The sequence below is a fragment of the Actinomadura sp. NPDC000600 genome (assembly GCF_040492135.1).
GTDB lineage: Bacteria > Actinomycetota > Actinomycetes > Streptosporangiales > Streptosporangiaceae > Spirillospora.
The window spans coordinates 55,211-111,208 of the sequence record NZ_JBEUPD010000019.1 but is presented as its reverse complement, the minus strand read 5'-3'; the positions used below and the strand labels follow the sequence as shown (position 1 = coordinate 111,208).

The following is a 55,998-nucleotide window of genomic DNA, read 5'->3' as shown; positions in this document are numbered from 1 at the left end:
GTAGAGGGTCTCGCGGGTGGCGGGCCACAGCAGCGGCATGACCTCGTCCCAGCTCATCGTGCGTCCTCCTGTACGGGGCCGGCCTGCGCCGGGTCGTCGACCCGCCCGGGGTCTCGGACCTCCACGGCCAGGCCGGATTCGCGGAGGAACGCCAGCTGCGCGGCGTTCTGCGCCGGGTCGCCGGGCAGTTCGAGCTGGAGCCGGCCGACCCGCTCGCCGCCGACGGTCTCCACGGCGCCGCCGAGGATGTTGACGTCGAGCGCGTACTTGCGGGCCAGTGCCGAGACGAACGGCTCGTCGGTGGCGCCGCCGGTGAACGTGACCTCCACCAGCGTCGTGCCGTCGCGGGGCTCGGCGGGCGGCAGCGGGAACAGGCCGCGCGCCAGCTCCGAGCCCGGCCGGGCGAGCAGCGCGGGCACCGGCCCCGATTCGGTGAACCGGCCCTCCCGCATGACGGCGGCCGAGTCGCAGATGCGCTTGACCACCTCCATCTCGTGGGTGATCAGCAGGATCGTGAGGCCGAGCCGGCGGTTGAGGTCGCGCAGCAGCTCCAGGATGGAGGCGGTCGTCTCCGGGTCCAGCGCGGAGGTCGCCTCGTCCGACAGCAGCACCTTCGGCCGTCCCGCGAGCGCGCGGGCGATGCCGACGCGCTGCTTCTGCCCGCCGGAGATCCGCGCCGGGTACGCCTTCGCGTGCTCGGTGAGCCCGACCAGGTCGAGCAGCTCGGCGACGCGCCCGGCCCGCTCGGCGCGCGGGACGCCCATGACCTCCAGCGGGAACGCGACGTTCCCGGCGACGGTCCTGCTGCCGAGCAGGCCGAAATGCTGGTGGATCATGCCGATGCCCTGGCGCGCCCGGCGCAGCTCCCCGCCGCGCAGCGCGAGCAGGTCACGGCCGCCGACAACGACGCGGCCCTCGTCCGGGCGCTCCAGCAGGTTGACGCAGCGCAGCAGGGTGCTCTTGCCCGCGCCGCTGCGGCCGAGGACGCCGAAGACCTCGCCCTCGGCGACGGTCAGGTCGACGCCGTCGACGGCGGTCACCTCGCGGCCGCGGCCGCGGTAGACCTTGCGAAGTTTTTCGATCTGAATCACAGGAAATCATCCATGCGGACAGGGGCCGCCACACGGGCGGCGGCGTTCAGGACGGGACGGCGATCACACGGCGCGGGTCGTCAGCGCGCGGCGATCAGGGATTGCCGGGACGGCGCGGCGCGGTCAGGAGAGACCGGGCGGGTACGGCGTGTGGCCCAGCAGGTGGCGTTCGAAACACATGCGCGACTCAGGGGGTCGGAGGTCGCTCGCTTCGGGGCGCGAGACTCAGGCGGGGGCCCTCAGCGGTCACACATTCGCCGGCAACACGTACGCCCAAGGGCCCGCCGCATCGGCGGGCGGTGCTCACGGCACGGGCGTACGGAAGGCATGTCAGCAGTTAACCGGCTCCACACCGATGACGCAACTCCGCCCGGTGTGACGCCCGTCGCTTCGGGACACGGCGTTCGCCCTAGTCAGCGCCCTAGTCGTCGCGGTAGTCGAGGTAGGTGCCGCCCGAGCCGCTGCGGACGGAGATCCGGCGGGGCGAGCGGTCGTCGTAGAGGGCCGGGTTGAGGTGGGCGTCGCCGGCGCCCGTCCACCCGGCGACCCGGTAGCGCGAGCCCGCCGGGACGATGATCTTCACGGTCCCGGAGTGGGCGGAGGCGTCGACCGAGTCCGGAGGCTCGGCGTAGCGGAGGTCGAGGGTGCCGGACGACACGTCGGCCTGCGTGTTCGGCGAGGCGAGCGCGCGGCCGGTGACCGTGCCGGACCTCGCCAGCAGCTGCAGCCGCCCGCGCGCGCCGACGACGTCGATCTCCCCGGACCCGGTGCGCAGGTCGAGATCGCCGGTGATCCCGCGCACGTCGATCCGCCCGGAGCCGGAGACCGCCGACACACGCGCCCCGGCGGGGACCTGGACCTCGATGTCCGCCCCGCACCCCGGGCCCAGCCGCTCGGGCCCCGGGCAGCGGAACGTGACGAACAGCACGTCATCCACCAGTGACTCGGTGAGCTCGGGCTTGCTCCGCACCCAGTGGAGGTCCTTGTAGACGCGCGCCCCGCCGTCCGAGCCCGGCCAGACCGAGACCTCGGCGTCGTCCACGTCCAGCCGCACCTCCCGGACCGGCTGCCGGTAGGACGTCGACGTCCGCTCGACGGCCCGGAAGGACCCGGTGAGGCCGGCCGCGGCCGGCGTGACCACGACCAGCGCCGTCGCGATCGCCAGCGCGATCCAGACGCCGCGCCGCCTCGGCCGGTCCGGAGGAGCGGACGGGGCCTCGGCGCCCGGAGCCGTCACGCCTCGCCGTCCAGGAAGCGCAGCACGGCGAGGACGCGGCGATGGTCGCCCTCGGCGTGCGGGAGGTCAAGCTTGGCGAAGATGCTGTTGATGTGCTTGGCGACCGCGCTCTCGCTCACCACGAGCGCCGCGGCGATGCCCGCGTTGGAGCGGCCCTCGGCCATGACGGCGAGGACCTCCTTCTCGCGCGGGGTGAGCCGGTCCAGCGGGTCGCGGTGCCGGCGCAGCAGCAACTGGGAGACGACCTCCGGGTCCAGGGCGGTGCCGCCGGACGCGACCCGGCGCAGCGCGTCCAGGAACACCGAGACGTCCGCGACGCGGTCCTTGAGCAGGTAGCCGATCCCGCTGGTGCTGGTCGACAGCAGGTCCGCCGCGTACCGCTCCTCGACGTACTGCGACAGCAGCAGCACGGCGGTCCCGGGCGTCTCCCGCCGCATCACCAGCGCCGCGCGCACGCCCTCGTCGGTGAAGCCGGGCGGCATGCGGACGTCCACGATCGCCGCGTCCGGCCGGTGCTCGCGCACGCCGGCGAGCAGCCCCTCGGCGTCGCCGACGGCCGCCGCGACCTCGAACCCGGAGGTCTCCAGGACCTTGATCAGCCCGGCCCGGAGCAGGACCGAGTCCTCGGCGATCACAATGCGCACGGCAGCTCCACGGTGACGGTCGTCGGGCCCCCCGCGGGGCTGGTGATCCGGAAGGTACCGTCCACGGACCGGACGCGGCGGGCGAGCCCGGTCAGCCCGGTCCCGGCGGACGGGTCGGCGCCGCCCTCGCCGTCGTCGCGGACGGTCACCCGCAGCACGTCGCCGCTGCGGGCCACGCGGACGTCCACCTCGCCGGCGCGCGCGTGCTTGACCACGTTGGTGAGCGCCTCGGAGACGACGAAGTAGGCGACGGCCTCGACGGTCGAGGAGGCGCGCGGCTCGATGTCGACGCGGAGCCGGACCGGCAGCGGCACCCGCGCGGCGACGCCGGAGAGGGCGGCGTCCAGTCCGCGGTCCTCCAGCACGGCCGGATGCAGGCCGCGGATCAGGTCGCGCAGCTCGGCCAGCGCCGCCTTGGCCTCCTCGTGCGCCTCCACGATCACGCGCATGGCGTCGTCCGGGACGCCGGTGAGCGTCTCGCGCGCCAACCCGAGGTTGAGCGCGAGGGAGACGAGCCGCTGCTGGGCGCCGTCGTGCAGGTCGCGCTCGATGCGGCGGCGCTCGATGTCGGCGGCGTCCACCACGCTGGCGCGCTTTTCGGCCAGGTCCTCGACGCGCCGCTCCAGCTCCTTCGCGCGGTCGGGGCCGAGCAGCCGGGCGGCGGCGCGGGCGTCCAGGTACCGGACGCCCGCCGCCGCCCACGGCGCCGCCGCCACGAGGAGCACGCCGACCGCGGTGAGGACGGCGACGCGCTGGGGATGGCCGGCCAGCGGATCGCCGGGGTGCACCGCCCACGCGTAGGTCGCGGACGTGGTGAGGGCGAGGCCGGCCGCCCACGCCCCGATCACGACCACCCCGCCGGCGGCGAGGAACGGCCCGGCCAGCAGGTGGTACTGGAGGACCCGCCACAGCTCGGGCGAGCGGAGGTCGCGCAGCGCGTCCCAGGGGCGCCCGTCGTCGAAGTCGGGCATCCGCGGGATGTCGAGGCCGAGCATCGCCCAGCACCGCTCCCGCTGCCAGGAGGTCAGCCGGCGAAGCGCGAGCAGCAGGAGGAGGACCGACGCTCCGAGGAGCAGGAGGATCGGGGTCACGTTCACAGGCGTCCAGACCCCCCAGAGGCAGCACAGGATCAGCCAGCCGGTGAGGTGCAGCGGCACCCCGGAGGCGACGAACACCGTGTCGCGCCACGCCGCCGCCGACCACGGAGCGCGCACGCGGACGTGCCGGACCGCGGAGAGGGTTGCCATGGGGCAACCGTATTGCCCCAGTTCGGGCGCCGCCATGAACCAGGGTGCAGGGCCGGGGGTGAAGCCAGTGCCACCCCGGATCGGAAGGACGCGCTACTGATCTTGAGGCGGTTTCCGGTCAGGCTTTTGATCAGGCATCCGGGAAGCGGATGCGCACCCCTCCCCCCAGGAGTTCCCCATGGTCGCCGCCGTCCCCGGCCTCGCTCCCTCCTCGTCCCGCCTCGGGATCGCCCCCCGGCACCGTCCGCGCCGCGGACGCACTGGGCCGCCCGCCCCCGCCGCCCGGCGGACGGCGGGGAGCCGGCGGCTCGGCTGGGCGTTCGTGGGGGGCGCCGCCGCGCTGGTGCCCTGGATGTGGATGCTCGCCGCCACCATGCCGTCCACGGCCGTGGTGTCGAACTGGTCCGCGGCCTGGGTGGGGCTGGACGCGATGGAGGCCGCCGCGCTGCTCGGCACCGGTGTGCTGCTCGTCCGCCGCGATCCGCGCCACGGGCTGTGCGCCGCCGCCGCGGGGACGCTGCTGGCCGTCGACGCGTGGTTCGACGTGATGACCGCCACGCCCGGCGCGGAGCGGACGGCGGCGATCGCCTTGGCGGCGGGAGTGGAGCTGCCGCTGGCGGCCCTGTGCGCGGTCCTCGCGGCGCGGGCGTCCGCCTTCCGCGGGCCCGCGATCGACCACGAGATGAAGGACGGATGGCAAAGGGCTGTCGGGAGTACGCCAGACGGGTGAAACCAGACGAGCCGGACCTCTAGAGTGAATGCCACGTGGGGCCCTCTCGCGGGAGGGCCCTTTGCCCTGCCTGCACGATCAGAGGTCCCCCATCATGAACGACCACGAGGTGCACGAGGAGTGCCTGCGGCTCCTCCGGGACGGCCTCCCCGTCCCCGCTCCCGCCCGCTTCACCGAGGGCCAGGACTACCTTCCGCTCGGACTCGACAAGGACGGCGACATCGCCGTTGTCACGTTCCTTTACCAGTGGGCGGACCCCGCTTCCGCGTTCATCGAGGGCTGGACGTTCCATCGCCGCGACGGCGAGTGGATGGAGCTGGGCGGCGCGGGCGGCTCGGCCCCCGCCGAGCCGCTGGCCCGCCGCTCGTCCGGCGAGATGGGGCGCCACCTGCTCAAGTACGGGTCCGGCCGGACGGTGCGCAACGCCAACCGGCTGCTGCCGTGGGGCGCCAAGTGGGTCAACGAGGCGCGGCTGCGGGCCTCGGCCGAGGTCGCGCGGGTGCGGGTCGGCAAGCGGATCCTGGACGTCCCCGAGCACGGCCACGTCGTCGTGGTCTGGGGCGCCCGCCGCGGACCGGTCGTGGAGGCGCTCGCCGCCGACGACTCGGTGCTGGACGTCATGGACCTGGACCGTCCGTCCGTCCCGGCGGCTTCGCGGGCCTGATACTTGACCGTTCGTTCTTGAATCCCCTACCGTCGTCCGCATGGCACGGACGAAGGAGTTCGATCCGGACGCCGCGCTGCAGCGCGCGCTGGAACTGTTCTGGGAGCGCGGCTACGAGGCGACCTCCATGGCCGACCTCGTGGCCCATCTCGGCATCGCCCGGGCCAGCGTCTACGCGACGTTCGGCGGCAAGCGCGAGCTGTTCCTGAAGGCCCTCGAACGCTACCTCCGGGACACCGACCCGAAGATCGCCGAGGCGCTGTCGCAGCCCGGGCCGGTGCTGCCCGCGGTCCGGGAGCTGATCGAGCGCTACGCCGAGGAGTCGGCGCGCGGCCGGCCCCGGCGCGGCTGCCTCGTAGTGAACACGGCGGTCGAACTGGCCGCGCGCGACCCCGAGGCGGCGCGGCTCGTGGAGTCGAGCTGGACCTTCCTGGAGGCGTCGCTCACCACGGCGCTGACCCGCGCGCGGGCCCAGGGCGAGCTGCCCCCGGACCGGGACCCGCGCGCGCTGGCCCGGCTCCTGCTCGTCCTCTTCCAGGGCATGCGCGTCCTCGGCCGGGCCGCCCCCGACGACGACCGCCTGCGCGACGCGACCCGGCAGGCCGCGGCCCTCCTCGCCTGACCGCCCCTCGACGGCCGGCGCCGACCGGCACCGCCCCGCCTTCCGGCGGGGCTTCTTTCGGCCCTTATTCAAGACCGATCGATCCAATATTCAGGAGTGCAGACGATGCGATTCGACGGCAAGATCGTCCTCATCACCGGCGGCGCGCGCGGCATCGGCCGCGCCACCGCGCACGCCTTCGCCCGCGAGGGCGCGACCGTCGTCCTGGCCGGACGCGACGTGGCGGCGCTGGCCGAGGCCGTTAAGGAGATCGGCTCGGAGCGGGCCGACCACGTCGTCGCGGACGTGACCGACCCGGCCTCGGCCGCCGCGATGGTCGAGACGGTCGCGGGCCGCCACGGCGCCCTCCACGTCGCCGTCAACAACGCCGGGATCCTCGGCGCCGCCGGGCCCGTCGCCGACATCGACACCGCCGCCTGGGACGAGGTCCTGGCGGTGAACCTGACCGGCGTGTTCCTGTCGATGAAGCACGAGATCGCCCACATGCGCGCCCACGGCGGCGGAGCGGTCGTCAACGTCTCCTCCAACATCGGCGCGCACGGGCGCCGCCCCGGCCTCGCGGCTTACGCGGCGTCCAAGGCGGCGGTCAGCGTCCTCACCCGCACCGCGGCCCTCGACCACGTCGCCGACGGCGTCCGCGTCAACGCCGTCAGCCCGGGCGCCACGGACACCCCGATGTCGCTCCTGCCCGGCGAGACGCCCGCCGAGCGCGCGGAGCGGATGCGCGCCACGCCGTCCGGCCGCGTCGCCGACACCGCGGAGGTGGCCGAGACCATCCTGTGGCTGGCCTCGGACGCCGCGTCCCACGTGGTCGGCCACGACCTGGTCGTCGACGGAGGCGTCACCGCCTGAAGACGCTTTCCGGGCGGCTCACCGGGAATGCTCACTGCATGGCCCTCTCACCCGACCACGACTCCGGCCCTGAACGCTTCCGCCTCGCCGCCAGGGTCACCAGGAAGTACCTGATCGGGGCGCGGAGCCTGCACGACCACATCGCCTCGAAGCTGCTCGGGTCCGGCGCGTCCCGCGTCCTGGACATCGGCTGCGGGGAGGGCGCCCTCAGCGACGCCCTCCCCCACCCGCCGCCGTTCGGGCTCGTGGGGCTGGACGTGTCCGGCGAGCTCGTCTCCGCCCATCCGGCGCCGCGGGTGCGGGCCGACGCGCTGCGCCTGCCGTTCCGGGACGCGACGTTCGACGCCGCCGTCGCCGTGAACCTGCTCCCCCTGCTGGACGACCCGGAGCGGGCGCTCCGCGAGGCCCGCCGCGTCCTCGCCCCGGGCGGCCTCCTCCTGGCCACCGCGATCTGCCGGACGGACAGCCCCGAACTGGCGCCGGTGTGGCGCCCCGAGCCGACCCCGTTCGACGCCGAGGACGCCCCGACCCGCGTCGGCGAGGTCTTCGGCGAGGTCGAGGTGGAGCGCTGGGACGCCCCGCTGATCACCCTCCCCGACCAGGCCGCCGTCCGCGACTACCTGATCGCCCGCCAGGTCCCCCGCCCCCAGGCCACCGAGGCCGCCACCCACCTGAACACCCCACTCCCGGTCACGAAGCGCGGCTCCCTGGTCCTGGCCCGCCGCTGAACAGGCCTCGCAGCCCCACCGCAACCCCGCAACAACCTGAATGGCTGCGATCGCGTCCGAAGGCAGATTCGAGCGAAGCAAGAATCTGATCGCGCAGCGAGCCGCCAAGGCGAGCCGGAGCGATGCCAGCGATCGCCCGCGTTTTTCGACGATGGAGGGCCTTCAAGGCCCGAAGGAGGAGAAAAATGCAATGAACTAGAGCCAGCCCAAGTCTTTGGCGGTGCGGGCGGCGGTGTGGCGGTTGTCGGCGCCGAGTTTGGTGACGGCGGCGGACAGGTAGTTGCGGACGGTGCCCTCGGACAGGCCGAGGGTGCGGGCGATGCGGGAGACGGGGGCGCCGTCGGCGGCGGCGCGGAGGGTGTCGAGCTCGCGCGGGGTGAGGGGGCACTCCTCGGCGGCGAGGGCGTCGGCGGCGAGCTGGGGGTCGATGTAGCGGGCGCCCTCCGCGACCTGCCGGATGACCTGGGCGAGCCGGCGGCCCGGCGTGTCCTTGCCGAGGAAGCCGCGGACGCCGGCGGCCATCGCGCGGCGCAGGTTGCCGGGGCGGCCGTGCGCGGTCACGATCACCAGGCGGCAGCCGGGCAGCTCGCGGGACAGGCGCTCGGCGGCGGCGAGGCCGTCGAGGCCCGGCATGTCGATGTCGAGGACGGCGACGTCCGGTTTCAGGGCGAGCGCGCGCTCCACGGCCTCGTCGCCGCGCCCCACGTCGGCGGCGACCTCGATGCCGTCCTCGGTCTCCAGGAGCAGGACGAGCGCCTCCCTGATCAGGAGGTGGTCGTCGGCCAGCAGCACGCGGATCATGCGTCTCCCTTCGCGGGGACGGCGGCCGTCACCCGGAACGTCCCGTCGCCCGCGGGGCCCGCCCGGAAGACGCCGCCGGCGGCGGCGATCCGCTCGGCGAGCCCGGCCAGGCCGCTGCCGGCGTCCCCGGCGGCGCGGCGCGCGGCGCCGTCGTTGACGATCTCCAGCCGGACGCCGTCGCGGCCGGACCGGACGGTGATCTCGCACCAGGTGGCGCTGGAGTGCCGCAGGACGTTGGTGGCGGCCTCGCGGGCGACCCAGCCGAGCGGTTCGTGGACGTGGGCGGGCAGGTCCGGCGACACCTCGGGGCGCTCGCAGCGGATCCCGGCGGCGCGCAGCACGGCGGACATGCCGTCCAGCTCGGTGCGCAGGGACGTGGCGCGGTAGCCGCGGACGACCTCGCGCACGTCCCGCACCGCGTCCCGCGCCATCGTCTGGATCTCGGTGAGCTCCTTGCGGACGCGGCCGTCGTCGCGTTCGAGGAACCGTTCGGCGACCTCGGCGCGCAGCGCGACGGCCTGGAGGCTGTGGCCGAGGACGTCGTGCAGGTCGCGGGCGAAGCGGAGGCGCTCCTCCCCCACCGCGGACCGGGCCAGTTCCGCGCGCGCCTCCCTGAGCTCCTGCACCACGTGGAACAGCCAGACCGTGACGTACCCGGAGAAGGCACCGAGCGGCACGCCCGTCACCTCGTACAGGACGGTCAGTGCGGGGAGCCCGAGGAGGACGCCGTAGACGGGGGTCAGGACGGTCGCCGCCGCCGTCACGGCGATCGCCTCCCGCACCGGGAGGACGACGGCGATCAGCCCGGCCGGGACGAGGAGCGCGTTGCCCCAGCCCTGCCCGGTGCCGAGCAGCGGGGGCAGCGCCCAGCAGATCGCCGCGATCGCGGCGAGCCCGAGCCTGTGCGCGGGGGCGGTGCGGCGCATCAGGTTCTGCCAGAGGAGGCGGGCGTAGAGGGCGAAGGCGGCGCCGGCTCCGGCGAGGGCGAGGAGGAGGCGTCCGGCGTCCCGCCGGTCGACGGTCTCGTACCAGAGCGCCGGCAGGAGGAACCCCGCGAGCGTCAGCACCGTCATCCCCACGATGATCGCGGCGATGACGGTGGGGCGCGGGATCCTGGGCTGCACGCGCCCAGCGTATGCGGCCGTCAAGGGGTTGCGGGGGCTCAGGCCGCGCGGAGGCGGGCGGCGTCCCGCCCGGTGACCAGGCGGCCCTCGTCCAGGACGCCGACGCGGTCGGCGCGGCACGCCTCGTCCGGATCGCGGGTCGTGACCACCACCGCGACGCCGTCCGCGGCGAGCGCCCGCAGGACCGACCACACCTCGCGTGCCGCCGCGGTGTCGAGCCCGGCGGTGGGCTCGTCCAGGACGAGCACGTCCGACCGTCCGACCAGGGCCAGCGCCAGGTCGAGCAGGCGCCGCTGCCCCGCGGTCAGCCGCTCGAACGGCACGTCGGCGAGGCGGGTGAGCCGGGCCAGGCGCAGCGCCCGGTCGCGGGTGAGCGGGTCGAGGGTCCAGCGCCGCCAGGTGTCGACCACCTCGGCGACGGTCAGCCCGGGGAAGAGGCCGCCGTCGCGCCAGACGGCCCCGGCGCGGGCGGCGTCCCGGTCGGCGTAGGGGTCGGCGCCGCGGATCCGGACGGCGCCGCCGGTGGGGCGGCGCAGCCCCGCGAGGATCTCCAGAAGGGCCGTCTTGCCGGAGCCGTAGCGGCCCAGCAGCGCGTAGACCTCCCCCCGCGCCACGGTGAACGAGACGTTGCGGACGGCCTCGTTCAGGTCCAGGTCGCGTACCTCGATCACAGGTGCCTTCATGGCATCCATGCTGTCCGGCGGCCGGGCGGGCGTGCAGTCACGGACGTCAGGAAACGATCATGAAGATCGCAGGGATGACCCGTGACATATGTCAGGGGTCCACCGTGTCAGGGTTCGGCGATCGCCCACCCGGCGGGCGGGACGACGGCGCCGTCCGCGGTGAAGGCCGCGTCGCCGGCCGCGCACGTCCAGCCGGCGGCGGGCAGGCCGACCTTGGCGGGCTCTTCACCCGTGTTGAGGACGACTCCCAGCCGCTCTTGGCCGTCCCCCACGGTGTAGGAGAAAGCCGTGTTGGTCAAGGTCTCCGCCGTGGTCTGCGCCCGGACGAGCCACGGGTGGCGCCGTCTCACGCCGATCAGGTCCTGGTAGAGGCGGTGGTGGACGTCGCCGTGACCGGGAACGTCGCCGGGATGCGGAGGGAACTCCGGGCGGATGGCGTCGTCCCCGCCTTCGCGCTCCTCCTTGACGCCTTCGAAGGCGAACTCGTCCCCCGCGTAGACGGACGGGACACCGCCGACGGTCATGAGGACCACGAGCGCGTGGGCCAGGTCGCGTCGGTCGGTCAGCCGCGTGGCGATGCGGGTCACGTCGTGGTTGCCGAGGAAGGTCTGCGGGGCGAAGGTGGCCAGCATTCCGTTGTGGCGGTCGAGGGCGTGCGCCAGTTCGAAGAAGTTCCGGTCGTTCAGTGAGCTCCAGATGGCCTTCCACAGCTCGTACTGGGTGACGGAGTCGAATCCGCTCTGCCGCACGAGGCTCGCGTAGTCGCCGTGGATGACCTCGCCGACGAACCAGGCGTCGGGGAAGCGCGCGCGCACGCGGTCTGTGACCGTATGCCAGAACTCCGGCGGAACGGCGTAGGCGGCGTCGAGGCGCCATCCGTCTATGCCGCGCTCCAGCCAGTGGGTCATGACCTCGGTGACGTAATCGGCGACCTCGGGTTCGGCGTGGTTCAGGGTCACGAGGCGGTCGTGCCCCTCGAACGTGCGCAGGTCGTCGTGGAACCACTTCCTGTACGGGGAGGCGTCGCCCTTGGCGGCGACATCGGCGAACGGCCCGAACCCGCGCCCGACGTGGTTGAAGACGCCGTCGAGCAGCACGCGCACTCCCTTCCGGGACGCGTCGTCGATCAGGCGCCGCAGATCGTCCTCGCCGCCGAGCCGGGGATCGACCCGGAAGTGGTCGACGGTGTCGTAGCCGTGCGTCTCGGACGCGAACACCGGGCCGAGCGCGAGCCCGTTGCAGCCGAGCCCGACCAGATGGTCGAGCCAGTCGCCGATCCGCCCCAGCCGCGGTTCCGGGGCGGTCGCGGCCGCGCGTTCGGCACCGACGAAGCCGAGGGGGTAGGCGTGCCACCAGATGACATGATCGGGCCAGCGCATGCGCGTCTCCCTACCCGCTATCGCCTGCAAAAGTCCGGTGGGGCCTCGGCTCTGGGCGCCGGTTACGCGCGCACGAGGGTATCCGGGGTCAGCTCGTCCGGGCGCTTGATGCCGGACAGCGCCATGGTCAGTTCCAGTTCGGCCTGGAGGCAGCGCAGCACGTGCTGGACGCCGGCCTGGCCGCCCAGCGCCAGCCCGTACGCGTACGGGCGCGCCACCAGGACGGCCTTGGCGCCGAGGGCGAGCGCCTTGGCGATGTCCGCTCCGGTCCGGATCCCGCTGTCGAACAGGACCGTGGCCTGGTCGCGGACCGCGTCGACCACGCCGGGGAGCGCGTCCAGCGAGGCGACGGCGCCGTCCACCTGGCGCCCGCCGTGGTTGGAGACGATGACGGCGTCCATGCCGGCGTCCACGGCCTGGCGGGCGTCGTCGGGGTGCTGGATGCCCTTGAGCGCGATGGGACGGTCCCAGTGCTCGCGCAGGAAGACCAGGTCGTCCCAGGTCAGGGAGGGATTTCCGAAGTTGGCGACCCAGTGCAGGATCGCCATGTCGCGGTTGGCCTCCGTCACCGGCCCGCCGACGGCCTTCTGGAAGACCGGGTCGCTGAAGTAGTTCGCGACACCGATCCCGCGCAGGAACGGCAGGTACGCCTGGTCGAGGTCGCGCGGACGCCACGCCAGCGTGAAGGTGTCGAGGGTGACGACGAGGGCGGTGTAGCCGGCCGCCTTCGCCCGCTCCAGGAAGCTGACGGCGAGCTCCCGGTCCTTCGGCCAGTACAGCTGGTACCAGCGCGGCCCGTCCCCGTTCGCCTCCGCCACCTCCTCGATGCTGTAGGAGGCGGCGGTGCTCAGCACCATCGGCAGGCCCTCCGCCGCGGCCGCCCGCGCGACCGCCAGTTCGCCGTCCGGATGGAAGATCGACTGCACGCCGATGGGGCCGAGCAGGACCGGCGACGGCATCGGGGTGCCGAGCACGGTCACCGACAGGTCGCGCTCGGCGACGTCCCGCAGCATGCGCGGGACGATCCGCCACCGGTCGAACGCGGCCCGGTTCGCCCGCGCGGTCGCCTCGCTGCCCGCCGACCCGGCCACATAGCCGAACGCCCGCGCCGACAGCGACCGCTCGGCGAGGCCCTCCAGCCTCGTCAGGTCCGTGGGCAGCGCCGGCAGGACGTCCCCGAGCCCCTGCAGATAGATCGAGTTCTGGAAGTCGGCCAGCCCGCTCAACGAAACCTCCACCTGCTCGACGGACCTCCGCGCCGTGGGACTTCCGGGCGGGAGAACCGAAACGGTCCGTGCTCAATCTGCCAGGTCCGCGGAGGTGACGAAACGGGATCGATCCGCCGAGTTGCCCGGAACACCCGGTGGGGTGGGCGAAAGATGTCCCCGGGACCGGCCACAATGTGGGGCATGGCACGACGCGGATCCCAAGCCCCTCCTCCTCCGCCGGACTTCGAGGAGAACATCGTCGACGTCGACGTCTCCGACGAGATGCGCGGCAGCTTCCTCGAGTACGCCTACTCGGTGATCTACCAGCGGGCGCTTCCCGACGCGCGCGACGGGATGAAGCCCGTCCAGCGCCGGATCCTGTACTCGATGAACGAGATGGGGCTGCGCCCCGACCGCGGGCACGTCAAGTGCGCCCGCGTCGTCGGCGAGGTCATGGGCAAGCTGCACCCGCACGGCGACAGCGCCATCTACGACGCGATGGTGCGGATGGCGCAGCCCTGGGCGATGCGGATGCCGCTCGTGGACGGGCACGGCAACTTCGGCTCGCTCGGCGGCGACGACCTGCCCGCCGCCATGCGGTACACCGAGGCGCGGATGTCCCGCGAGGCGATGCTGATGGTCGCCTCGATCGACGAGGACACCGTCGACTTCCGCCCCAACTACGACGGGCAGGAGCAGGAGCCGGAGGTGCTGCCCGCCGCGTTCCCGAACCTGCTGGTCAACGGCGCGTCCGGCATCGCGGTCGGGATGGCCACGAACATGGCGCCGCACAACCTCGGCGAGGTCGTCGCCGCGGCCCGGCACCTGATCGACCACCCGGACGCCACGCTCGAGGAGCTGATGCGCTTCGTCCCCGGGCCCGACCTGCCCACCGGCGGCAAGATCGTCGGCCTGGACGGCATCCGCGACGCCTACGAGCGCGGCCGGGGGACGTTCCGCACCCGCGCCACGGTCTCCATCGAGAACGTCACGCCGCGCCGCAAGGGCATCATCGTCAGCGAGCTGCCCTACGCCGTCGGCCCCGAGCGCGTGAAGGCCAAGATCAAGGAACTGGTCAACGCCAAGAAGATCCAGGGGATCGCCGACCTGAAGGACCTCACCGACCGCACCGTCGGGCTCCGCCTGGTCATCGAGATCAAGAACGGTTTCAACCCCGAGGCCGTCCTCGCCGACCTCTACCGGCTGACGCCGATGGAGGAGACGTTCGGCATCAACAACGTCGCCCTGGTCGACGGCCAGCCCCGTACGCTCGGCCTGCGCGACCTGCTCCAGGTCTACATCGACCACCGCATCGACGTCGTCCGCAGGCGCTCGCTCTTCCGGCGCAAGAAGCGCGAGGACCGCCTCCACCTCGTGGACGGCCTGCTCGTCGCCCTGCTGAACATCGACGAGGTCATCCAGGTCATCCGGCAGAGCGACGACGCCGCCCAGGCCAAGCAGCGCCTCATGCAGATCTTCGAGCTGTCGGAGATCCAGGCGCAGTACATCCTCGACACCCCGCTGCGCCGCCTCACCCGCTTCGACCGCCTGGAGCTGGAGAAGGAGAAGGAGCAGCTCGCCAAGGAGATCGCCAAGCTGACCGCCATCCTCGAGTCGGAGCGGAAGCTGCGCGGCGTCGTCTCCAAGGAGATGGGCGAGGTCGTCAAGGAGTTCGCCACCCCGCGCCGCACCATCCTGCTGGAGTCCTCGGGCCACACCGCCGCGGAGGCCGTGCCCCTGGAGGTGGCCGACGACCCGTGCACGGTGCTGCTCTCCACCACCGGCCTCCTGGCCCGCACGCACGACGCGTCGCCCCTGCCCGACAGCGGGCCCCGCGCCGCGCACGACGTCCTGACCTCGGTCGTGCCCGCCACGGCCCGCGGCCAGATCGGCGCGGTGACGTCCCTGGGCCGGATGATCCGCATCGACGTCCTCGACCTGCCGACGCTGCCGCCGTCCGCGACGCCGCCGTCCCTGGCGGGCGGGGCGCCGATCACCGAGTACGTCGATCTGGAGCCGGACGAGACGATCGTGGGCATCGCGTCCGTCGGCGAGGAGGGCGGCGGCCTTGCGCTGGGCACCGCCCAGGGCGTGGTCAAACGGGTGGTCCCCGACTTCCCCGCCAACCGCGACGAGTTCGAGGTCATCGGCCTCAAGGACGGCGACCGGGTGATCGGCGCCGTGCAGCTGCTGAGCGAAGAGCAGCACCTCGTCTTCATCACCACCGACGCCCAGCTCCTGCACTTCCCGGCGTCCCTCGTCCGTCCGCAGGGCCGGGCCGCCGGCGGCATGGCGGGCATCAAGCTCGGCGCGGGTGCGAGCGTCCTGTGGTTCGGCGCCCTCGACCCGGCCCGCGAGGCCCGCGTCATCACGATCTCGGGTTCGTCCTCGGCGCTGCCCGGCACCCAGACCGGCGCGATCAAGCTGGCCGACTTCGCCGACTTCCCGGCCAAGGGCCGCGCGACCGGCGGCGTCCGCGCCCACCGCTTCCTCAAGGGCGAGGACGTGCTGATCCAGGCGTGGGCGGCCCCGACACCGCTCCGCGCGGCGGCCGCCAACGGGAAGCCGGCGATGCTCAACGTCGCGCTGGGCCGCCGCGACGGCTCCGGCGAGAAGCTCGACAAGCCGCTGACCGCGATCAGCGGCCCGCTGGGCCCGCCGCCTCCCGAGGAGGACACCCCCGAAGAGTGACGCGAGAGGCCCCGGGCGGTCGCCCGGGGCCTCTGCGTTCCGCCGTCCGCCGTGCTGGCGGAAGGGACCGGCGGAAGGTCGGGACGTCAGTCGGCGCAGATCGCGAAGGCGCTGATGCCGACGTCGTTGAAGCCGGTCTGGCGGCCGAGCACGATCCACCCGCGGGCGTCGTCGGTCGGGAACGAGCCGACGAGGATGGCGCCGTTGCCGCGCGCCTCCCCGCCGCCGCCGAGGACGTGCTTGCCGGGCGGGCACCAGACGACACGGCGCTGGAAGTTGGGGACGTTGGCGTTCGCCAGGGTCACGAGCTGGTAGCCCGGCGGAACGGCGGCGGCCCGGTGCGCGGCCGGCCGAGAGGAGGACTGGGCGCTCTGGGCGCTGGCCACGCCGGCCGTGGCGAGGCCGGTCGCTGCGGCGGTCGCGGCCAGGGCCAGAGCGGTGGTCTTGATCGACGGCATTGCGCTCTCCTTCGACGGTGGTTCCCGCACCGCCGGCGCCCGATCGCCCCCGGAGACGCGGGGGGTGCTCGGGACGAGAGTGGCGGGGGAAACCGGTGAGGGGTTGAACACAACGAGTGTTCAACAAGTCACGCTCGGCTTCTAGAGCCTCGTCCACCTCATGTGATTACGGAGAGTGCACAATCTGGATTGCGGAAACGCCCCACCCGCTCCACAGCGGCTCTCACCTGCAGTAGTTGGTTCATTACAGAGTGCACCTGTCCGAATGCGGCCAGTCACCCGTGCAGCCCCGCCCGGCCCGGCTTCGGACGTCAGGCCCCGAATGCGCCGGACCAGCAGCGAGACCTTGGCCCAACTCCGCCCACCCCAGAGCGAGATCAAACTCACGAAGCGGGGCACGCCCCGCGCGACTAAGCCCTCGGCGTCCCGATCTCGGTACTGGAACCCGCCTCGGGCGGCTGGGCCCTCATCGTCCTCGGCGCTCTGGCCCTGGCGGCGGCGCACCGTTCCGGCGCGGCGCACCGCGACGGCGTCCCCGCGCGTCCGCTCGCGGGTCCGAGGCCGTAGAGACCCGGTAGCGGCCGAGTCCACCGACCGCGGTGCCGGCGCCTGCGCGGACGTCCGCGGGGAAGGCCGCTCGGCGGGGCCGGTCAGGTCTCGATGTCGTCGGGGCCCCAGTGGGCCTCCATACGGATGATCTTGCCTTCGGCGTTGAAGGTCATGACGTCGATGGCGCGGATGCGCATGCCGGGGACGTCGACGGTGAAGGCCATGGCGGCGCGGTCGCCGTGGGAGCCGCGGATGGGCGCTTCGAGGGCGAGCTTGGCGCCGCTGGCGACGGCGTTGGTGTAGAACTCCTCGATGGCGGCGCGGCCGGCCATCGGGGGGTGGCCGACCGGGTCCTCGATGACGGCGTCGTCGGCGTAGAGGCCGCAAACGGTCGCGGCGTCGGCCGCGTTGAAGGCGTCGACGTAGGTCTGGAGCGCCTGCTTCATGTGGTCCTGGGAGGGCATGGGGGCAGCCTAGCAAGCGATCGCTTGGTTGTCGGTGGACCAGAATGGGGTCATGGCTATCGCATCGTTCATGGTCCCGCTCGGTTCCCCAGTACCCGCGTTCCGGCTCCCCTCCGTCGAGGGCGGGGTCGTCTCGGACGGCGACTTCCCCAATGCGGCGGCCCTCCTGGTGGTCTTCCTGTCCAACCACTGCCCCTACGTCAGGCGGATCGAGAACGGGATAGGCGCCCTCACCGCCGAGTACGCGGACAAGGGGCTGGCCACCGTCGCCGTGTGCAGCAACGACGTCTCGAACTATCCCGACGACGGCGCCGATCACCTGCGGGAGCAGGCGAAGAGGGCCGGGTTCCGGTTCCCCTACCTGATGGACGAGTCGCAGGAGACCGCCAAGTCGTTCAAGGCCGCATGCACGCCCGACTTCTTCCTCTACGACCGGGAGCGCGCGCTTGCCTACCGGGGCGAGTTCGACGGGGCGAGACCGCGCAACGACGTCGAGGCCGACGGGGCCTCGCTCAGGGCCGCACTGGACCTGGTTCTGGCCGGGAAGGACGTCCCCGAGCCGCACACGCCCAGCCTCGGCTGCGGCATCAAGTGGAAGCCCGGCAACGAACCCGTGTAATTACGCGGGGTGTAACCACACCGCCCGAATCACACCGTTTGAATCACACCGCGGGAGTTACGCCATCGTGCTCTGGCTCTCGCGGGGGCGCGGCGCAGGGGCACCCAGGCCGCGCTCGGCGCAGTCGGCCAGGGCTTCGAGGAGCTCGGCCGGGCCCTGGGAGGCGTCGTCGTAGTGCCAGAAGCGGATGATCTTCTCGCCCTCCGCGCCCGGGTTGAAGCGGCCGAGGGTGAAGCAGCCGGCGACGGCCATGCGGACGATGACGCGCTCGCTGTCGTCCAGCTGCCCCACGTAGGCGGCCGCGTCGATGAGGCCGATCGCGGCGCGGGCGTTGCGGCCGTCGTCGCAGGGATCGGGGCGGTTGATCCGCCATTGCGCGTACGGGCGCAGGTACTCCGCGATCATGCAGGTTCTGAGCACCGTCCCATGCTGGGGCCGCGCGAGCGTGCCGGAGCGGGCCTTGACCAGGCCCTTGCCGGACGCTGACCGAAGATCATCCGCTGAGGCCGTGCCGGAAGGCGTAGGTCACGGCCTGGGCCCGGTCCCGGAGGCCGGCCTTGGCGAACAGGTTGTTGATGTGCGTCTTGACGGTCGCCTCGGAGATGAACAGGTCGCCGGCGATCTCGGCGTTGGAGCGCCCCTGGGCGATGAGCGTGAGAACCTCCGCCTCGCGGCGGGTCAGGCCGTCCGGCAGCCGGCCGCCCGAGGCGCGGCGGGGGGCGTCCCCGACGGCCACGGCCTCGACCAGGCGGCGCTGGACGGCCGGGTCGAGCTGGGACCCTCCCTCGCGGACGGCTGCGACGGCGCGGGCGATCTCGTCGGCGCCGGCGTCCTTGGTGAGGTAGCCGCGGGCCCCGGCGCGCAGCGCCGCGAAGATCGACTCGTCGTCGGCGTAGGTGGTGAGGACGACGATCCCGACCTCCGGGTGCGCCTCCTTGATGCGGCGGGTCGCCTCCACGCCGTCCATCCGCGGCATGCGCAGGTCCATGAGGACGACGTCGGGGCGCAGGTCGGCGACCAGCGCCACCGCCTGCTCGCCGTCGCCGCACGCCCCCGCGACCTCGATGCCGGGCAGCAGTTCCAGCAGCAGGACCAGTCCCTCGCGCACCACGGTCTGGTCGTCGACGACCAGGATCCTCGCCGTGTCGCTCACCACTCGCACCTTCCGCTCAGGCCGGGACGCTGAGGGACACGCGGAATCCCCTGCCATCCGGTCCGGTCACCAGCGTGCCATCGATCAACTCCGCACGCTCCCGCATCCCCACGAGGCCGTATCCGCCGCCGCCCAGCTCCTCGACGGTCTCCGTGCCGCCGGTGTCGGTCACTTCGAGTTCCACCTTGCCGGTGAGGTAGCGCAGGGCGACCCGTGCGCGCGCGCCGGGAGCGTGTTTGCGGACGTTGGTGAGCGCCTCCTGCGCGGTCCGGACGACCGCGAGCCCGGCCTGCGGCGGCAGTTCGCGCGGCACGCCCGTCACGTGCACGTCGCACGGGCGTCCGGTGCTGGCGTAGAACTCCTCGGCGAGCTCCTGGAGGACCTCTTTGGGCTCCGGTATCTCGCCGCGGAGCGTGGCCAGGGCGCGCCTGGTCTCCTCCAGGCCGGATCGGGCGAGGTTCCGCGCGCGCTCCACCCGGTCCAGGGCCTGGACGCGGTCGCCGTCCCGCGCGAGCAGCAGCCGCGCCCCCTCCAGATGGACGATCTGCGCCGACAGCGAGTGGGCCAGGATGTCGTGGATCTCCCGCGCGATGCGCGACCGCTCGGCGAGGACGGCGTTGGCCGCCTCGGCGCGGCGGGTCGCCTCCTGCGCGGCCTTGCCCTGGCGGCTCGCCAGCGCGCCCAGGGTGATGCCCGCGACCGCCGCCATCAGACCGAGGTCCGCGCCGCTCGCGGCGTACGCCTGCCCCAGCCCGCCGATCGCGGCGACCGTCAGCGCGCCCACCGTGATGCCCCACGGCACCGGCAGCCACATCAGCAGCGCCCAGAGCCCGGCCATGGAGAAGAAGAACCCGTTGCCCGAGTCGGGAGCCAGCGCGTACAGCACCATCGCCGCCGCGATGGCCCCCAGCAGAAGGACGATGGCCAGGGACCGGTACCGTGCCCCGCACTCTCGTCCGAGCCAGATGCCGCTCCCCAGCAGGGCGAACATGATCACGTTGAGCACGACGAGGGCCAGGCCGACGCCGTGCAGCGCGGGGGCGGGGTCGGCTCTGAGCAGCCCCCGGACGTAGGCGGTGAGGCCCCAGCTCAGCAGGATGCCGACGATCACCACACGGGCGGTACGGCCCCCCACGGTCTTCACGGCGTTCATGCCCCCTGACGGTAGGCACCCGGGCCCCCGCGCGGATCGGCGCCCGGCTGGACTTCGCGGTCTCCACCTCAGGATGGAGACCGCTCGCTCAGGTGTCGATGCGCTCCGCGTCGAGCTCGGTGGCCCCGGCGGTGATGAACGCGCGGCGCGGGGCGACCTCGCTGCCCATCAGCAGGTCGAACACCTTGCCCGCCTCCTCGGCGTCCTCGATGCGGACGCGCCGCAGCACCCGGTGGCGGGGGTCGAGCGTCGTCTCGGCCAGCTGGTCGGCGTCCATCTCACCGAGGCCCTTGTAGCGCTGGATCGGCTCCTTCCAGCGCTGGCCCTTGCGCTCCAGCTCGACGAGCCGCTGCCGCAGCTCGGCGTCGGAGTAGGTGTAGATGTACTTGTCCTGCCCCTTTCGGGGCTTGACCAGCTCGATGCGGTGCAGCGGCGGGACGGCGGAGAAGATCCGCCCGGCCTCCAGCATCGGCCGCATGTAGCGGTAGAAGAGGGTCAGCAGCAGCGTGCGGATGTGGGCGCCGTCGACGTCGGCGTCGGCGAGGATCACCACGCGGCCGTAGCGGGCGGCGTCGACGTCGAACGTCCGCCCCGAGCCGGCGCCGAGCACCTGGATGATCGCGGCGCACTCGGCGTTCTTCAGCATGTCGGCGACGGACGCCTTCTGCACGTTCAGGATCTTGCCGCGGATCGGCAGCAGCGCCTGGAACTCGGAGTCGCGGGCCAGCTTGGCGGTGCCGAGCGCCGAGTCGCCCTCGACGATGAACAGCTCGCTGCGGTCGTCGGCGGTGCGGCAGTCGACGAGCTTGGCCGGGAGGGCGGAGTTCTCCAGGGCGTTCTTGCGGCGCTGGTTGTCGCGCTGGGTGCGGGCGGCGATGCGGGTCTTGGCCGCGCCGGCGACCTTCTCCAGCACGGCGCGCAGCGGCTGCTTCTGGCCGCGCTGCGGGTTCTCGAAGATCGCGCGCAGCTCGCGCTGGACGACCTGGGAGACGATGCGCGTCGCCGCGGACGTGCCGAGGACCTCCTTGGTCTGGCCCTCGAACTGCGGCTCGGGCAGGCGGACCGTCACCACGGCGGTGAGGCCCTCCAGGACGTCCTCCTTGATGACGTCCTCGTCGCCGTTCTTCAGCAGCTTGGTCGCGCGGAGCTGCTCGTTGACGACCTTGAGCACGGCGCGGTCGAAGCCGCGCACGTGCGTGCCGCCCTTCGGGGTGGCGATCACGTTCACGAACGACTTGGTGATCGTGTCGTAGCCGGTGCCCCAGCGCAGCGCGATGTCGACCTCGAGGTCGCGCTCGACGTCGGTGGGCGTGAGGTGGCCCTGGTCGTCGAGGACGGGGACGGTCTCGGTGAAGTGGCCGCGCCCCTGGAGCCGCAGCACGTCGACGAGCGGGGCGTCCTTGGCGAGGTAGGAGCAGTACTCGCCGATGCCGCCGTCGAACCGGAACGTCTCGTCGACGACCTCCTCGCCGCGCTCGTCGCGGACGTCGATGGTCAGGCCCGGGATGAGGAACGCGGTCTGCCGCATCCGGTCGAGGACGAGGGACTGCTCGACCGTGGCGTCCTTCAGGAAGATCTGCATGTCGGGCCAGAAGCGGACACGGGTCCCCGTGGTCTTCTTGGCGACCTTGCGGGTCTGCCGGAGGCCGGACTTCTTCTTGAACCGGGCGTTCGGGCGGCCGTCGTCGGCGAACTCGCCGGGCAGGCCGCGCCGGAAGCTGATCGCGTGGGTGTGGCCGTCGCGGTCGACCTCGACGTCGAGCCGCGCGGACAGGGCGTTGACCACGGACGCGCCGACGCCGTGCAGGCCGCCGGACGCCGTGTAGGACACGCCGCCGAACTTGCCGCCCGCGTGCAGCCGCGTCATGACCAGCTCGACGCCGGGCAGGCCCGTCTTGGGCTCCAGGTCGACCGGGATGCCGCGGCCGTTGTCGCCCACCTCGAAGGAGCCGTCGGCGTGCATCGTCACGCTGATGTGCGTGCAGTAGCCCGCGAGGGCCTCGTCGACGCAGTTGTCGACGATCTCCCACAGGCAGTGCGCGAGGCCACGGCTGTCGGTCGACCCGACGTACATGCCGGGTCGCTTGCGCACGGCCTCCAGGCCCTCCAGCACCGACAGGTGCCGGGCGGAGTAGCCGTGCGGGTCTTCGGTTGTCGCTTCGGCGGTCGCGGCGGTCAACGTGCGTGTGCTCCTCGGGGGTAGGACGGTCGGCAGAAGGGTACCCCCGGACGCCGACAATCCACCGAAAGGCTCGCCGCCGCCGACGTTCCGCACGTCGTCGCGGCGGGGCCCGGACGGTCCGCCAGGCTACCCCTACTTCGACTATCAGACCCGAACGTCCACCTATAGGTGGGTGTGCGAGGGCCGGATTCCTCCCTACTGTCCTCGCATGGTGCACACGATCGAGGTCTCGGGCCTCCGCAAGCGCTACGGAGACGTCCAGGCCGTGGACGGGGTGACGTTCGCCGTCGAGGAGGGCGAGTTCTTCGGCATCCTCGGGCCGAACGGGGCGGGCAAGACCACCACACTGGAGATCATCGAGGGGCTGCGGCGGGCGGACGAGGGCGACCTCACCGTGCTCGGCCTGCCCCCGTGGCCGCGCAACTCCAAGCTGCTCCCCAGGATCGGCGTCCAGTTGCAGGCGTCGTCGTTCTTCGAGCGGCTGACCGCGCGCGAGCAGCTGCGGACGTTCGGCTCCCTCTACGGCGTCCCGGCGAAGAAGGCCGACGCGATGCTCGAACTGGTCGGCCTGGACGACAAGGCCGACACCCGCGTCGAGAAGCTCTCGGGCGGCCAGGCGCAGCGCCTGTCCATCGCGTGCGCGCTCGTGCACGACCCGGAGCTCGTGTTCCTGGACGAGCCCACCGCCGCGCTGGACCCGCAGGCGCGCCGCAACCTGTGGGACGTGCTCCGCTCGATCAACACCGACGGCCGCACCATCGTCCTGACCACGCACTACATGGACGAGGCGGAGATCCTCTGCGACCGCGTCGCCATCATGGACTCGGGCAGGATCCTGCGGCTCGGCCCGCCGGCGGTGCTGGTGCGCGGGCTGGCGGCCCCGGCCAGGATCAGCGTGGCCAGCGGAGTCCTCGCCGTCGAGGACGCGCGGCTCCTGCCGGGGGCGGACGAGGCCGACGACGACGGCGTCTCGCTGACCATCTCCACCCGCGACCCCTCCGCGGTGGTCGCCGCCATGGCGGCCAAGGACGCGCTCACCGGCGTCCAGATCCGCGGCGCCACCCTCGAGGACGTCTTTCTGGAGCTCACCGGACGGGAGTACAGGGCGTGAGCACGTTCGAGAGTTTCAAGAGCCTGTCCAGGGCGATGTTCCTGGGCTTCCGGCGCGACCGCACCGCGCTGTTCTTCACCGTGCTGTTCCCCCTGATGTTCCTGGTGGTCTTCGGCGGGATCTTCGGCCACCAGTCGACGTCCAAGGTGAAGGTCCTGGAGGTGGGGAAGGCGCCGGTCATCGACCAGGCGGTGGCGCAGGGGGCCGGCGAGCTCGGCAAGGTCATGAAGGTCGAGAAGGCCCCCGACCGCGCCGCCGCCCTCCGCAAGGTCGAGAAGGGCGACGCCGACGCCGTCGTGGAGCAGGCCGGGGGCGAACTGGTCGTCCACTACTCGGTGGCCGACCAGGTCAAGTCCGGGACGGTGCGCGGGCTGATGAACTCGATCGTCCAGTCGGCGAACCTCGCCGCGTCCGGCAAGCCGCCCGCCTACCGGGTGACCGACCGGCAGGTGGAGGACGACTCCCTCAAGGCCATCCAGTTCTTCACGCCGAGCCTCCTCGGCTGGGCGCTGGCGTCGGCGGGCGTCTTCGGGGCGTCCCAGACGCTCGTCACGTGGCGCACCAAGGGCATCCTGCGCCGCCTCCAGCTCTCCCCCGCGCCGATCCCCACCGTGTTCGCCGCGCGGGTGGCGGTCAGCCTCGCCGTGGCGCTCGTCCAGTTCGCGCTGTTCGTGCTCGTGGCGCAGCTGCCGATGTTCGGCCTGAAGCTCAGCGGGGCCTGGTGGATGGCGATCCCGATGGTGATCGCGGGCGTGCTCGCCTTCCTGTCGATCGGCATGGTGATCGGCGCGTGGGCCAAGACGCAGGAGACCGCGCAGGCGGTGACCCAGCTGATCGTGCTGCCGATGGCGTTCCTCGGCGGCTCGTTCTTCCCCCTGGACGCCTCCCCGGCCTGGATGAGGACGCTGTCCTACATCTTCCCGCTGCGCTATCTCAACGAGGGCATGCTCAATGTGATGGGCCGGGGGCTCGGGCCGGCCTCCGCACTGCCCCAGATCGCCGTTCTGCTGGGCGTCGCGGTCGTCGGTGCCTTGGTCGCGGTGCGGCTGTTCCGCTGGGATGCCGCCTAATGTGACCTCGGTCACTAATTGGGCCATTCTGCTGTGGGCGTACGAAGAACCAGGTTGGGAACGCCAGCGTCGGGTTAGATGTTGTCCTAAGTACCGACCCCGAGCATGAGGAAGGTGCCGTGACTGGAGCCCTTGCCCCAACCAAGCCGCTGACCGTCGCCGACCGATGCGACCGCTGCGGCGCTCAGGCCTACGTCCGTGCAGTCCTTGTAGGCGGCGGCGACCTTCTGTTCTGCGCCCACCACGGGCGCAAGTACGCAGAGGCCCTCCGCTCCAACGGGGCCGACATTCAGGACGAGACCGACCGGCTGAACGAAACCCCGGCCGTCGCTTCTGACGAGGAGCGGTAGCCCTCAAAATAGAGCGACCCTAGGCGGCGGCCACCGGAGACGGTGGCCGCCGTTCGCATTCCTCCCTCCGGCACATGCGGAGGACAATTGCGTTGAGTGCACGAGTGATTGCACATCGTAGCCATATAGGGACGGCGCGGTGATGCGCTTCGCCCTTCGACTTCTCACCTTGTGGTGACATTCCTCACGCGGTAGTGATAGGCGGCCGCACGCACGAACCCCTCCGCCTCGTACAGCGCCCTGGCGGGGGCGTTCCGCTCGACGACCACCAGATACGCCCGTTCGCATCCCTGCTCGCTCCCCCAGCCGAGAAGGGCCCGCAGGACGCGCCAGCCCAGACCCCGCCTGCGCGCTTCCGGCGCGACGGCCATGGCGTAGATGCCGAGCCACTCCCCCTGAGGGACGCCGCGCCCTACGGCGAGGCCGTCCGCGCATGCGTAGCCGGCGCTCACACCGGTCAGGATCTTCTCCGCCATCGGCAGCTGGTGGTCGTAGCGGCCGTCGACCGACCACCACAGATCGAGCCACTCAATGGACGGCGCGTCCGCGATGTCCACACCGTCCCGCTCGTAGGGGCCGCTCAACTCGGTCGCCATCGCGAGCGTCGGGTCGACCAGGTCGTATCCCCGCCCTTCGAGGACCCCGTCGAGCCCTGCGGGCCGCGCCTGGGCGTCCATCGAGAACACGGTCGGGAGCCCCAGCGCGGTGTAGAAGCCCTCCGCCCGCTCAATCGCTCGGTGCACGTCCCCGGGATCGTCCAAGGGCAGGACGGAGTTGGCCCGCTTGGTCACGCCGCCGGCGTGGCGCAGCAGCCAGCCGCCAATATCCTGGGCGGACGGCGCGGGCCACGCCTCGGCGACCAGTTCGCCCAACCGACTCTCCAGGGACCGCGCCATCTGTCACCGCTTTCGGGGGGAACGTGCACATCCTGCTGCCGCCGTCGGAGAAGAAGGCCACCGAGGGGGACGGCCCGCCCCTCGATCTCGCCTCGCTGAGCTTCCCGGAGCTGAACCCGACGCGCAAACGCGTTCTCGCGGCCCTGGCGAAGGCGTGCCAGCGGGCCGACGCCGCGGAGGTGCTCGGCCTTCCGCCCGGCCAGGCCGACGAGGCCGTCGCCCGCAACAAGGCCGTGCGCAAGGCGCCGACCCTGCCGGCGGCGCGGCTCTACACCGGCGTCCTCTACGACAACCTCGACCTGCCCGATCTGGACGCCGAGGCCGCCGCCCGGCAGATCATCGTGTTCTCGGGCCTGTGGGGCGCGCTGAGGCTCACCGACCGCGTCCCGCCCTACCGGCTCGCCATGGGGGTCTCGCTACCTCCTGCGGGAGGACTGGGGGCGTCGTGGCGCCCGGCGATGCGCAAGGCCCTCCGGCTCGGCGACGACCTGGTCGTGGACATGCGGTCCGGGCCGTACGCGTCGGCGTGGAAGGCGCCCGGACCGGCGGTCTCCGTACGGGTGTTCCGGGAGCGGCTCGTGGACGGCGTCGCCAAGCGGACCGTCGTCAGCCACATGGCCAAGGCCACCCGCGGGCGGATCGCCCATGACCTGATCAAGGCGGGCGCCTCTCCGCGCACCCCGGAGGAACTCGTGAAGGCCGTCGCCGGCCTCGGCCACACCGTCGAACTGAACGGCGCCGACCTCGACGTCGTCCTGCACGACTGACGACACGTCCTCGGCACGATTCCAAGCACGCGATAGGGCCCCGGCACTGCCGGGGCCCTATCGTCGACGGGTCTGTGTCGCGGCCGGTCAGTCCAGGTAGTCGCGCAGGACCTGGGAACGGGACGGGTGGCGCAGCTTCGACATGGTCTTGGACTCGATCTGCCGGATGCGCTCCCGGGTCACCCCGTACACCTTGCCGATCTCGTCCAGGGTCTTCGGCTGGCCGTCGGTGAGGCCGAACCGCATCGACACCACGCCCGCCTCGCGCTCGCTGAGCGTGTCGAGGACCGAGTGGAGCTGCTCCTGCAGCAGCGTGAAGCTGACCGCGTCGGCCGGGACGATGGCCTCGGAGTCCTCGATGAGGTCGCCGAACTCGCTGTCGCCGTCCTCACCGAGCGGCGTGTGCAGCGAGATGGGCTCGCGGCCGTACTTCTGGACCTCGACGACCTTCTCCGGGGTCATGTCGAGCTCCTTGGCCAGCTCCTCCGGGGTGGGCTCGCGGCCCAGGTCCTGGAGCATCTGCCGCTGCACGCGCGCCAGCTTGTTGATGACCTCGACCATGTGCACCGGGATGCGGATGGTGCGGGCCTGGTCGGCCATCGCGCGGGTGATCGCCTGCCGGATCCACCAGGTGGCGTACGTGGAGAACTTGTAGCCCTTGGTGTAGTCGAACTTCTCGACCGCGCGGATCAGGCCGAGGTTGCCCTCCTGGATCAGGTCCAGGAACAGCATGCCGCGCCCGGTGTAGCGCTTGGCCAGCGAGACCACCAGGCGGAGGTTGGCCTCCAGCAGGTGGTTCTTGGCGCGGCGGCCGTCCTCGGCGATCCACTCGAAGTCCTCGAGGTCCTCCTCGGACATCGAGGGACCGGAGGCGGCGAGGCGCTCCTCGGCGAACAGGCCGGCCTCGATCCGCTTGGCGAGCTCGACCTCCTGCTCGGCGTTCAGCAGCGGGACCTTGCCGATCTGCTTGAGGTAGTCCTTGACGGGGTCGGCGGTGGCGCCGGCGGCCGCGATCTGCTGCGCGGGCGCGTCCTCGTCGTCGTCGCCGAGGGTGAACCCCTCCTCCTCGGAGGGAGTGTCGCCCTTGCCTGCGGGAGCGGCCTTCGCCGCGGGCGCGGCGGGGGCGGGCTCCTCCTCGGTCTCGGGCTCCTCGACCTCGGCCGTGTCGTCCTCGACGAGTTCGACCTCGAGGTCGGTCAGGTCGGCGTCGAGATCGACGTCCACCTCGTCGTCGACCTCGGGCTCGTCGCCCTTGTCGGCGGGGGCGGCCTTGACGGGCTGGGCGGCGGCCTTCTTCGCCGGCGCGCCCTTCTTCGCCTTGGCGCCCTTGGCCGGCGCGGCCTTCTTCGGCGGCGCGGGCTTGGGAGCCGCCGGGCGCGGCGCGGCGACGGCCTCCTCCGGCGCGTCGTCGCCGACGACGGCCGTCACCGTGTCGGGCTGCTCCTTGGCGGCGGCGGCGGTCTTGGGCCTGCGTGCCGGCGGCGTCGCGCGTTTGCGCGGACGCTTGGGCGCCGCGGAGTCGGCAGCGCTCACCATGACGGTCACACCCTCCTTGCTGAGGCTCCGCAGAATGCTGGAGGCCTTCGACACGGGGATGTCGGCCTCCTCGAACGTACGTCGTACGTCGTCGGCTTCGAGGTAACCCTGGGACCGTCCACGCTCGATCAGTTGCGCGATGACGTGATCGTGCAGATCTGACGCTTTCGAGGTCGAGCTAGCAGGCGACACAAATACCTCTCGAACGAACGTGTGGCTTGGTTGACCCAAGTGCCCTGACGGGCTCGGCCTCACACTGGGTGGGACCACACACGGAGCGGACCTCCCGGTGCGGGACCGCAGCGTACCCGCTCTCTCTGGGTCAAGCATTCTGGCACTGCTGCGCATTCCGCCTTGGAGTCCTACCCGGTAACACTCCACCTTAGAGGGCGCGGGGCGGTCCTTCGAACGTGCCGGACCGTCTCGGCGCCGCCTTCGGCGGGGTTCACTCGGACTTGGGCGGGACGTGCAGGGCAAGCACGGTCACATCGTCTACCTGCTCATACCCGGCAAGCATCCGATCGACCAGGAAGTCGACGAGTCTCTCGGGATCTCCTACCACTTCAGGTGGGGCGTCCGCGGCCACGGCGACAAGCTCCTCCAGCCCGGCGTCCACCCCACGCCTACGGTTCTCCACAAGTCCATCGGAATAGAAGACCACAGTGTTGCCGGTCTCGATGGAAAAACTTGTCTGCTGTCGCTGGCTCGGCCAGCCGAGGGGCGTTCCGGGCTCCCTCGTGCTCACGCGCGCGGGCGTGTCGGGCGAGATCAGCAGGGCCGGCGGGTGGCCCGCGTTGCTGAGCTCCCCCTGCCCCGTCTCGGGGTCGATCACCGCGTAGACGACGGTGGTGAACTGCTCCTCGTCCTCGGTGGCGCTGAACAGCCGGTCGAGGCCGGCCAGGACGGCGGCGGGGCGCGGATCGTTCAGCGCGAGGGCGCGCAGGGCGTTGCGGACGCGGCCCATTCCGGCCGCGGCGAGCACTCCCTTGCCCATGACGTCGCCGCACGCCACGGCGAGCCGGTTGTCGGCGAGGCGGAAGACGTCGTACCAGTCGCCGCCCACCTGCACGTGGCGCGTCGCGGGGTTGTAGCGCGCGGCCAGCGCCATTCCCGGCAGCTGCGGCAGGTCGCTCGGCAGGAGGCTCCGCTGGAGCTCCTCGGCGGTCCGGTGCTCGCGCTCGAACAGCAGGGCCCGCTCCACGGCCAGCGCGCACTGGCCCGCGAGCGCCTCCAGGAAGACCCGCTCCTCCTCGGTGATCTCCCGGGGCCGGGTGAAGGAGAAGCGGAGCGCGCCGATCGGGGCGCCGGCCGCGAGCAGCGGCAGGCCCACCCAGGCGCGCTCCTCCGTGTGCTGGGCGAACAGGTCGCGCTCGCCGTGGCCCAGCTGCAGGCGCAGGCTGTCGGGATGCTCGGCCAGGAACGGCCGGCTCTCGCGCACCGCCACCGACATCACGGTCTGGTCGCTGACCTTGATCCCGTCGCGGGACGGCGGCGGCGTCTCGCTCTCCGCCCCCGGCTGGGACGGGGCCACGATGCTGAGCCGCAGCTTGTCGTCGTCCAGCAGCGCCACGGCGGAGTAGTCGGCGCCGATGGCGGACCGGCCGACCTCGGTGATGACCTGGACGACCTGGGAGACGGTCAGGGCCTCGGCGAGCATGGAGGTGGCCTGCTGGAGGCGCGCGGTGCGCAGCGCCGCCGCCGAAAGCTGCTCGGTCAGCCTGCCGCGCATCTCCTCGGCCTCGCGCTGGCCCGTGACGTCGGTGTTGGCGCCGACCCACTCGATCACCGCGTCGCCCTGCCAGATGGGCACGGCCCGGACGTCGAAGTGCCGGTAGGTGCCGCTCTTGGTGCGGATGCGGTAGTTGGTCTCGAAGACGCGGTTCTCCTCGACGCAGTCGCGCCAGTGCGCCTCGATGCGGGGACGGTCCTCGGGGTGCACGACCGACAGCCAGCCGCCGACCGCGTAGTCGTCCGGCGTCTGGCCGGTGATCGCGCGCCATTCGGGCGCGTCGTCGATCACGCCGCCGGCCGGTGCGGCGACCCACACCACCTGGGCGCTGGCCTCCACGAGCGAGCGGTAGCGCTGCTCCTTGCGGCGGATGACCTCCTCGGCCCTGCGCCGCTCGGTGACGTCCAGCGCGGTCAGGACGACGCCCGGCCGCTCGTCGCCGCCGCCCTTGGCGGGCAGCCACGTGCACGCCAGGATGCGCTCCTCGACGGCGGTGGCCACGCCGGACGGCTCGTCGGACGCCTCCTGCGGGCGGACCGGGACCACGACCTCGAGGCCGCTCACCGGGCGGTCCTCGGCGACCACCTTCCGGAGCGCCGACTCGAACGCCGCCGCCAGCGCCTCCGACGGCCGGCGCTGCTGGAGGTCGCGCACGCGGACGCCCAGCAGCGCCGCGAGCGCGTCGTTCGCCCGGCGGCACCTCAGATCACGGTCGAAGAACGCCAGCCCCTCGGGGGCTTCCTTCAGCAAGGTCGCGTACAGCGCGGCGTCGGACGCATCCATGGGCTGCCCCTCCACCCCTGAGACGCGGGGATGCGGAACGGACGTCTCGGTGCTCAAGGACAACACCTCCGCCCCAGAGGGTCCCGTACCGCGCGGCAATTATTCATCACTATGAGTGAATGGGAGCAGGTTAACGCTCCCGCCTCCATCACAACACCGGTAGGAGTCAGGTACTCATCATCCCGATGGTTCGCCGCGTACGGAACCCCTGCTGAACATCCTTGTCCCCTCGGCCCCGGACGAACTCGTCGGATTCGGACACCGTCCAGGAAGGGCCTGCGGGGCGGCCCGCTCAGGACGGCAAGAAGGAGATGTTACGGCGTTGATGCGTCACGGGGCGTCAACTCGCCCCGTTCGGCGAGTTCCGCCCTTCCGCCGCCCATGCTCGGCGGCCCTACTTGGAGGCCTTGGCCGCGGCCTTCATCTCCTGCTTGAAGGCCCGCACCTGGGCGAGGGACTCGGGTCCGGTGATGTCGGCCACGGACCGGTGCGCCCCCTCCTCGCCGTACACGCCGGCGGCCTCGCGCCAGCCGTCCGGGCGGACGCCGTACTGCTTGCCCAGCAGGGCCAGAAAGATCTGCGCTTTCTGCTTGCCGAAACCCGGGAGGGCGTTCAGCCGCTTGTACAGCTCCTTGCCGCTGTCAACGCCCTTCCACACCTTCTCGGCGTCGCCGTCGTAATGGTCCACGAGGTACTGGCACAGCTGCTGGACGCGCTTGGCCATCGAACCGGGGTAGCGGTGGACGGCCGGCTTCTCCGCCAGGAGCGCCGCGAACCGCTCCGGGTCGTAGGCGGCGATCTCGTGGGCGTCCAGGTCGTCGGAGCCGAGCCGCTGCGAAATGGTGTACGGGCCTGAGAAAGCCCACTCCATCGGGATCTGCTGGTCGAGCAGCATGCCCACCAGCGCGGCCAGCGGGCTGCGTCCCAGCAGCTCGTCGGCCTCGGGACGCTGTGCGAGTTGAACCTTCGTGGCCATGGGCCCAGCTTAGAGCGCCGCCGCGCCCGTCCAGGGCGGTCCTGGAACCGTCGGCGCGGATCCGTTGGAGGACGCCCGGATCTGTCAGAAGTCTTACGAGGGCCGCCGAGCGGTGGCGGGCCCTGGCCGGTGGTGCTCGAATGGGGACGTGAGCGAGGAAGAGCGGACGGAAGGCAGTCCGGTGGGGCGGAGGGTCGTCCTGGGGATGCTCGGCCTCGGCGTGGCGGGGGTCGCCGTGGGGGCATCCGTCCAGGACAGGGTGAGCCGGACCCTGGCGCCGGTCGGGCCGATCGGGGACGTCCTGCCGGCCGCCGGCGGATTCCGGTACTACTCGGTCACGTCCAGCGTGAAGCGGCAGAGCGCGGCGACGCATCGTGTGACCGTTTCGGGTCTTGTGGACAAGCCGCAATCGTTCGGGATGGCCGATCTGGCGCGGTTGCCGCAGACGGTGCTCGACAGGGACTTCCAGTGCGTGACGGGCTGGCGGGTACCGGACGTGCGGTGGGTCGGTGTGGCGCTCCCCGATCTGCTGGACGCGGTCGGAGTCTCTTCCAGGGCGAGGGCCGTGCGGTTCACGTCGTTCGACGGGGTCTACACCGAGTCGCTGACGCTGGAGCAGGCGCGCCGCCGGGACGTGCTGGTCGCGACCCAGATGGACGGCAAGCCCGTCACTCACGACCACGGCGGCCCCACACGGCTGTACGTGGCGCCCATGTACGGCTACAAGTCGCTGAAGTGGCTGGGCGGCATCGAGGTGACCGACCGGGTGAAGCCCGGCTACTGGGAGGAACTCGGGTACGACGTGGACGCCTGGGTCGGAAGGTCGAACGGACGCAGCGATGCGCCCACCTGAGCCGTCACCGGCGTGGATCGTCCGGTTCACCCGGGCCGAGCGGTCGATTCACCATGCCACCGCGCTGCTGATGCTGATCTGCCTGCTGACCGCCGGGCTGCTCTACCTGCCGCTGCTGTCCACGCTGGTGGGCCGCAGGGAGATGGTCAAGACGGTCCATGTCTGGTGCGGGTTCGCCCTGCCCGTGCCGATCGTGCTCGGTCTCGTGTCCCGGGCGTTCAGGGCCGACCTCCACCGGTTGAACAGGTTCGTGCCCGCGGACTGGCAGTGGCTCAGGCGCGGCGACCGCAGGGCCGTGCGGGGCGGGCGCGGGATCCTGCCGGTGGGCAAGTTCAACGCGGGCCAGAAGCTGAACGCGGCGTTCACGGCGGGCGCGATCCTCGTCATGCTCGGCACCGGCGAGATCATGACCTTCCCCGGGCCGTGGGGCGACCGGTGGCGTACGGGCTCCACCTTCGTCCACGACTGGCTCTTCCTGGCCGTCCTCGCGGTGACCGCCGGGCACCTGTGGGAGGCGCTGCGGGACCGCCAGGCCCTGACCGGGATGTTGACAGGGCGGGTGGACCCCGACTGGGCCGCACGGCATCACGTGGCCTGGGCCGACGCCGTGAGCGGCTCCCGAGGCGCCGGCGGGAGATCGTCCGCCGCCGGGCCGAGTGCGCAGGTGGAGGGGGAAGCGCCCGCTCCCCGCGGAACGCCCCATGATCCCCGCGGAACGCCCGGTGAACGGGATCCGGATTTTGCGAAACGACCCCCCGGCACGTCTTGACTCGCCCGGGACGCGCGCTGGAGTGTGGCATCGAGGCGGGGTTCTCGCCGAGGCTCCCGTGCCAGGGCCGGTTCGGTGCGCGCTCCGTCTCGCCGGCGGGGCCCCCCGCCGGCAACCCCGTGCGCGGAGGTGTGCGCTGATGCCTGCACTGGCCGATCACCGGAACGAGACACGTGACGCGCTCGCACGAAGGCTGTGCGACGAGTTCGCGTCCTTCCCCTCGGACGCGGTGCACCGGTGTGTGGCCGACGTCCAGGCGTGCATGGCCCATCTCGGCCTGGACGCCACGCCGGCCAGAGTCGAGCGGATGGCCCGGGAGCAGCTCACCGGGATCCTGAAGTCGCAGCCGCCCTCCGGGCGCGCGCCCGCCGGCGGCGCGGGCGGCGCCGACGGTTGACCGGCAGGTCGCCCATGCGGGCGGCGTGTGCGGCGGGTGGCGGCCCATTCCGGTCTTCGCCGGTGTCCCGGCCACCGTCCGCCCCGGATCTGAGACGCTAGAGGTGTGAGTCCCCGCAGCCGCAACCGCCCCTCGGGGGACCCGCCCCGGGACGGCCCGAAGCACCCGGACGAGGTCTCGGCGATTTTCGACGGCATGCTCCAGCACGCTCGCGAACTGCTGGCGGTGCGCAGCCCCCTGGACGCGGAGCTCATCATCAGCGAGATCCTCGGCTCCTGGTGGGGGCAGCGCGTCCCGGACGGCGACGTGGAGGAGGTCATCGGCGAGGCGCTGGTCGACCATGCGGCGGCCGCGGCCACGCCGGCCGCGCTGGCACTGCTCACCGGGATCGCCTACATGGGCACCCCGCGCCAGGCCGCCAAGGCGGAACGCGCGGCGCTGCAACTGATGGCCGACGGCGTCGCCAGACCCGGCTGGGCCGACCGTGTCGGGATGGTCGAGCCGGAGGCGTGCTTCGCCTCCAGGGACGTCTACGGCGACCAGGACTCCGTCATCTGCACCTACACCTACGGGGGCGCCGAGCGCCACGCCCTGATCATCCTGGTCGACCGCAACAGGGCCGGGGTGGTCCAGTCGCGCGGCGGCCCGTCCGCGCCCGCCGCGCGTGCGGGGCGGCCGCCGGCGAGCGGGATGGTCCGGGACGCGTGGGTCTCCTCGCGGGTCGACAGGCTTCTCGACCACTGCCGCCGCGAAGGCCGCGAGAACCCGCTGATGCGGTTCGAGGAGCTCGACCCGCGCGACACCAAGGCGTTGCTGCAAAGCGCCCTGGACCTCACCGACGAGACCGTCGATCCGCCGGTGAACGAGAGCTTCGGCTCCTACCACGCGTTCGTGCGCGCGCGGGTGGACATCCTCCCGCCGGGCGGCCGCCTGCCCCAGCCTCCGGTGTACGGGCGCGACAGGCGCGCCACGATCGCCACGCGGTTCCTCGCCTCGGACGAGGCGGCGGAGCTGTCGGACCTCGCCGCGGCGATCCGGTGCGTCGACCGGATCATCGACTACGGCTGCACGCACGACTTCGGGCGGCCCCTGCGCGTCAGCCCGGTCAAATGCGAGATGTTCCTGCTCGACTGGCTGCCGCGCAAGGTTCTGCTGTCCCCGTCGGAACAGGAGGCGGTCCCCCACGTGCTGGCGGCGTGGGTCCGCTGGGCGGGGCGGCGCACGGGGCTGCCGGAAGAGGGCATCAGGGCGACCCTGGACGCTCTCTGGGACGCCACCGCGCAGTTCTCCGCGGCCTACCGCGATCCGGCCGCCTTCGGCCTCGACCCCGGACTGGTCGCCCGGCTGCTGCCCGACGGCGATCTGGAGGCCCTCCCCCGCCGCGCGTTCGCCCTCCCGTTCCTGTCGGGCACGCACAGGCGGACGGGGCGGCACGGCTTCGTCGACCTGTCGGAACTCGACCCGGCCGACCCCGGCGACCGCCGCGTCCTGCTGGAGTTCGAGCATCCGGGCGGCGGCGAGGAGCACCTCGACGCGCACGCGCGCCTCGCGGCGATGCTGTGGGACGGCGAGCCGCCGAGCCTGTGGGACACCGCCCAGTCGCTGCTGGACGTCGGCTACGAACGGCATGAGATCCTGCACAAACTCATCGGCGTCCTCGACCGCTGCGGGGACGATCCGGAAGCCCTCCGGGAGGCGCTGCGTGTGCTTCGTCACGAACCGCCGCCCGACTGAACTCCTGGTTTGCGCGTCGCGCTCCCGGCGACAATCATCGGGTCCCGGGCGCGGTCTCGCGGGGGTCGGCACCGGCCCTTGGTCGTAGGGAGTGATCTTGTTGGAGTGGTCCGAGTTCGCCCGGCGGCTGGGACGCGAGCTGGCGGGGCTCGAACGGGACACGATCCTGATCGTGCGCGAACGCGATGAGAGCCGTCACTACGTCCAGGCCATGCGCGAGCCCGACCGGCTCTACGCCGAGGCCGTCAGCAACAACTTCCTCGAAGGGCCCCTCCTGCTCACCCTGGCCGACGAGGAGGTCATGAGCGAGGCCGGCTGGCGCCCGCCCGCCGAGCCCGCGCCGCGCAACTGGTGGACGGAGCTGCCGGAGGCGGGCGTCCCCGGCGGGATGCTGAGCGTGACCGAGCGCGACTTCGCACGGCTCGCCGACGTGATGGTCACGGCGCTCCGGGACGTCCAGGGCGTCCGGCGCCCGTCCGACCTCGTGTACGAGTCGTTCCACCGGCACGGGTCCGGCCTCATCGAACTGGTCGACTTCGGTATCGAGGTCGCCGACCCGTCGCGCGTCAGCAAGCGCCGCGCGTCCTCGGAGGGCGTCCACTTCGGCGCCGACGCCCTTCCCGCCGACCCGCTGCCCGCCGACCCGCTCCCGGCCGGCTCCCCGCCCGGCGGCGACTCCCTCGCGGGGACGCGGCTGCCGCTGCCGGAGCACGCGCTGCCCGGCATGGACGCGGAACTGCTCGAACCCCGCCTGGCCGAGGCCAAGGCCAACGGCGACAACACCGCCTACTTCCGGCTCCTGGAGAACGCCGACCTGGTCCTCCCCGCGACCGCCTCCGCCGTGGAGGACCCCGACCGCGCCGAGTTCCCCACCGTCACCATCGGCAGCGGCACCTACGTCACGGTGTTCACCTCGCCCGGGGCCCTGGCCCGCACCGGCGAGCGGCACCCGGGCCTGTACCGGCGCACCTCGTTCGCCCGCCTGGCGGCCGGCTGGCCCGATCCGGCATGGCGCCTGGCCATCAACTGGGGCCTGCCCAGCGAGGTCCTGCTCGACTCCTCCGTCATCGGCCGGTTGCAGGGCGGCCAGGGCGAGCCGCCCACGCCCGTGCAGGACGAGCCCAACCCGTACGGGACGGTCGACCCCAACGCGCTCGCCGGGCCGAACCCCGTGGTCGGTGGATCGGCCCCCTCGGTCAACGGTTCGGCGCACGGCTTCCCCGGGCCGGGCGTGCCGGCACCGGGTGAGGCGGCCCCGGGCGGAGCGGTGCCGGGCGAGGGCGCCCCGGCGGCGGACGTTCCGCGCGACGACTCCCACACGGCCGTCGACCCGTACACGGCCGCCGACCTTCGGGCGGCTCTCGAGGCCGGTGTCCCGCCGACGGCACCGGAACCGGAACCGGCGTCGCCTCTCGGCGCGCCGACCGGGAGCCCTCCCGACCGGCCCGCGCGCCAGGCGCCCCCTCCGGACGAGCGCCCCGCCGGGGTCCCGCTCCGGCCCCCGCACGGGACGCGTCTCTGGCGCGCGGCGGGCGAGGGCGACCAGGCCCCGGTCGCCGTCTACGACGCCATCGGCGGCGTCTGGACACCGGTGCGGGCCGACGCGGTTCCCTCTCCCTGGAGCGAGTGACGCGCCCTTCGGCTACCGTCGAGTACGGAATCCCGCCCCGCACGTGAAAGTGGATCCCCAGTGGACTGGAACGACTTCGCCAAACGGCTGACACTGGAGCTTTCACGGCTGCCGGTCACGTCGTTCCTCATCGTGCAAGGTCCGAGCGGGCTCCCCTACGTCCAGGCGATGCGCTCCGAGGGGACGCTCGACGCCGAGGCCGTCGGCAGCGCGTTCCTGCCCCGCCCGCTCGCGTCGCGGCAGGAGCGCAGGCTGAGGGCGCTCGGTTGGGAGCCGCCGGACGAGGAGGACCGCAAGAACTGGTGGGACCGCCTCACCTTCCGCGAGCGCGGCGGCCGTCGCGGCTCCTCGGAGCTGCTGGAGGCGTGCGCCCTGCTCGCGGGGCAGATGACGGGCGCGTTCCGCGACGTGTACGGCATCGAGTCGCCGCTCGAACTCGTCTACCAGGCGAGCAGGTCGGGCCCCGGAGGCGGGCCCTTGGCGCTGCCCGGGCTCGGCATCCCGCTCGCCGTGCCGGAGGACGAACGCGCCGCCCAGACCTCGGCGCGCCAGGAGCGCCCCTCCGGGTCCACTCTGGAGGCGGCCCTGGCCGAGGCCCGCGAGCGCGGCGACCAGCACGGCTACCTGGAGCTGCTCGCGCGCGCGGTGCTGTACCTGCCCGCGCCCGGCGACCCGGAGGCCGCCGAGCACCAGTTCGCCACGGCGCAGTTCGGCGACGGCACGTTCGTCCTCGCGTTCACCTCGCCGGAGGCGATGGACCGCTCACTCCAGGGGCAGGCGGTCCACCACCGGCGGGCCTCGCTGGCGGAGCTGTCGCGGCGGTGGCCGCATCCGGAATGGCAGCTCGCCGTGAACCCCGGCCTGCCGAGCGCGTGCTACCTGGACGCGAACGCGCTCCTCGAGCCCGAGGAGCCCGGCGCGCCCACGCCGCCGGTCCCGACCGACGTCCACGTGGCCGGCCCGCCGCGCCGCGGCTCGCGCAAGCCCGCTTCCCGGGCCGGAGCCCGGGGCGCCCCGCCGGCCGCCTCGCCCGCCGAGCCGCCCGCAGCCGCGACCGGTTCCCCCACCGCCGCTCCGGCAGGCGCCCGGCAGGCGCCCAAACCGCCTCAGCGCCCGGAACCGGCGCGCCCCCGGACCGAGGCACCCTCGGCCGCCCCCGCCCCCTCACGGGCGAGCACAGCGCCTCCGGGCGGCCCGCCCGCGCCGCCGGTCCACGCCCCCGCGCAGCGCCGACCGGCTCCCGCGCAGGCTCCTCCCGCTCCTCCGCCGCCGCGGCGCCCCGAGGCCCCGGCCGCCGGGCACGCCCCCGTGACCAGGGAGACGCCGGTCACCAGGGAAACTCCGGTCACCAGGGAGGCGGCGGTCGCGAGGGAGGCCTCGGTCACCCGGGAGGCTCCGGTCGTCCGGGAGGCGCCGGCGGCTCCGGAGACTCCGGCGGACCCGCGTGGGCGGCCCGGGCGGAAGCCGCCCGTCCCGCCGAACCCTGCTCGCGAGACGCCGAGCGACCCCCACGGCCTTCCCGCGGCGCCGCTCTACGGCCAGCGGGAGCGGGCACGGGCCGACACCCGGCAGCAGAACGTCCCGGCCGCCGCGCGTGCCGACACGCGGACCCGCGCGGAGAGGACGCCGAGCATCGTCGAACGCGGGGCCCGGTCCGCGCCTGAGGCCGGGCCGGCGACACGACCGCAGATGCCCGCCGACGCGTCCCAGGTCGTGGTGATGCAGAAGGCCGTGCGGCCCGAGCATGTGCAGCACTATCTGGAAGGCGGCTACGACCTGGTCGCCGGCTACGTCCACCGCTTCCAGGACGTCCAGGAGCTGAAGAGCCCCGCCGCGCTGATCCGGGCCCTGGGGCTGGTGTACGAGGGGTCGCCGTTCGCGCCCGCGGACGAGCAGATCTTCGTGATCCGGTGGCCGGCCGTGAAGCCCGCGCTGTTCCGCCGCCCGCTGGGCGGCATCGACGAGTGGAGCATGGGCATCATCCCGGGCGGCTGGGTGATCGAGAAGGCGCCGTTCCCGGGCTCGGGGTACGCGCCGGGCGACGGGCCCGCGATCCCCGAGTTCAAGATCGAGAGCCAGCGCCTGCCGCACGGGGCCGAGATGTACCGGCTCGACGCGCACGGCAGGGAGACCCTCGTGGCGGGATACGACGCCGATCTGCGCAGGTGGCTCGTGAAGCTGCCGGGAGGGCGCGGATGAGCGTCCGGCAGGGCTACTACGCGGGCTGGCGCGGCGCCGAGTACGAGGCGAGCCCGGACGGCGACAAGGTGCGCCTCTACGCCGCGCGGCAGGTGGAGGGGTTCCTCCAGGTCTCCCCGGACCGGTACGTCAAGGTGGTGCCCCTGACGGACGTCGACGGCCTCCGGTACGTGACCACCCAATGCACGTGGCGCGGCGAGCCGTTCGTGGTCCTCGGCGAGCACGAGGGCTGGTTGCGCGTGGAGTACAGCGGCGGCAAGGCGCCGGTGGCGGAGCGGCTCGGCCTGGAGCCGTTCGACCGGGGCGTGTACCAGGCATGGGCGTCCAAGCACGAGGTCGAGGACCTGCGCGAGGAGACCGTCTGAGCACGGGGATCGGTGGTGGGGCATGACGGTCATCGACATCAACGCCGACCTCGGCGAGGGGTTCGGCGTCTGGAAGCTGGGTGACGACTCGGCGCTGCTCGACGTCATCACGAGCGCGAACGTGGCGTGCGGGTTCCACGCGGGCGACCCGCTGATCATGCGCCGGGTGTGCGCGGCCGCCGTCGAGCGCGGGGTGACGATCGGCGCGCAGGTCTCCTACTGGGACCTCGCCGGGTTCGGCCGCCGCGAGATGGACGTGGCCGCGCCGGAGCTGACCGCCGAGGTGCTGTACCAGCTCGCGGCGCTGGACGGCATCGCGCGGGCGGAAGGCGGGCGGGTGGCCTACGTGAAGCCGCACGGGGCCCTCTACAACAGGGTCGCGCGCGACCCCGTCCAGGCGCGCGCGGTGGCCGACGCCGTGCGGGCGTACGACCCGTCGCTCCCCCTGCTCACGCTCCCTGCCTCCGCCGTGCACGACGTCGCCGACGGGCTCACCGTCGTCGCCGAGTGCTTCGCCGACCGCGCCTACACGCCGTCCGGCGCGCTCGTGTCGCGCCGCGAGCCGGGGGCGGTCGTCCACGACCCGGACGCGGTCGTGCGGCGGGCGGTGCAGATGGCGGTGGGCGGCAGCGTCGTCGCCGCGGACGGCACCGAGGTCCCGCTGAAGGCGCGTTCCATCTGCGTGCACGGCGACACCCCGGGCGCGGTCGACCTCGCCAAGGCCGTCCGGTCCGCACTGTCCGACGCGGGCGTCATCCTGGAGTCGTTCGCGTGAACGTGCGGCGGGCCGGCGAGACCGCCTTGCTCGTGGAGACGGGCGACCTGGCGACCGCCCACCGCCTGCACGCCGCCCTCAGGGGCGCGCCGCCGCCCGGCGTCGTGGACGTCGTCCCCGGGGAGCGGACCGTCCTGGTGGTCGCGGCCCCCTCCGCCGACCTGGGACGCCTGGCCGCCCTCATTCCGCGACTGCGCCTGGCCGACGGCGCGGCGGGCGACGCCGGGCCGGTGGAGATCCCCGTCGTCTACGACGGGGAGGACCTCGACGAGGTCGCCTCCCTGACCGGACTGTCGCGCGAGGAGGTCGTCCGGCGGCACTCCGCGGGCTCGTACACGGTCGCCTACCTCGGCTTCTCCCCCGGCTTCGGCTACCTGACGGGGCTGGATCCGGCGCTGCACGTGGCGCGGCGCGCGACGCCGCGGAAGGCGGTCCCGGCCGGTTCGGTCGCGGTGGCAGGCCCCTACGCGGCCGTGTACCCCTCCCGGTCGCCGGGCGGGTGGCGGCTGCTCGGGCGCAGCCGCCTGCCGCTGTGGGACGTGTCGCGCGATCCGCCGTCGCTGCTCCGGCCGGGGGCGCGGGTCCGGTTCGTCCCCGAGGAGATTTCTTGATCGAGGTCGTGCGGCCCGGGCCGCTCGCGACCGTCCAGGATCTCGGCAGGCCGGGCCGCGCGCATCTCGGCGTCCCCCGCTCCGGTGCCGCGGACCAGCGCGCGTTCCGGCTCGCCAACCGGCTGGTGGGCAATCCCGAGGGCGCGGCGGGCGTGGAGTTCACGTTCGGCGGGGCGGTCCTGCGGTTTCACGCGCGCGCCTGGATCGCGGTGACCGGCGCTCCGGTGCCGCTGCGGGTCGACGGCCGCGCTCACGGGATGAACGCGCCCTGCTTCGTGTCGGCCGGCGCCCTCGTCGAGCTCGGCACGCCCGGCTCCGGGCTCCGCAGCTACGTCGCCGTGCGAGGCGGCGTCGCCGTGGACGAGGTGCTGGGGAGCCGGTCGACCGACCTCCTGTCCGGCCTCGGGCCGTCGCCGCTCGCGCCGGGTGACCGCCTGCCGGTCGGTTCCGCCAAGGGCTTGGGACACATCAATGTGGACGTAGCGCCGACGGCGCCCTTGCCGGAGACACCGATCCTGCGCATCCTGCCCGGCCCGCGCGACGACTGGTTCACCCGCACCGCGTTGGCCACGCTCACGTCCATGCCCTACGAGGTGACGCCAGATAGCAATCGCGTAGGAGTACGGCTGAACGGCCCACCGCTCGAACGGGCGCGCTCGGGCGAACTCGGCAGCGAGGGCGTGGTCATCGGTTCTCTCCAGGTGCCGCCCAGCGGGCTGCCCATCATCTTCCTGGCCGACCATCCGACCACCGGCGGCTACCCCGTGGTCGCCGTGCTCGCCTCGGCCGCCGTGGCCGCGGCCGCGCAGCTGCGCCCCGGCCAGAGCCTCCGCTTCCGGCTGTAGCCGGCGGCCCGGTTGCTCAGGTCAGGGGCGCGGGGGCGGGCCGGTCCAGGTGGGAGATGTCGTTGAAGCCGCGGACCGCGGACAGGCCGCCGAGCCTGACCAGCCGGGAGATCGATCCGTTGTCCGCGCCGAGGAACGCGAACGGTCTGGCGCCGGCGGCGGCCGCGAGGGCCTGCGCGATCACACCGCCGTGGGTGAACACGGCGATCCGGCCGCCCGCGTGCGCCGCCGCGAGGCGGGCGAGGCTCTCCTCGACGCGTGCGGCGAAGACCTCGTTCCCCTCCGCCCCCGGGATCACGTCCCAGCGCTCTTCGGCGAACATCCGCCGCGCCACCGGATCGTTCTCGGCGACCTTCTTGCGGAAGAGCCCGCCCTCCCACTCGCCCAGATGCACCTCGCGCAGGCCCGGCTCGACCCGCGGCTCCAGCCCGAGGCGGCGGACGAGCGGCGCCGCCGTCTCCGCCGTGCGGCGCAGGGGCGTCACGTAGACGGCGTCCAGGCGCTCCCCGCCGTCCAGGTGGGCCCCGGCGAGCCGCTCGCCCACCCGCTCGGCCTGCTCCCGTCCCTCCGGCGCGAGCTCGGGGTCGCCGTGGCCGTCCACAAGCGGGAACGGCCGGTCGGGGCGCGCCGGCGCGGAGGCGCCGTGCCTGATCAGAAGGACTTCGGTGGCACCGTCCGGCGCCCTGTACGGCGTCTGCCGGTACTCGCCCGGCTCATCCCGCTCCTCCACGCTGGGCACCCTAGACGACCGATTCAGGCCGTTATTCGGCGGGTTCGGTCATCACGGCCCGGGCGGGACGGCGGTCAGCCCAGCAGCGGAGCCAGGCGGTCGAGCTCTTCCTTGAGCGGCGCAGCGGGGATGTCCTCGAACGGGGTCACGGTCACCTCGCCGTCTGCGGCGTCCCAGACTCCGGCGACCCGCCCCTCGTACAGGACGACCGGGGAGATCCATCCCGCCGCGCGGCTCACCTTGCTCCTGTGGTCGGCCGGTACCAGGTAGGTCGCGCCCGTCCCCGCCCCCAGGACGTACTGGTCGAACCCGCCGAGCAGCCGGACGGACGCGGTGGGCGCGGTGTCGAGGAGTTCGTCCATGTGCTCCGCCTGCACGTACATGGGGACGCCTTCGACCTCGACGGTGGCCAGCCCCTCCTCGGCGGCGGCGAACCACGCCCTGACGTCCTTCTTCCGGCTCTGCTTGCGCATCAGCCAGTTGTCGAACATGTCAGGGGTCGCGGGCCCGTGGGCGCCCAGATAGGCGTGGATCACGGTACGGGCGGCGTCCTCCATGGAGGGCAGGCCCGTCCAGCCAGGAAGCCATCGCGCCGGAGACGTGAACGTGACCTTGTTGCCCTGGGGCGGTCCGTAGCAGAGGACGCCCCACCACGCGAGCGGCTTGAGCAGCGTGCCCCAGCCGGAGCCGAGCACCTCCGCGAGATGCGACGAACCCGTCTCGTCCACGATGGCCCGGGCGAGCTCCTCGCGGGTGAGGGCCGCCCCGCCCGACAGCGCGCCGGCGGCGGCCGCGGCGATCGCCTCCAGGTCGGCCGGGGTGGTGCCGAAGGCCCGCTGCCAGGTCCCCTTCTCCCAGTTGCGGAGGGACGAGCACAGCATGAGGTGGGCGCCGGCCTCGTCCGCGGGCAGCAGGTGCAGGGTGCCGCGCGCCGCCCACGTCTTGACGAGCGTCCGTTCCTCCAGCAGGGCCCGCGGCACCTGGCCGGCGACCGGCGTCCGCCGGCGCACCGCGACGGCGAACTCGGCGGCGGACGCCACCTGCGCCTGCACGCCCGCCAGCCTCCGCGCGATCTCCGGCGCGGACACGTCCTCCGGCCGTTCGACGAACTGCCGCCGCATCCGCCAGGCGAGGACCTGCTTCCACGTCACCGAGGCCATGCCCGATTAAACCGCGGCCCACCGACACCGCACGCCGCGCCCTACGGACGGGGGCCTCCAGATCAGAGGAGGCGGTGGGTCAGCTCGCTGAAGGCGTCCCGGACGTCGTCGGTGGTGAGGAGCGTCAGGTCGGCGGCGGTCGCCGCGGAGCCGAGCCTCGCCGCCCGGAGCGCCCGGCGCGCGCACGCCTTCTCGTACATGGAGCGGGCGAAGCGGCCGTTGCCGAGTTCGTCGATCCGGCCCGTCCCGCATGCGCGCTGGAACACGAGGGCCAGGTCGTCCAGGGCGCTCTCCTCCCACTGGTCGCCGCCCTGCTCGGCCATGAGCTGGGCGATGCGGAGCAGTTCGTCGGGCCCGTAGGACGGGAAGTCCACGCGCACGTCGAAGCGGGAGGCGAGCCCGGGGTTGGAGGCCAGGAACCGGGTCATGTCGGCGTCGTAGCCGGCCAGGATGACGACCAGCCGGTCGCGGTCGTCCTCGGCCCGCTTGAGCAGGGTCTGCACCGCCTCGGCGCCGAACGCGTCGCCGCCCGAGTAGCCCGGGTTGCTCAGCGCGTACGCCTCGTCGATGAACAGCACGCCCCCGAGGGCGGAGTCGATGGCCTTGTTCGTCTTGAGCGCCGTCGCGCCGAGGTGCTCGCCGACGAGGTCGGCGCGCTGGGCCTCGACCACCTCCGGGCGGGCGAGCAGCCCGAACGCGGCGAAGACGCCGCCGAGGACCCGCGCGACCGTGGTCTTGCCCGTGCCCGGCGGGCCCGCGAACACGAAGTGGCGGGTCGGCGGGCGGGTGACCAGGCCCTGCTCCTGCCGCATCCGGGCCACCTGCAACTGGGCGGCGATCTCGCGGACCTGCCGCTTCACCGGCTCCAGCCCGATCATCGCGTCGAGGGAGGCGAGCGCCTCGTCCAGCGTCGGGGTCTCGGTGTAGCCGCGGAACCGCTCGGTGACCTCCGCGAAGGCGGTCTCCACGTCCTCGGCGCGCACGGTGACCAGGTCTTCGGCGGTGGGCCTGGCCGGCGCACCGGACGACGAGACGGCCTCGACCACGCGCACGTCCCGCGCGCGCGCCGCCGCCTCGGCCAGCGACCGGACGAACCTGCCGTTGCCCAGGTCGTCGATGATGCCGCGCCGCTCGACCTCCTCGAAGCGGGCGGCGAGCCGCCGCCGGGCCTCCGCGTCGAGCCGGTCTTCGCGCAGGGCGGTGTGGTAGTCGGCGATCTGCAGCAGCTCCGAGGGGCGGTAGGACGGGAAGTGCACGCGCGTGCCGAACCTGGAGGCCAGCCCAGGGTTGGAGTCGAGGAACTCCTCCATCTGGGTCTCGTATCCCGCCAGGATGACGACGAGGTTGTCGCGGTCGTCCTCGGCGCGCTTGAGCAGTGTCTGGACGGCCTCGTCGCCGAACCGGTCGGGTTGCCCTTCGGCGGAGTTGACCAGGCTGTACGCCTCGTCGATGAACAGGACACCGCCCAGGGCCGAGTCGACGAGCCGGTTGGTCTTGAGGGCGGTCGCGCCGAGGAACTCACCGACGAGGTCCGCGCGGTGGGCCTCGACCAGGGCGGGTTCGGGCAGCAGCCCGAACGCGTAGAAGATCTTGGCCAGCACCCGGGCGACGGTGGTCTTGCCCGTGCCGGGCGGCCCGACGAAGACGAAGTGCCGCATCGGCTTCTCGGTGGGCACCCCGGCAGCGGCGCGCATGTGCGCGGCCTCGATGGACGCGGCGATGGAGCGGACCTGCCGCTTGACCGGCTCCAGCCCGATCATGTTCTCCAGTTCGGCGAGCGCGTCCGCCACGGAGATGTCGGGCGACTCCGTGCGCCGCTCGGGCGGCGCCTGGCGCTCGGGGGCGCTGCCGGAGTCGGCGGCCTGCGCCGCGGCGCGCTGGTCGTGCACCGCCTGCGCGGTGGCGGCGGCTCCGGCCTCACCGGAGCCGCGCCGGTCCGGCCTGCTCGGCTTGTCCGGCCGCTCGCGCTTGTCCGTGCCCGAGGGGTTCTTGCGCGGCGCCGCCGTGGCGTCCCCTTTCGGGCTCGCCTGTTCCTGCACCCAGCCCGTCTCGTAGGCCTCCGCCGGGACGGTGCGCCTTGCCCGGTCCCACCGGTAGGCGAGGACGGCCAAGGCCGCGAGCCATCCAGGCGTGACACTGGCCTCAGGCAGCGGGTTCGCGCACGCCGCCGTGGCCACGCCCGCGGAGGCCAGCCCCAATAGCGTCGTGCGCCACGGCGCGTACCCGCGCAGGCGGAAGGCGACGAAGGCGACGGGCACGGCGAGCAGGCCGAGCAGCAGTTCCGGACTCAGATACGGCGGGTTTCCTTCGTCCGGGTAGAGCCCGCCCAGAGGCACCGACAGGGCGAGCCAGGCCAGGATGACCGTGACGACGGCCATGCCCGTGGGCGAGCGGAGCGTCAGGTGGACGACGACCAGCAGGATCACCGTGAACGCCGCCGCGCCGAGGATCGGGCCGTCCAGGAGGACCGCGGCCACCAGCACGAGCGCGACGAGCAGCACCGCCCCCAGGAACCTCAGTCCGGGAGTGATCTGGAAGTAGCGCCACCTCAGGCGCTCGAAAAGATCCCGCGCCGCGGCGTTCTTCGCCGGGCGGGAGCGAGACCTGCCGAACAAAGCCATCAAAGCGAGTAAAGCGCAGGACCGCCCGGAACGGGACTCCCCGCGCCCTGTTCGTTGACTTACACCGGCCCTGCCTGGTGCGGAACGGAGCCCGTGCCGCACTTGGGACCGGGACAATTGTCCTGTCCAGAAGTGGAAGTTCCACGCTGCGCCCGGAAGGGGCCGCCGCCTCCGGCCACGGGGAGTGGTGCGGCCCTACGATCGGTGACGCAGGTCGTCCGCCGTCCAAGGAGCCCCCTTGACCGACTCCACCGGTGCCTTCCCCGGGCTGGTCCCCTCCCCCGCCGCCGCCACGGGCGTCGCGCGTGCCGCGGGCTACGAGATCGAGGAGGAGCTGCGGGCCGCGCCGTCCGGAAGCGGCCGCCCTCTTGTCATCGCGGGGGTGGACGAGGTGGGGCGCGGCGCGTGGGCGGGCCCCGTCGTGGTGTGCGCGGCGGTCACCGACCTGAGCCCGCCCCCCGTCGTGCCGGGACGCGGGAAGAAGGCGATCGCGCTGACCGACTCCAAGCTCCTCACCGAGGCCCATCGCGAGTCGTTCGCCGGGATCCTTCCCGGCTGGCTTGCGGGGCACGCCATAGGCGCGGCCGGCCCTGAGGAGATCGACGAGGTGGGGATGACAGCCGCGCTGCGGCGCGCCGCCATCCGCGCGTTGGAGTCGCTGCCCGTCCGGCCCGATGTGGTCATCCTCGACGGCAAGCACGACTTCCTCAGCCGCCCCTGGCGGGTCCGGTGCGAAGTCAAGGCGGACCAGAGGTCGGTCACGGTCGCGGCCGCGTCCGTGTTGGCGAAGGTCCACCGCGACCGGCTCATGGCGGAACTGGACGGCGAGTTCCCGGGTTACGGGTTCGCCGACAGTGCCGGGTACCCCTCGCCCGTCCATCAGAAGGCCCTGGAGGAGCACGGTCCCACGCCGCACCACCGGCTGTCGTGGTCCTACCTGGACGACCTCCCCCGCTGGCGCCACATGAAGAAGCACCGCGACCCGCTCGCCGGGGAAGGGCAGCTCAGCCTGCTGTGAGCCGGCTCCCCGCATGCGGGCGCATGAGTCATCTCCGGCGGCCGGGGTAGAGCGGCCGACACGGGAGGTGCATGCCATGGATGCCGTCGTCAGGAAGCTGCTGCGGGAGTCCGGCGAGACGTTCGCCGAAGAGGCCGGCATAACCCTGAAGGACCAGCCCGCTCCGCTGTTCAAGCTGCTCGTCCTCGCCAACCTGCTGAGCGCCAGGATCTCCTCCGACATCGCCCTCGCCGCCGCCCGCGAGCTGTTCGCGGCCGGGGGCGGCACGGCACGCGGCATGGGCAGGCTGACCTGGCAGGAGCGCGTCGACGCGCTCGGTCGGGGGCACTACGTCCGCTACGACGAGAGCACCGCGTCCCGCCTGGGCGACATGGCGGAGATCGTCGAGGACAGGTACAAGGGCGACCTGCGGCGCCTCGCCATCGAGGCCGGACGCGACACAGGGAAGGCGGCGGAGCTGCTGCGGGAGTTCCCCGGCATCGGCCCCACCGGGGTGGACATCTTCTGCCGCGAGGCGCAGGCCATCTGGCCGTGGCTCCGCCCCTACGTCGACGGCCAGGTGAAGAAGGGCGCCGAACGGCTCGGCCTGCCCGCCGACGGCGAGGAGCTCGCCTCCAAGGTGCCGGAGAAGGACATGGCGCGGCTCAGCGCGGCGCTGGTGAAGGTGGCCCGGGACAAGAAGCTCGCCGAGCACCTGAAGGCCGCGTAGGCGCCGGGCGCACGCGTCACGTCCAGACGGCGACCTCGTCCATCTGCTTGCGGGCGATGTCGGGCACCATCGCGTCGTCCGCGGGATAGCCGACGGGGATCACCACGTATGCGCGTTCCTCCTGCGGACGGTCGCAGACCTCGTTCAAGAAGCGCATGGGGCTGGGAGTGTGCGTGAGGGTCGCCAGGCCCGCCTGGTGGAGGCCTGCCAACAGGAACCCCACGGCGATGCCCACGGACTCCTTCACGTAGTACGGACGCGGAGTCTCCGGCCCCTTGTGCACCTCGAAGACGACGATGACGGCGGAGGCGTCCTCCAGGAACGGCTTGCGCCAGTCGGTGCCCAGCGGAGCGAGCGCGTCCAGCCACTCCCGCGAAGCGCGCCTTTCGTAGAACTCCCGCTCCTCCCGCTCGGCGGCGTCCCTGAGCAGCCGCTTGCGCTCCGGATCGGTGACCACCACGAACCGCCACGGCTGGAGGTTCGCCCCGCTGGGCGCCGTCGCCGCCGCCCGGATCGCGTGCTCGATGACGCCGCGGGGCACGGGACGTTCGGAGAAGTCGCGGACGGTGCGGCGCAACGCCATCGTGTCGGCGAACGCCCGGACCCGCTCGACCGACTCCTCGGGCGGAACGTCGAAACGGGGCGCGGGTACTACGGGGTACTGCCGCTGGGTGCTCATGCGACCGTTCCTACCGCCGGGGCCGAGCCCGGGACAATCGGCAGGATCAGCCAACGTTCCGGGCCCGTTCCGGCACTCCCCGCGCCGCGGGGCGCTCAGTCCTTGCCGCGCGAGGCGACCCACTCCAGGTTCCAGCCGTACGCCTGGTCGACCGTCATCTTGCCCCAGCGCGGACGGCCGGGCGGCGGAAGGACGAACCGGCCCTCGCGGCGGACGACCAGTTCCCCGTTCACGTTCTCGATGAGCGCCAGGACCGCGTCGCGGGAGGCGTCCATGCAGTCGTCCATCCGCATGTCGATCGGCGGCGCGCCCACCGGGAACAGCGTGGCGACGGCGTTCAGGCCGCGGAAGTCGTCGGCGCCGTCGTAGATCTCGGCGAACACCAGGATCCGCTTGAACTCGGCCGTGTGGTCGAGGTTGATGTGGAGGTTCTCCCCCGACTCGATCGCGCCGGTGCGGTCGTCCTTGTCGAGCTGGATGTAGGGCGGGCGGTCGAGGGCGCCCATGTCGCCGAGGGCGTGGATGATGCCCTTCCGCCCGTCCTTCAGCTCCCACAGGCAGCACAGGTCGAGGTCGAGGTCGACGCCGCGTCGGCGCTTGCCGAGGCGCCCCTTGGCGGCGCCCTCACGCGCGGTCCAGTTGAGGTTGACCCGCATGTGGCCGCCCCGCGCGCCGTGCTTGGTGAGCGACACCGACGGCGCGTTCTTCGTCAGGGAGACCGTTCCGCCCGCCTGGGGCTGTGGGGCCGCCCCCTGCGGAGGCGGCGGCGCGTACTGCCCGGGCGGGGGCGCGTACTGGCCGGGAGGCGGGGCGTACTGGTTCCCCGGCTGCGGCGAGTACTGCCCTGGAATCGGCGGCGGAGGCGCGTACTGCCCGGGCGGAGGCGGGTACTGGCCGGGCTGCGGGGCGTACTGCTGGCCGGGCGGAGGGGGCGGCGGCGTGTACTGGCCGGGAGGCGGCGGAACATACTGCCCGCCGGGGGGCGCGTACTGCTCCTGCGGCGCGGGCTGCGCCGGCGGGGGCGGGGCCTGCGGCTGCGGGGGCGCGGGCGGCGCCGCCTGGCCCGGGTCGTCGACGCTGATGCCGAAGTCGGTGGCCAGCCCGGCGAGCCCGGAGTCGTAGCCCTGGCCGATCGCACGGAACTTCCACGCGCCCTGCCTGCGGTAGAGCTCGCCGAGGACGAACGCCGTCTCGGTGGTGGCGCCCTGGCTCTCGAACCGGGCGACCTCCGTCCCGGCGGCGGCGTCCACCACCCGCACGTACAAACCCTGGAACTGGGAGAACGTCCCGCCGTCCGAGGACGCGGCAATGACGATCTTGTCGATGGCGGGCTCGACCCGGTTCAGGTCGACCGCCAGGACGTCGAGGACGGTCGGCCCCTGCCGCTTGCCCTCGTGCCGGACCGCGCCCGACCCGTGCACCGGCTGGTTGTAGAAGACGAAGTCGTCATCCGACCGCACACGGCCCGTCTCCGCGACCAGGAGCGCCGAGGCGTCCGCGTCAGGCACGCCGGGCCCGCTCTGCCACCCGAGTTCGACCCGCACCGAGGGAACCGGAACCGCCGTGTTGGCGCCCTTCTGCATCGACATAACGCTCCTCGTCATCGACCGTTGCCACCAACCTAGAGGCAGTCGCCCGGCCCCGCGACTGCCATGAGAGGAGGACGCACGGCGGCACCGGGGAGTTCCGCTCCCCGGCGGCGCGGCCTCACCCGGACGAGTCGGTGGGCGGCGCGCCGGGAAGCGGAGCGGGCTCGGGCGTGCGCAGGCCGTCCAGGACGATCCGCAGATTGCGGTCCCACTGCTGGTCGCCTGCCCGCAGGCCCACCGTCTGGTCGCCGGTGGAGACCGAGACCAGCAGGAACGCGACGTCCTGCCAGGTGACGTCCGCGCGCATGGCGCCGGCGCCCTGGGCCCGCTCCACGAGAAGCCGGATGCGCTCGCGCAGTTCCGCGCGCGCGTGGTCGATGCCGCCGCCCAGCGTGTGGTTGATGTCGCAGAGTTCGTTGCGCAGCCGGGTGTAGGAGGCCGCGAAGTCGCAGAAGCCCTGCCAGGGGTCGGTATCGGCGAGCCCCTCGTCGCCCTTGGCGACGATCTCGCCGAGCACCTCCGCGAGGACCGCCTCGAGCAGCGCCTCCAGCGTGCTGACGCGCCGGTAGAACGTCCCCACGCCCACTCCCGCGCGGCGCGCGATCTCGTGGGCCGTGACCTCGCCGCCGCTCTCGACGGCCGCCTCGCGCGCCGCCGCGACGAGACGTTCCACGTTGCGCCGGGCGTCGGCCCGCGGGCGGCGGCCCGTGCCGTCGTCCAGCAGGCGGTCCACGGCGCTCCTGGTACCGCTCATGAACCGGATTCTAACCACAACCGGACGCCTTCCGTCCGATTTAAGTGGACAGCTCGCGTCCGCTTGCGCTAGCTTCGCCGAAGCGGACGCGACTGGTCCGCTTTCGACGAAGGGACTGATCATGGCATCCGGACCCGGAGGCTCCCCCGCCATGAAGATCACCGCGCTCGCCGCGGGCTTCGTGCTGGCGAGTGTGGACGCCACGGTCATGCAGATCGCCGGGGCGACCGTCCAGGACCGCCTGCACGCCCCGCTGAGCCGCCTCACCTGGGCCGTCGACGGCTATGTGCTCACGTTCGCGGCCCTGCTGATGCTGGCCGGCGGGCTCGCCGGGCGGCTCGGCGCCCGGCGGGTCTACCTGTGGGGCATGGCGGTGTTCCTGACCGCCTCGCTGGGCGCCGCGCTCGCCCCGACGATCGAGGTCCTCATCGCGGCCCGGCTCGTCCAGGGCGCCGGCGCCGCGCTGTTCATGCCGAGCTCGCTGGCACTGCTGGTCGAGGCCTTCCCCGATCCGCGGCGCCGGGCCCGCGTGCTCGGCCTGTGGTCGGCGATCGTCTCGTCCTCCGTCGCCCTGGGGCCCACCGCCGGCGGCGTCGTGGTCGGCACGCTCGGCTGGCGCGCCATCTTCCTGATCAACGTGCCGCTCGCGCTCGCGGGCATGGCCCTGGCCCGCCGCTTCATCGCCCCCGTCCCCGGCCGCCCCGTCCCGCTCGCCGTCCCCGGGCACGCCGCACTGGTCGCGGGCCTCGGCGCGCTCAGCTTCGCGCTGATCGAGGGCCCGCACCGCGGCTGGACCTCTCCCCCGGTCCTCGCCGCGATCGCCGTGGCGCTGGGCACCGCCGCCCTCCTGCCTCTGCGGGAGCGCCGCGCCCGGAGCACCGTGATGCCGTGGCGGCTGTTCCGCGGCCCGCGCTTCGCCGGCGCGAACACCGTGGGCTTCCTGTTCAACGCCGCCTTCTTCGGGACGCTGTTCCTGGTCGGCCTGTACTTCCAGCACGGCGGCGGCGCCGGTCCGGTCAAGGCGGGCCTGATGGTCCTCCCGCTGACCGTCTTCATCCCGCTCAGCAACCTGGCCTTCGCGCACCTGTCCGCGCGGGTCCCGACCGGCCTGCTGCTGATCGGTTCCCTCCTGCTCGCCGCCGCGTCCTCTCTCGCCCTGGCCACGATCGGCCCGTCCACCCCCTACTGGACGACCGCGGCCGCCCTGGCCGCGGCCGGCATCGCGGGCGGCGTCACCTCCCCCGCCATGACGGCCGTCATGGTCGACGCCGCGGGCCCCGGCAACGGCGGCGTGGCCGGCTCCGTCCTCAACACGGGCCGCCAGATAGGCACGCTCATCGGCATCGCGGCCATCGGCGCCGTCCTCGGCGCGTCCACCGACTGGACGACCGGCGCCACCGTCTCGTTCGCGCTGATCGGCGCCGCCTACCTCGCCGCCGCACTGGCCGCCTGGCGCCTCATCGCCCGTCCCGAGCGAACCGAACGGCGCGAACACCGCGCCGTCCCAGAACCGGCCGCCGCCTGCTCCCACACCCGGACCGCCTGAGGACCCGGCTGCTCAGGCCGACCACTACGGCCCACGGGGACAACCCACAGCCTCACCCCCAGGAGACCCGGCTTGTGGAATGAGACCGAGAGGGTCACAAGCGAATCAGGGGACTCGGGCGGTCCAGGCGGAGGTGGAGAACTTGTCGGTCACGTACTTCTGGGCGAGGCGCAGCTCGTCGTCCGTCACCCGGTCGTCGGAGAGGCCGTAGCGGCCGCGGAAGTGGGCGATCATGCGGTCGATGATCTCTTCGCGAGGCAGGCCCGTCTGGCGGCGGAGCGGGTCCACGCGCTTGTTCGCACTCGCGATGCCCTTGTCGGAGATCTTCTCCCGGCCGATGCGGAGCACCTTCAGCATCTTGTCCGCGTCGATGTCGTAGGCCATGGTCACGTGGTGCAGCACCGCGCCCGCGGCGAGCCGCTTCTGGGCGGCGCCGGCGATCTTGCCGTGGTCGGAGGTGATGTCGTTCAGCGGCTGGTACCAGGCCCTGATCCCGAGCTCGCCGAGCGCGCCCAGCACCCAGTCGTCGAGGAACGCGTAGCTCTCGGCGAAGGACATCCCCGCCACCAGGCTCTCCGGCGCGTAGAGCGAGTAGGTGATGGTGTTGCCGGGCTCGATGAACATCGCGCCGCCGCCGCTGATCCGGCGGACCACCTCCACGCCGTGGCGCGCGGCCTCCTCGGCGTCGACCTCGTTGCGCAGCGACTGGAAGCTGCCGATGACCACCGCCGGCGACGCCCACTCCCACACCCGCAGCGTGGGCGGGCGCCGTCCCGCGCCGACCTCCTCGGCGATGACCTGGTCGAGGGCCATGTGCAGGGCCGGCTCCTGCGGCGGCTCGTGGATCAGCCGCCAGTCGTGCTCGCGCCAGTCGGACGCGCGCGTGACGGCCCGCCGCACCGCGATCCCCACGGCCTCGGCGGTGATGCCGAGCATCACCGTGTCGCGCGGGAGGGCCGCCTGGACGCGGGCGCCGAGCGCCCGGGCGTCGAGCCCGGCCGGCAGCCCGTCCAGGGCCGCATTGATCGTTTCGAGGGCGCCGTCCGGCTCCAGGAAGAAGTCGCCGCTGATCCGCGGGCCGCGCAGCAGCCCGTCCACGACCTCGACGTCGGCGACGACCAGCTTCCCGCCGGGGACCTTGTACTCACCGTGCATCACGTAGGACTGAACCCCGCGGCCGCGCCCGCGATTCCACCGCGTGCGGGCTGGGGTGCGGCGGCTCCGGCTAGGGTTCCGGGAACCGACCGCTGGAGGGGGCATGCCGAGACCGGGAACGCCGGTGCGCGGCTCGACCGGCGGCCGCCCGCTCATGGCGGCCCTCGACCTGTTCGGCCGCCGCTGGACGCTGCGCATCATCTGGGAGCTCCAGGACGCGCCCCTCGGATTCCGTCCCCTCCAGCAGCGCTGCGACGCCATGTCGTCCAGCGTCCTGCGGCAGCGGCTCCTCGAACTGATCGACGCGGGCCTCGTCCACCAGACGCCCGAGAACCTGTACGCCCTGACCGGACTGGGCCGCGACGCCCGCGAGGCGCTCGGCCCCCTGTCGCGATGGTCCGACCGGTGGGCCGCCGCCCTGGAGGAACCCCCCGCGTGACGGGTGCCACCCCTTGTGCTTCTGTTTCAGAAGCGCCAGACTGCTTCTGAATTCGAAGCACATCGGAGGCCGCCATGCCGCGCATCGCACCGCTCGACCCCCCGTACACCCCCGACATCGCCGCCGCCCTCGCCAAGTGGATGCCGCCGGACGTCGCGCACGAGCCGCTGGTCCTGTTCCGCACCCTGCACCGGAACCCCGAACTGGCGTCGCGCATGCGCGTGCTCGGCGCCGGCCTGCTCGGCCACGGCCGCCTGCCCCTCCGGGACCGCGAGATCGTCATCGACCGCACCTGCGCACGCGCCGGCTGCGAATACGAGTGGGGCGTCCACACCGCGGCGTTCGCCGAGGCCGCCGGGCTCGACCCGGAGCAGATCGGGGCGACCGTGTCCGGCGACCCCGCCCCCTGGTCGCCGAAGGAGCGCCTCCTGATCAGCGCGGTCGACGAACTCCACGACTCGGCCCGCATAACGCGCCCGACATGGGACGCCCTCGCCGACCACTACGACGAGCCCCAACTACTCGAACTCCTGGCGCTAGCCGGCTGGTACCGCACCATCAGCCAACTCATCAACACCCTGGAACTCGACAACGAGCCCTGGGCCCCCCACTTCCCCACCTGAGGACCTCAACGAGCGGCCCGGCAACCACCCGGTGAGCCGGGCGAGGGCGCGGGCCGGGGACGCGGGTTGGGGGCACGGAGCGCGGGCCGGAAGCACGGAGCGCGGGTTGGGGGTGTGGGCGCGGGGCGCGGGTCGGGGTGTGGATGGCATCGTGGGGGGACAGCGTCTCAGGAGGGGGTCCGGGTGAGCAATCTCGACGTCAAGCCGAAGCCGGTCGAGTGCGGGGGCCGGGAGGAGGTTCCGGGAGGCCCGGTCCACGAGCTGCTGCCGCCGCGGCGGGTGCCGCTCGGCGAGAGCACGGTCGTCCGGCGGCTGCTGCCCAGCCTGGGGCGGCGGATGGTCGGCGCCTGGTGCTTCGTCGACCACTACGGACCGGACGACATCACCGACGAACCCGGCATGCAGGTGCCGCCCCACCCCCACATCGGGCTGCAGACGGTGAGCTGGCTGCACGGCGGTGAGGTGCTGCACCGCGACAGCCTCGGCAGCCTGCAGACCGTCCGGCCGAAGGAGCTCGGGCTGATGACGTCCGGACGGGCCATCGCGCATTCGGAGGAGTCGCCGCGCGGGCACGGCCCCGTCCTGCACGGCGCCCAGCTCTGGGTGGCGCTGCCCGATTCGGACAGGTACACGGACCCGGCATTCGAGCACCACGCCGACCTGCCCGTCGTGGACGGTCCGGGGTTCAGCGCCACCGTGATCCTCGGGGAACTGGACGGCGCCGCGTCGCCCGGCACGGTCTTCACGCCCATCGTCGGGGCGGACATCGCCCTGGCGGACGGCGCCGACGTGGGCCTGCCGGTCGAACCGGACTTCGAGTACGCCGCGCTCACGATGTCCGGCGTCACGGAGGTCGACGGGATGCGCGTGGAGCCCGGATCGATGCTGTACCTGGGATCCGGCCGCCGCGAACTGCCGCTGAGGGCCGACGGCGCGAGCGGTCTCGTGCTGCTCGGCGGCGAGCCGTTCGAGGAGAAGCTCGTCATGTGGTGGAACTTCGTCGCCCGGACGGGAGAGGAGATCGCCCGCGCCCGCGAGGACTGGATGGGCGGCGACCGCTTCGGCACCGTGCGCGGCTACGACGGCGCGCCCATCCCGGCGCCCGCCATGCCCGCGACGCCCCTCAAGCCCCGAGGCCGGACGCGCTGAGCGGGCTCACCCCCGCCCGGCGGCCGGGGTGCCGGCGGCGCGCAGGGAGTCCAGGAGCGTGCTCAGCATCAGGACGCCGCCCGCGACGGCGAGGGCGTTGAGGACGATCGCGACCGCCGGGTACTCGGCGGTCGCGTAGCCGCCCGGACGA

55 protein-coding genes (2 of these 55 only partly in view) are annotated in these 55,998 nt (G+C 73.0%); 27 read left to right on the top strand and 28 right to left on the bottom strand.

Features of this window, described 5'->3' with window-relative positions:
* The 5 genes from ABWI07_RS26275 to ABWI07_RS26255 all read right to left on the bottom strand — a co-directional run.
* A protein-coding gene (locus ABWI07_RS26275; protein WP_353820112.1) for a methionine ABC transporter permease crosses the window boundary here: on the bottom strand, positions 1-57 show its beginning. It extends 600 nt beyond the left edge of the window; the window shows 57 of its 657 coding nt (coding positions 1-57); its start codon is at positions 55-57; its stop codon lies beyond the left edge, outside the window.
* On the bottom strand, positions 54-1,091 hold the full coding sequence (locus ABWI07_RS26270) for a methionine ABC transporter ATP-binding protein (protein ID WP_353820111.1): 1,038 nt from the start codon (positions 1,089-1,091) through the stop codon (positions 54-56). Before ABWI07_RS26270 ends, ABWI07_RS26275 begins: the two co-directional genes overlap by 4 nt.
* 421 nt (positions 1,092-1,512) lie before the next feature.
* Entirely contained in the window at positions 1,513-2,328 is an 816-nt protein-coding gene (locus ABWI07_RS26265; protein WP_353820110.1) for a DUF4097 family beta strand repeat-containing protein, read from the bottom strand.
* Positions 2,325-2,972, bottom strand: a complete 648-nt coding sequence (locus tag ABWI07_RS26260; protein ID WP_353820109.1) for a response regulator transcription factor — start codon at positions 2,970-2,972, stop codon at positions 2,325-2,327. The genes ABWI07_RS26265 and ABWI07_RS26260 overlap by 4 nt, the downstream gene beginning before the upstream one ends.
* Positions 2,960-4,219, bottom strand: coding sequence for a sensor histidine kinase (locus ABWI07_RS26255; protein WP_353820108.1), 1,260 nt, complete (start codon positions 4,217-4,219; stop codon positions 2,960-2,962). The genes ABWI07_RS26260 and ABWI07_RS26255 overlap by 13 nt, the downstream gene beginning before the upstream one ends.
* Positions 4,220-4,397: 178 nt before the next feature.
* On the opposite strand from ABWI07_RS26255, the gene ABWI07_RS26250 reads away from it, so the two are divergent.
* The 5 genes from ABWI07_RS26250 to ABWI07_RS26230 all read left to right on the top strand — a co-directional run bounded on the left by ABWI07_RS26250 (position 4,398) and on the right by ABWI07_RS26230 (position 7,815).
* Complete coding sequence (locus ABWI07_RS26250) at positions 4,398-4,949, top strand: hypothetical protein (RefSeq protein ID WP_149262159.1); 552 nt, start codon at positions 4,398-4,400, stop codon at positions 4,947-4,949.
* Between the two features lie 94 nt (positions 4,950-5,043).
* Entirely contained in the window at positions 5,044-5,613 is a 570-nt protein-coding gene (locus tag ABWI07_RS26245; protein WP_149262158.1) for a hypothetical protein, read from the top strand.
* Between the two features lie 40 nt (positions 5,614-5,653).
* The gene (locus ABWI07_RS26240; RefSeq protein WP_149262157.1) at positions 5,654-6,235 is read left to right on the top strand and encodes a TetR/AcrR family transcriptional regulator; all 582 of its coding nucleotides are present in this window, start codon (positions 5,654-5,656) and stop codon (positions 6,233-6,235) included.
* 105 nt (positions 6,236-6,340) lie between these two features.
* Positions 6,341-7,087, top strand: a complete 747-nt coding sequence (locus tag ABWI07_RS26235) for an SDR family NAD(P)-dependent oxidoreductase (RefSeq protein WP_353820134.1) — start codon at positions 6,341-6,343, stop codon at positions 7,085-7,087.
* A gap of 38 nt (positions 7,088-7,125) precedes the next feature.
* Entirely contained in the window at positions 7,126-7,815 is a 690-nt protein-coding gene (locus ABWI07_RS26230) for a class I SAM-dependent methyltransferase (RefSeq protein WP_149262156.1), read from the top strand.
* A gap of 195 nt (positions 7,816-8,010) precedes the next feature.
* On the opposite strand, the gene ABWI07_RS26225 is transcribed toward ABWI07_RS26230, so the two are convergent.
* The 5 genes from ABWI07_RS26225 to ABWI07_RS26205 form a co-directional block, all read right to left on the bottom strand.
* Positions 8,011-8,616 (bottom strand): response regulator transcription factor, encoded by a 606-nt coding sequence (locus tag ABWI07_RS26225; protein ID WP_149262155.1) that lies wholly within the window; start codon positions 8,614-8,616, stop codon positions 8,011-8,013.
* Positions 8,613-9,740, bottom strand: a complete 1,128-nt coding sequence (locus ABWI07_RS26220; RefSeq protein ID WP_149262154.1) for a sensor histidine kinase — start codon at positions 9,738-9,740, stop codon at positions 8,613-8,615. Before ABWI07_RS26220 ends, ABWI07_RS26225 begins: the two co-directional genes overlap by 4 nt.
* Before the next feature lie 38 nt (positions 9,741-9,778).
* The gene (locus tag ABWI07_RS26215; RefSeq protein ID WP_149262153.1) at positions 9,779-10,423 is read right to left on the bottom strand and encodes an ATP-binding cassette domain-containing protein; all 645 of its coding nucleotides are present in this window, start codon (positions 10,421-10,423) and stop codon (positions 9,779-9,781) included.
* 107 nt (positions 10,424-10,530) lie between these two features.
* Positions 10,531-11,802: an alpha-amylase family glycosyl hydrolase gene (locus tag ABWI07_RS26210; protein WP_353820107.1), complete on the bottom strand. Its 1,272-nt coding sequence runs from the start codon at positions 11,800-11,802 to the stop codon at positions 10,531-10,533.
* Positions 11,803-11,864: 62 nt separating this feature from the next.
* The gene (locus tag ABWI07_RS26205) at positions 11,865-13,028 is read right to left on the bottom strand and encodes a lactate 2-monooxygenase (RefSeq protein WP_353820106.1); all 1,164 of its coding nucleotides are present in this window, start codon (positions 13,026-13,028) and stop codon (positions 11,865-11,867) included.
* A gap of 183 nt (positions 13,029-13,211) precedes the next feature.
* On the opposite strand from ABWI07_RS26205, the gene ABWI07_RS26200 reads away from it, so the two are divergent.
* Positions 13,212-15,701: a DNA gyrase/topoisomerase IV subunit A gene (locus ABWI07_RS26200; RefSeq protein WP_353820105.1), complete on the top strand. Its 2,490-nt coding sequence runs from the start codon at positions 13,212-13,214 to the stop codon at positions 15,699-15,701.
* An 86-nt stretch (positions 15,702-15,787) separates the two neighbouring features.
* On the opposite strand, the gene ABWI07_RS26195 is transcribed toward ABWI07_RS26200, so the two are convergent.
* Entirely contained in the window at positions 15,788-16,159 is a 372-nt protein-coding gene (locus ABWI07_RS26195) for a hypothetical protein (protein ID WP_353820104.1), read from the bottom strand.
* Positions 16,160-16,809: 650 nt separating this feature from the next.
* Positions 16,810-17,172 (bottom strand): nuclear transport factor 2 family protein, encoded by a 363-nt coding sequence (locus ABWI07_RS26190; protein WP_149262148.1) that lies wholly within the window; start codon positions 17,170-17,172, stop codon positions 16,810-16,812.
* Positions 17,173-17,224: 52 nt separating this feature from the next.
* Here ABWI07_RS26190 and ABWI07_RS26185 point away from each other — a divergent pair, with 52 nt between their 5' ends.
* A complete protein-coding gene (locus ABWI07_RS26185) occupies positions 17,225-17,791 on the top strand; it encodes a thioredoxin family protein (protein ID WP_149262147.1) in 567 nt (188 codons plus the stop codon).
* Between the two features lie 57 nt (positions 17,792-17,848).
* Here ABWI07_RS26185 and ABWI07_RS26180 read toward each other — a convergent pair whose 3' ends face one another.
* The 4 genes from ABWI07_RS26180 to ABWI07_RS26165 form a co-directional block, all read right to left on the bottom strand.
* The gene (locus ABWI07_RS26180) at positions 17,849-18,211 is read right to left on the bottom strand and encodes a hypothetical protein (protein WP_353820103.1); all 363 of its coding nucleotides are present in this window, start codon (positions 18,209-18,211) and stop codon (positions 17,849-17,851) included.
* A gap of 73 nt (positions 18,212-18,284) precedes the next feature.
* A complete protein-coding gene (locus ABWI07_RS26175; protein ID WP_149262145.1) occupies positions 18,285-18,944 on the bottom strand; it encodes a response regulator in 660 nt (219 codons plus the stop codon).
* 16 nt (positions 18,945-18,960) lie between these two features.
* Positions 18,961-20,097: a sensor histidine kinase gene (locus tag ABWI07_RS26170; RefSeq protein ID WP_353820102.1), complete on the bottom strand. Its 1,137-nt coding sequence runs from the start codon at positions 20,095-20,097 to the stop codon at positions 18,961-18,963.
* Positions 20,098-20,185: 88 nt separating this feature from the next.
* Positions 20,186-22,276: a DNA gyrase/topoisomerase IV subunit B gene (locus tag ABWI07_RS26165; RefSeq protein WP_149262143.1), complete on the bottom strand. Its 2,091-nt coding sequence runs from the start codon at positions 22,274-22,276 to the stop codon at positions 20,186-20,188.
* 211 nt (positions 22,277-22,487) lie between these two features.
* Here ABWI07_RS26165 and ABWI07_RS26160 point away from each other — a divergent pair, with 211 nt between their 5' ends.
* The 3 genes from ABWI07_RS26160 (at position 22,488) to ABWI07_RS26150 (ending at position 24,810) form a co-directional block, all read left to right on the top strand.
* The gene (locus ABWI07_RS26160) at positions 22,488-23,390 is read left to right on the top strand and encodes an ABC transporter ATP-binding protein (protein WP_149262142.1); all 903 of its coding nucleotides are present in this window, start codon (positions 22,488-22,490) and stop codon (positions 23,388-23,390) included.
* On the top strand, positions 23,387-24,460 hold the full coding sequence (locus ABWI07_RS26155) for an ABC transporter permease (RefSeq protein WP_200842176.1): 1,074 nt from the start codon (positions 23,387-23,389) through the stop codon (positions 24,458-24,460). The genes ABWI07_RS26160 and ABWI07_RS26155 overlap by 4 nt, the downstream gene beginning before the upstream one ends.
* 119 nt (positions 24,461-24,579) lie before the next feature.
* Positions 24,580-24,810 carry a DUF7455 domain-containing protein gene (locus ABWI07_RS26150; protein ID WP_149262141.1) on the top strand — a complete coding sequence of 77 codons (231 nt, stop codon included), beginning with the start codon at positions 24,580-24,582 and terminating at the stop codon, positions 24,808-24,810.
* Positions 24,811-24,974: 164 nt separating this feature from the next.
* Here ABWI07_RS26150 and ABWI07_RS26145 read toward each other — a convergent pair whose 3' ends face one another.
* The gene (locus tag ABWI07_RS26145; RefSeq protein WP_353820101.1) at positions 24,975-25,682 is read right to left on the bottom strand and encodes a GNAT family N-acetyltransferase; all 708 of its coding nucleotides are present in this window, start codon (positions 25,680-25,682) and stop codon (positions 24,975-24,977) included.
* Between the two features lie 47 nt (positions 25,683-25,729).
* Here ABWI07_RS26145 and ABWI07_RS26140 point away from each other — a divergent pair, with 47 nt between their 5' ends.
* Positions 25,730-26,473, top strand: coding sequence for a YaaA family protein (locus tag ABWI07_RS26140; protein WP_353820100.1), 744 nt, complete (start codon positions 25,730-25,732; stop codon positions 26,471-26,473).
* Between the two features lie 87 nt (positions 26,474-26,560).
* Here the strand turns inward: ABWI07_RS26140 and ABWI07_RS26135 are convergent, their stop codons facing one another.
* From ABWI07_RS26135 to ABWI07_RS26125, 3 genes are all read right to left on the bottom strand, one after another.
* A complete protein-coding gene (locus tag ABWI07_RS26135; protein WP_149262138.1) occupies positions 26,561-28,201 on the bottom strand; it encodes an RNA polymerase sigma factor in 1,641 nt (546 codons plus the stop codon).
* Between the two features lie 253 nt (positions 28,202-28,454).
* Positions 28,455-30,521: a SpoIIE family protein phosphatase gene (locus ABWI07_RS26130; RefSeq protein WP_353820099.1), complete on the bottom strand. Its 2,067-nt coding sequence runs from the start codon at positions 30,519-30,521 to the stop codon at positions 28,455-28,457.
* Positions 30,522-30,915: 394 nt separating this feature from the next.
* Positions 30,916-31,497 (bottom strand): HhH-GPD-type base excision DNA repair protein, encoded by a 582-nt coding sequence (locus tag ABWI07_RS26125; RefSeq protein WP_353820098.1) that lies wholly within the window; start codon positions 31,495-31,497, stop codon positions 30,916-30,918.
* Between the two features lie 148 nt (positions 31,498-31,645).
* Between ABWI07_RS26125 and ABWI07_RS26120 the strand changes: the two genes are divergently transcribed.
* The 10 genes from ABWI07_RS26120 (at position 31,646) to ABWI07_RS26075 (ending at position 41,675) form a co-directional block, all read left to right on the top strand.
* Positions 31,646-32,350: a molybdopterin-dependent oxidoreductase gene (locus tag ABWI07_RS26120; RefSeq protein WP_353820097.1), complete on the top strand. Its 705-nt coding sequence runs from the start codon at positions 31,646-31,648 to the stop codon at positions 32,348-32,350.
* The gene (locus ABWI07_RS26115) at positions 32,337-33,119 is read left to right on the top strand and encodes a cytochrome b/b6 domain-containing protein (protein WP_149262135.1); all 783 of its coding nucleotides are present in this window, start codon (positions 32,337-32,339) and stop codon (positions 33,117-33,119) included. The genes ABWI07_RS26120 and ABWI07_RS26115 overlap by 14 nt, the downstream gene beginning before the upstream one ends.
* A gap of 139 nt (positions 33,120-33,258) precedes the next feature.
* The gene (locus ABWI07_RS26110) at positions 33,259-33,516 is read left to right on the top strand and encodes a hypothetical protein (protein WP_149262134.1); all 258 of its coding nucleotides are present in this window, start codon (positions 33,259-33,261) and stop codon (positions 33,514-33,516) included.
* 195 nt (positions 33,517-33,711) lie between these two features.
* Positions 33,712-35,250, top strand: a complete 1,539-nt coding sequence (locus tag ABWI07_RS26105; RefSeq protein ID WP_200842195.1) for a hypothetical protein — start codon at positions 33,712-33,714, stop codon at positions 35,248-35,250.
* A 97-nt stretch (positions 35,251-35,347) separates the two neighbouring features.
* Positions 35,348-36,880: an SseB family protein gene (locus ABWI07_RS26100; RefSeq protein WP_235037124.1), complete on the top strand. Its 1,533-nt coding sequence runs from the start codon at positions 35,348-35,350 to the stop codon at positions 36,878-36,880.
* Positions 36,881-36,940: 60 nt separating this feature from the next.
* The gene (locus ABWI07_RS26095; RefSeq protein WP_353820096.1) at positions 36,941-39,079 is read left to right on the top strand and encodes a TY-Chap domain-containing protein; all 2,139 of its coding nucleotides are present in this window, start codon (positions 36,941-36,943) and stop codon (positions 39,077-39,079) included.
* Positions 39,076-39,444, top strand: coding sequence for a UCP033725 family protein (locus ABWI07_RS26090; protein WP_149262131.1), 369 nt, complete (start codon positions 39,076-39,078; stop codon positions 39,442-39,444). Before ABWI07_RS26095 ends, ABWI07_RS26090 begins: the two co-directional genes overlap by 4 nt.
* Before the next feature lie 22 nt (positions 39,445-39,466).
* Entirely contained in the window at positions 39,467-40,219 is a 753-nt protein-coding gene (locus tag ABWI07_RS26085; RefSeq protein WP_149262130.1) for a LamB/YcsF family protein, read from the top strand.
* Complete coding sequence (pxpB, locus tag ABWI07_RS26080) at positions 40,216-40,830, top strand: 5-oxoprolinase subunit PxpB (protein WP_149262129.1); 615 nt, start codon at positions 40,216-40,218, stop codon at positions 40,828-40,830. The genes ABWI07_RS26085 and pxpB overlap by 4 nt, the downstream gene beginning before the upstream one ends.
* Positions 40,827-41,675, top strand: a complete 849-nt coding sequence (locus tag ABWI07_RS26075) for a 5-oxoprolinase subunit C family protein (RefSeq protein ID WP_149262128.1) — start codon at positions 40,827-40,829, stop codon at positions 41,673-41,675. The genes pxpB and ABWI07_RS26075 overlap by 4 nt, the downstream gene beginning before the upstream one ends.
* A 16-nt stretch (positions 41,676-41,691) precedes the next feature.
* Here ABWI07_RS26075 and ABWI07_RS26070 read toward each other — a convergent pair whose 3' ends face one another.
* The 3 genes from ABWI07_RS26070 to ABWI07_RS26060 form a co-directional block, all read right to left on the bottom strand.
* Complete coding sequence (locus tag ABWI07_RS26070; RefSeq protein WP_353820095.1) at positions 41,692-42,405, bottom strand: histidine phosphatase family protein; 714 nt, start codon at positions 42,403-42,405, stop codon at positions 41,692-41,694.
* 74 nt (positions 42,406-42,479) lie between these two features.
* On the bottom strand, positions 42,480-43,565 hold the full coding sequence (locus ABWI07_RS26065; protein ID WP_353820094.1) for a winged helix DNA-binding domain-containing protein: 1,086 nt from the start codon (positions 43,563-43,565) through the stop codon (positions 42,480-42,482).
* Between the two features lie 62 nt (positions 43,566-43,627).
* Positions 43,628-46,186 (bottom strand): AAA family ATPase, encoded by a 2,559-nt coding sequence (locus tag ABWI07_RS26060; RefSeq protein ID WP_149262125.1) that lies wholly within the window; start codon positions 46,184-46,186, stop codon positions 43,628-43,630.
* A 268-nt stretch (positions 46,187-46,454) separates the two neighbouring features.
* Here ABWI07_RS26060 and rnhB point away from each other — a divergent pair, with 268 nt between their 5' ends.
* A complete protein-coding gene (gene rnhB / locus ABWI07_RS26055) occupies positions 46,455-47,204 on the top strand; it encodes a ribonuclease HII (protein ID WP_353820132.1) in 750 nt (249 codons plus the stop codon).
* Positions 47,205-47,280: 76 nt separating this feature from the next.
* Positions 47,281-47,913: an HhH-GDP family DNA glycosylase gene (locus tag ABWI07_RS26050; protein WP_149262124.1), complete on the top strand. Its 633-nt coding sequence runs from the start codon at positions 47,281-47,283 to the stop codon at positions 47,911-47,913.
* A 16-nt stretch (positions 47,914-47,929) separates the two neighbouring features.
* On the opposite strand, the gene ABWI07_RS26045 is transcribed toward ABWI07_RS26050, so the two are convergent.
* The 3 genes from ABWI07_RS26045 to ABWI07_RS26035 all read right to left on the bottom strand — a co-directional run bounded on the left by ABWI07_RS26045 (position 47,930) and on the right by ABWI07_RS26035 (position 50,935).
* Positions 47,930-48,592 (bottom strand): nitroreductase family protein, encoded by a 663-nt coding sequence (locus ABWI07_RS26045; protein WP_149262123.1) that lies wholly within the window; start codon positions 48,590-48,592, stop codon positions 47,930-47,932.
* Between the two features lie 95 nt (positions 48,593-48,687).
* Entirely contained in the window at positions 48,688-50,181 is a 1,494-nt protein-coding gene (locus tag ABWI07_RS26040; protein WP_353820093.1) for a TerD family protein, read from the bottom strand.
* Between the two features lie 118 nt (positions 50,182-50,299).
* Positions 50,300-50,935: a TetR/AcrR family transcriptional regulator gene (locus tag ABWI07_RS26035; RefSeq protein WP_353820092.1), complete on the bottom strand. Its 636-nt coding sequence runs from the start codon at positions 50,933-50,935 to the stop codon at positions 50,300-50,302.
* Positions 50,936-51,056: 121 nt separating this feature from the next.
* Between ABWI07_RS26035 and ABWI07_RS26030 the strand changes: the two genes are divergently transcribed.
* Positions 51,057-52,481 (top strand): MFS transporter, encoded by a 1,425-nt coding sequence (locus ABWI07_RS26030; RefSeq protein WP_149262120.1) that lies wholly within the window; start codon positions 51,057-51,059, stop codon positions 52,479-52,481.
* 105 nt (positions 52,482-52,586) lie between these two features.
* On the opposite strand, the gene lplAB is transcribed toward ABWI07_RS26030, so the two are convergent.
* On the bottom strand, positions 52,587-53,636 hold the full coding sequence (lplAB, locus tag ABWI07_RS26025) for a lipoate-protein ligase LplAB (protein ID WP_149262119.1): 1,050 nt from the start codon (positions 53,634-53,636) through the stop codon (positions 52,587-52,589).
* Positions 53,637-53,739: 103 nt separating this feature from the next.
* On the opposite strand from lplAB, the gene ABWI07_RS26020 reads away from it, so the two are divergent.
* From ABWI07_RS26020 to ABWI07_RS26010, 3 genes are all read left to right on the top strand, one after another.
* Positions 53,740-54,075 carry a winged helix-turn-helix transcriptional regulator gene (locus tag ABWI07_RS26020; protein ID WP_235037123.1) on the top strand — a complete coding sequence of 112 codons (336 nt, stop codon included), beginning with the start codon at positions 53,740-53,742 and terminating at the stop codon, positions 54,073-54,075.
* A 74-nt stretch (positions 54,076-54,149) separates the two neighbouring features.
* Entirely contained in the window at positions 54,150-54,698 is a 549-nt protein-coding gene (locus ABWI07_RS26015) for a carboxymuconolactone decarboxylase family protein (protein WP_149262118.1), read from the top strand.
* A 183-nt stretch (positions 54,699-54,881) separates the two neighbouring features.
* The gene (locus ABWI07_RS26010; RefSeq protein WP_353820091.1) at positions 54,882-55,847 is read left to right on the top strand and encodes a pirin family protein; all 966 of its coding nucleotides are present in this window, start codon (positions 54,882-54,884) and stop codon (positions 55,845-55,847) included.
* A gap of 6 nt (positions 55,848-55,853) precedes the next feature.
* Here the strand turns inward: ABWI07_RS26010 and ABWI07_RS26005 are convergent, their stop codons facing one another.
* A protein-coding gene (locus tag ABWI07_RS26005; protein ID WP_353820090.1) for a hypothetical protein crosses the window boundary here: on the bottom strand, positions 55,854-55,998 show its 3' end. It continues 824 nt past the right edge of the window; 145 of the gene's 969 nt are visible here — the last part of the coding sequence; its start codon lies off the right edge, out of view; the stop codon is at positions 55,854-55,856.

Excerpts from the sequence above, each read along its gene's own strand:
- ABWI07_RS26255 (WP_353820108.1), bottom strand. The coding sequence starts at position 4,219 with ATGGCAACCCTCTCCGCGGTCCGGCACGTCCGCGTGCGCGCTCCGTGG.
- ABWI07_RS26250 (WP_149262159.1), top strand. The coding sequence starts at position 4,398 with ATGGTCGCCGCCGTCCCCGGCCTCGCTCCCTCCTCGTCCCGCCTCGGG.
- ABWI07_RS26245 (WP_149262158.1), top strand. The coding sequence starts at position 5,044 with ATGAACGACCACGAGGTGCACGAGGAGTGCCTGCGGCTCCTCCGGGAC.
- ABWI07_RS26240 (WP_149262157.1), top strand. The coding sequence starts at position 5,654 with ATGGCACGGACGAAGGAGTTCGATCCGGACGCCGCGCTGCAGCGCGCG.
- ABWI07_RS26235 (WP_353820134.1), top strand. The coding sequence starts at position 6,341 with ATGCGATTCGACGGCAAGATCGTCCTCATCACCGGCGGCGCGCGCGGC.
- ABWI07_RS26230 (WP_149262156.1), top strand. The coding sequence starts at position 7,126 with ATGGCCCTCTCACCCGACCACGACTCCGGCCCTGAACGCTTCCGCCTC.
- ABWI07_RS26225 (WP_149262155.1), bottom strand. The coding sequence starts at position 8,616 with ATGATCCGCGTGCTGCTGGCCGACGACCACCTCCTGATCAGGGAGGCG.
- ABWI07_RS26215 (WP_149262153.1), bottom strand. The coding sequence starts at position 10,423 with ATGAAGGCACCTGTGATCGAGGTACGCGACCTGGACCTGAACGAGGCC.
- ABWI07_RS26210 (WP_353820107.1), bottom strand. The coding sequence starts at position 11,802 with ATGCGCTGGCCCGATCATGTCATCTGGTGGCACGCCTACCCCCTCGGC.
- ABWI07_RS26200 (WP_353820105.1), top strand. The coding sequence starts at position 13,212 with ATGGCACGACGCGGATCCCAAGCCCCTCCTCCTCCGCCGGACTTCGAG.
- ABWI07_RS26195 (WP_353820104.1), bottom strand. The coding sequence starts at position 16,159 with ATGCCGTCGATCAAGACCACCGCTCTGGCCCTGGCCGCGACCGCCGCA.
- ABWI07_RS26190 (WP_149262148.1), bottom strand. The coding sequence starts at position 17,172 with ATGCCCTCCCAGGACCACATGAAGCAGGCGCTCCAGACCTACGTCGAC.
- ABWI07_RS26185 (WP_149262147.1), top strand. The coding sequence starts at position 17,225 with ATGGCTATCGCATCGTTCATGGTCCCGCTCGGTTCCCCAGTACCCGCG.
- ABWI07_RS26170 (WP_353820102.1), bottom strand. The coding sequence starts at position 20,097 with ATGAACGCCGTGAAGACCGTGGGGGGCCGTACCGCCCGTGTGGTGATC.
- ABWI07_RS26160 (WP_149262142.1), top strand. The coding sequence starts at position 22,488 with ATGGTGCACACGATCGAGGTCTCGGGCCTCCGCAAGCGCTACGGAGAC.
- ABWI07_RS26130 (WP_353820099.1), bottom strand. The coding sequence starts at position 30,521 with ATGGATGCGTCCGACGCCGCGCTGTACGCGACCTTGCTGAAGGAAGCC.
- ABWI07_RS26125 (WP_353820098.1), bottom strand. The coding sequence starts at position 31,497 with ATGGCCACGAAGGTTCAACTCGCACAGCGTCCCGAGGCCGACGAGCTG.
- ABWI07_RS26115 (WP_149262135.1), top strand. The coding sequence starts at position 32,337 with ATGCGCCCACCTGAGCCGTCACCGGCGTGGATCGTCCGGTTCACCCGG.
- ABWI07_RS26110 (WP_149262134.1), top strand. The coding sequence starts at position 33,259 with ATGCCTGCACTGGCCGATCACCGGAACGAGACACGTGACGCGCTCGCA.
- ABWI07_RS26105 (WP_200842195.1), top strand. The coding sequence starts at position 33,712 with ATGCTCCAGCACGCTCGCGAACTGCTGGCGGTGCGCAGCCCCCTGGAC.
- ABWI07_RS26090 (WP_149262131.1), top strand. The coding sequence starts at position 39,076 with ATGAGCGTCCGGCAGGGCTACTACGCGGGCTGGCGCGGCGCCGAGTAC.
- ABWI07_RS26085 (WP_149262130.1), top strand. The coding sequence starts at position 39,467 with ATGACGGTCATCGACATCAACGCCGACCTCGGCGAGGGGTTCGGCGTC.
- ABWI07_RS26065 (WP_353820094.1), bottom strand. The coding sequence starts at position 43,565 with ATGGCCTCGGTGACGTGGAAGCAGGTCCTCGCCTGGCGGATGCGGCGG.
- ABWI07_RS26060 (WP_149262125.1), bottom strand. The coding sequence starts at position 46,186 with ATGGCTTTGTTCGGCAGGTCTCGCTCCCGCCCGGCGAAGAACGCCGCG.
- ABWI07_RS26050 (WP_149262124.1), top strand. The coding sequence starts at position 47,281 with ATGGATGCCGTCGTCAGGAAGCTGCTGCGGGAGTCCGGCGAGACGTTC.
- ABWI07_RS26045 (WP_149262123.1), bottom strand. The coding sequence starts at position 48,592 with ATGAGCACCCAGCGGCAGTACCCCGTAGTACCCGCGCCCCGTTTCGAC.
- ABWI07_RS26040 (WP_353820093.1), bottom strand. The coding sequence starts at position 50,181 with ATGTCGATGCAGAAGGGCGCCAACACGGCGGTTCCGGTTCCCTCGGTG.
- ABWI07_RS26035 (WP_353820092.1), bottom strand. The coding sequence starts at position 50,935 with ATGAGCGGTACCAGGAGCGCCGTGGACCGCCTGCTGGACGACGGCACG.
- ABWI07_RS26030 (WP_149262120.1), top strand. The coding sequence starts at position 51,057 with ATGGCATCCGGACCCGGAGGCTCCCCCGCCATGAAGATCACCGCGCTC.
- lplAB (WP_149262119.1), bottom strand. The coding sequence starts at position 53,636 with ATGCACGGTGAGTACAAGGTCCCCGGCGGGAAGCTGGTCGTCGCCGAC.
- ABWI07_RS26020 (WP_235037123.1), top strand. The coding sequence starts at position 53,740 with ATGCCGAGACCGGGAACGCCGGTGCGCGGCTCGACCGGCGGCCGCCCG.
- ABWI07_RS26015 (WP_149262118.1), top strand. The coding sequence starts at position 54,150 with ATGCCGCGCATCGCACCGCTCGACCCCCCGTACACCCCCGACATCGCC.